General features: G+C 69.0%; 60 protein-coding genes and 2 tRNA genes (2 of these 62 only partly in view). 39 read left to right on the top strand and 23 right to left on the bottom strand.

The features are described 5' to 3' along the window. From APQ99_RS08605 to APQ99_RS12950, 8 genes are all read left to right on the top strand, one after another. On the top strand, window positions 1–298 hold the end of the coding sequence (locus APQ99_RS08605) for a Single-stranded DNA binding protein (protein WP_136361454.1). The gene continues 974 nt to the left of window position 1, outside the view; the window shows 298 of its 1272 coding nt (coding positions 975–1272); its start codon lies beyond the left edge, outside the window; it ends in the stop codon at window positions 296–298. Continuing rightward, window positions 295–1692 (top strand): hypothetical protein, encoded by a 1398-nt coding sequence (locus APQ99_RS08600; RefSeq protein ID WP_136361453.1) that lies wholly within the window; start codon window positions 295–297, stop codon window positions 1690–1692. The genes APQ99_RS08605 and APQ99_RS08600 overlap by 4 nt, the downstream gene beginning before the upstream one ends. After that, a complete protein-coding gene (locus APQ99_RS08595; protein ID WP_136361452.1) occupies window positions 1692–2435 on the top strand; it encodes a metallophosphoesterase in 744 nt (247 codons plus the stop codon). The genes APQ99_RS08600 and APQ99_RS08595 overlap by 1 nt, the downstream gene beginning before the upstream one ends. A 60-nt stretch (window positions 2436–2495) precedes the next feature. Next, entirely contained in the window at window positions 2496–5336 is a 2841-nt protein-coding gene (locus tag APQ99_RS08590) for a DEAD/DEAH box helicase (RefSeq protein WP_136361451.1), read from the top strand. Window positions 5337–5419: 83 nt separating this feature from the next. After that, complete coding sequence (locus tag APQ99_RS08585) at window positions 5420–6511, top strand: hypothetical protein (protein WP_136361450.1); 1092 nt, start codon at window positions 5420–5422, stop codon at window positions 6509–6511. Continuing rightward, window positions 6512–7582: an ABC transporter permease gene (locus APQ99_RS08580; protein ID WP_136361449.1), complete on the top strand. Its 1071-nt coding sequence runs from the start codon at window positions 6512–6514 to the stop codon at window positions 7580–7582. 2 nt (window positions 7583–7584) lie between these two features. Then, a complete protein-coding gene (locus tag APQ99_RS08575) occupies window positions 7585–8244 on the top strand; it encodes an ATP-binding cassette domain-containing protein (RefSeq protein WP_136361448.1) in 660 nt (219 codons plus the stop codon). Between the two features lie 22 nt (window positions 8245–8266). After that, window positions 8267–8401, top strand: coding sequence for a DUF7128 family protein (locus APQ99_RS12950; protein WP_012289298.1), 135 nt, complete (start codon window positions 8267–8269; stop codon window positions 8399–8401). Here APQ99_RS12950 and APQ99_RS08570 read toward each other — a convergent pair whose 3' ends face one another. Continuing rightward, window positions 8402–8830 (bottom strand): DUF5796 family protein, encoded by a 429-nt coding sequence (locus APQ99_RS08570; protein WP_010902902.1) that lies wholly within the window; start codon window positions 8828–8830, stop codon window positions 8402–8404. An 89-nt stretch (window positions 8831–8919) separates the two neighbouring features. Between APQ99_RS08570 and APQ99_RS08565 the strand changes: the two genes are divergently transcribed. Genes APQ99_RS08565 through APQ99_RS08555 form a run of 3 tightly spaced genes read left to right on the top strand, consistent with a single transcriptional unit; the run spans window position 8920 to window position 10273 of the window. Then, a complete protein-coding gene (locus APQ99_RS08565) occupies window positions 8920–9774 on the top strand; it encodes a shikimate kinase (RefSeq protein ID WP_136361447.1) in 855 nt (284 codons plus the stop codon). After that, window positions 9708–10037, top strand: a complete 330-nt coding sequence (locus APQ99_RS08560) for a chorismate mutase (RefSeq protein WP_012289297.1) — start codon at window positions 9708–9710, stop codon at window positions 10035–10037. The genes APQ99_RS08565 and APQ99_RS08560 overlap by 67 nt, the downstream gene beginning before the upstream one ends. A 35-nt stretch (window positions 10038–10072) precedes the next feature. Next, complete coding sequence (locus tag APQ99_RS08555) at window positions 10073–10273, top strand: hypothetical protein (RefSeq protein WP_049892504.1); 201 nt, start codon at window positions 10073–10075, stop codon at window positions 10271–10273. A gap of 6 nt (window positions 10274–10279) precedes the next feature. Here the strand turns inward: APQ99_RS08555 and surE are convergent, their stop codons facing one another. The 6 genes from surE to APQ99_RS08525 all read right to left on the bottom strand — a co-directional run bounded on the left by surE (window position 10280) and on the right by APQ99_RS08525 (window position 16537). After that, on the bottom strand, window positions 10280–11056 hold the full coding sequence (gene surE / locus APQ99_RS08550; protein ID WP_136361446.1) for a 5'/3'-nucleotidase SurE: 777 nt from the start codon (window positions 11054–11056) through the stop codon (window positions 10280–10282). A 75-nt stretch (window positions 11057–11131) separates the two neighbouring features. Further along, a complete protein-coding gene (locus APQ99_RS08545; protein ID WP_136361445.1) occupies window positions 11132–13318 on the bottom strand; it encodes an amino acid permease in 2187 nt (728 codons plus the stop codon). Then, window positions 13305–13769: an NAD-binding protein gene (locus tag APQ99_RS08540; protein ID WP_136361444.1), complete on the bottom strand. Its 465-nt coding sequence runs from the start codon at window positions 13767–13769 to the stop codon at window positions 13305–13307. Before APQ99_RS08540 ends, APQ99_RS08545 begins: the two co-directional genes overlap by 14 nt. A gap of 107 nt (window positions 13770–13876) precedes the next feature. Continuing rightward, on the bottom strand, window positions 13877–14359 hold the full coding sequence (locus tag APQ99_RS08535; protein ID WP_010902895.1) for an Lrp/AsnC family transcriptional regulator: 483 nt from the start codon (window positions 14357–14359) through the stop codon (window positions 13877–13879). 59 nt (window positions 14360–14418) lie between these two features. After that, complete coding sequence (locus APQ99_RS08530) at window positions 14419–15810, bottom strand: methyltransferase (RefSeq protein WP_136361443.1); 1392 nt, start codon at window positions 15808–15810, stop codon at window positions 14419–14421. Beyond that, a complete protein-coding gene (locus tag APQ99_RS08525) occupies window positions 15800–16537 on the bottom strand; it encodes a prephenate dehydrogenase/arogenate dehydrogenase family protein (RefSeq protein WP_136361442.1) in 738 nt (245 codons plus the stop codon). Before APQ99_RS08525 ends, APQ99_RS08530 begins: the two co-directional genes overlap by 11 nt. A 107-nt stretch (window positions 16538–16644) precedes the next feature. Here APQ99_RS08525 and APQ99_RS08520 point away from each other — a divergent pair, with 107 nt between their 5' ends. Next, entirely contained in the window at window positions 16645–18015 is a 1371-nt protein-coding gene (locus APQ99_RS08520; RefSeq protein ID WP_136361441.1) for a PAS domain-containing protein, read from the top strand. A gap of 15 nt (window positions 18016–18030) precedes the next feature. Here APQ99_RS08520 and APQ99_RS08515 read toward each other — a convergent pair whose 3' ends face one another. After that, on the bottom strand, window positions 18031–19206 hold the full coding sequence (locus APQ99_RS08515) for a M24 family metallopeptidase (protein WP_136361440.1): 1176 nt from the start codon (window positions 19204–19206) through the stop codon (window positions 18031–18033). Between the two features lie 121 nt (window positions 19207–19327). Here APQ99_RS08515 and aroA point away from each other — a divergent pair, with 121 nt between their 5' ends. Beyond that, window positions 19328–20620, top strand: a complete 1293-nt coding sequence (aroA, locus tag APQ99_RS08510) for a 3-phosphoshikimate 1-carboxyvinyltransferase (protein ID WP_136361439.1) — start codon at window positions 19328–19330, stop codon at window positions 20618–20620. 72 nt (window positions 20621–20692) lie between these two features. Here aroA and APQ99_RS08505 read toward each other — a convergent pair whose 3' ends face one another. Next, complete coding sequence (locus tag APQ99_RS08505) at window positions 20693–21760, bottom strand: guanosine monophosphate reductase (protein WP_136361438.1); 1068 nt, start codon at window positions 21758–21760, stop codon at window positions 20693–20695. 113 nt (window positions 21761–21873) lie between these two features. Here APQ99_RS08505 and aroC point away from each other — a divergent pair, with 113 nt between their 5' ends. After that, window positions 21874–23058: a chorismate synthase gene (gene aroC / locus APQ99_RS08500; RefSeq protein ID WP_136361437.1), complete on the top strand. Its 1185-nt coding sequence runs from the start codon at window positions 21874–21876 to the stop codon at window positions 23056–23058. Between the two features lie 34 nt (window positions 23059–23092). On the opposite strand, the gene APQ99_RS08495 is transcribed toward aroC, so the two are convergent. Beyond that, entirely contained in the window at window positions 23093–23299 is a 207-nt protein-coding gene (locus APQ99_RS08495) for a hypothetical protein (RefSeq protein WP_010902888.1), read from the bottom strand. A gap of 175 nt (window positions 23300–23474) precedes the next feature. Between APQ99_RS08495 and APQ99_RS08490 the strand changes: the two genes are divergently transcribed. Further along, the gene (locus APQ99_RS08490; protein WP_136361436.1) at window positions 23475–24107 is read left to right on the top strand and encodes a uracil-DNA glycosylase; all 633 of its coding nucleotides are present in this window, start codon (window positions 23475–23477) and stop codon (window positions 24105–24107) included. A gap of 13 nt (window positions 24108–24120) precedes the next feature. On the opposite strand, the gene APQ99_RS08485 is transcribed toward APQ99_RS08490, so the two are convergent. Further along, a complete protein-coding gene (locus tag APQ99_RS08485; RefSeq protein ID WP_136361435.1) occupies window positions 24121–24321 on the bottom strand; it encodes a hypothetical protein in 201 nt (66 codons plus the stop codon). Between the two features lie 88 nt (window positions 24322–24409). On the opposite strand from APQ99_RS08485, the gene APQ99_RS08480 reads away from it, so the two are divergent. Beyond that, window positions 24410–25171, top strand: coding sequence for a DUF2064 domain-containing protein (locus APQ99_RS08480; protein WP_136361434.1), 762 nt, complete (start codon window positions 24410–24412; stop codon window positions 25169–25171). Between the two features lie 147 nt (window positions 25172–25318). On the opposite strand, the gene orc8 is transcribed toward APQ99_RS08480, so the two are convergent. After that, window positions 25319–26512, bottom strand: coding sequence for a DNA replication protein Orc8 (gene orc8, locus APQ99_RS08475; protein WP_010902884.1), 1194 nt, complete (start codon window positions 26510–26512; stop codon window positions 25319–25321). A 310-nt stretch (window positions 26513–26822) separates the two neighbouring features. On the opposite strand from orc8, the gene APQ99_RS08470 reads away from it, so the two are divergent. The 3 genes from APQ99_RS08470 (at window position 26823) to APQ99_RS08465 (ending at window position 27527) form a co-directional block, all read left to right on the top strand. Then, a tRNA-Ser gene (locus tag APQ99_RS08470) sits at window positions 26823–26905 on the top strand. 82 nt (window positions 26906–26987) lie between these two features. Beyond that, the gene (locus APQ99_RS12945) at window positions 26988–27122 is read left to right on the top strand and encodes a hypothetical protein (protein WP_274546369.1); all 135 of its coding nucleotides are present in this window, start codon (window positions 26988–26990) and stop codon (window positions 27120–27122) included. Window positions 27123–27203: 81 nt separating this feature from the next. Then, window positions 27204–27527 carry a DUF5785 family protein gene (locus APQ99_RS08465; protein WP_010902883.1) on the top strand — a complete coding sequence of 108 codons (324 nt, stop codon included), beginning with the start codon at window positions 27204–27206 and terminating at the stop codon, window positions 27525–27527. Between the two features lie 57 nt (window positions 27528–27584). Here APQ99_RS08465 and udk read toward each other — a convergent pair whose 3' ends face one another. Beyond that, complete coding sequence (gene udk, locus APQ99_RS08460) at window positions 27585–28262, bottom strand: uridine kinase (RefSeq protein ID WP_136361433.1); 678 nt, start codon at window positions 28260–28262, stop codon at window positions 27585–27587. A gap of 139 nt (window positions 28263–28401) precedes the next feature. Here udk and APQ99_RS08455 point away from each other — a divergent pair, with 139 nt between their 5' ends. The 4 genes from APQ99_RS08455 (at window position 28402) to APQ99_RS08440 (ending at window position 30873) form a co-directional block, all read left to right on the top strand. Next, the gene (locus APQ99_RS08455; protein WP_244288989.1) at window positions 28402–29010 is read left to right on the top strand and encodes a CBS domain-containing protein; all 609 of its coding nucleotides are present in this window, start codon (window positions 28402–28404) and stop codon (window positions 29008–29010) included. 102 nt (window positions 29011–29112) lie between these two features. Further along, a complete protein-coding gene (locus tag APQ99_RS08450) occupies window positions 29113–30309 on the top strand; it encodes a phosphoglycerate kinase (protein WP_136361431.1) in 1197 nt (398 codons plus the stop codon). After that, a complete protein-coding gene (locus APQ99_RS08445; protein ID WP_136361430.1) occupies window positions 30306–30788 on the top strand; it encodes a GNAT family N-acetyltransferase in 483 nt (160 codons plus the stop codon). The genes APQ99_RS08450 and APQ99_RS08445 overlap by 4 nt, the downstream gene beginning before the upstream one ends. 11 nt (window positions 30789–30799) lie before the next feature. Next, window positions 30800–30873: transfer RNA gene (locus APQ99_RS08440), tRNA-Thr, on the top strand. Between the two features lie 36 nt (window positions 30874–30909). Here the strand turns inward: APQ99_RS08440 and APQ99_RS08435 are convergent. The 5 genes from APQ99_RS08435 to hutU all read right to left on the bottom strand — a co-directional run bounded on the left by APQ99_RS08435 (window position 30910) and on the right by hutU (window position 37488). After that, window positions 30910–31662, bottom strand: a complete 753-nt coding sequence (locus tag APQ99_RS08435; RefSeq protein WP_012289293.1) for a ribonuclease H-like domain-containing protein — start codon at window positions 31660–31662, stop codon at window positions 30910–30912. Window positions 31663–31977: 315 nt separating this feature from the next. After that, window positions 31978–33555, bottom strand: a complete 1578-nt coding sequence (gene hutH, locus APQ99_RS08430) for a histidine ammonia-lyase (protein WP_136361429.1) — start codon at window positions 33553–33555, stop codon at window positions 31978–31980. Continuing rightward, window positions 33552–34805, bottom strand: coding sequence for an imidazolonepropionase (hutI, locus tag APQ99_RS08425; RefSeq protein WP_136361428.1), 1254 nt, complete (start codon window positions 34803–34805; stop codon window positions 33552–33554). Before hutI ends, hutH begins: the two co-directional genes overlap by 4 nt. Continuing rightward, window positions 34802–35722, bottom strand: coding sequence for a formimidoylglutamase (gene hutG, locus APQ99_RS08420; RefSeq protein WP_136361427.1), 921 nt, complete (start codon window positions 35720–35722; stop codon window positions 34802–34804). The genes hutI and hutG overlap by 4 nt, the downstream gene beginning before the upstream one ends. Continuing rightward, window positions 35722–37488 carry a urocanate hydratase gene (gene hutU / locus APQ99_RS08415; RefSeq protein ID WP_136361426.1) on the bottom strand — a complete coding sequence of 589 codons (1767 nt, stop codon included), beginning with the start codon at window positions 37486–37488 and terminating at the stop codon, window positions 35722–35724. The genes hutG and hutU overlap by 1 nt, the downstream gene beginning before the upstream one ends. Window positions 37489–37571: 83 nt before the next feature. Here hutU and APQ99_RS08410 point away from each other — a divergent pair, with 83 nt between their 5' ends. The 6 genes from APQ99_RS08410 to APQ99_RS08385 all read left to right on the top strand — a co-directional run bounded on the left by APQ99_RS08410 (window position 37572) and on the right by APQ99_RS08385 (window position 42793). Next, window positions 37572–38204 (top strand): helix-turn-helix domain-containing protein, encoded by a 633-nt coding sequence (locus APQ99_RS08410; RefSeq protein ID WP_136361425.1) that lies wholly within the window; start codon window positions 37572–37574, stop codon window positions 38202–38204. A 52-nt stretch (window positions 38205–38256) separates the two neighbouring features. Next, the gene (locus APQ99_RS08405) at window positions 38257–38697 is read left to right on the top strand and encodes a hypothetical protein (RefSeq protein ID WP_012289291.1); all 441 of its coding nucleotides are present in this window, start codon (window positions 38257–38259) and stop codon (window positions 38695–38697) included. Between the two features lie 65 nt (window positions 38698–38762). After that, window positions 38763–40058, top strand: a complete 1296-nt coding sequence (locus APQ99_RS08400; protein ID WP_136361424.1) for a 5'-deoxyadenosine deaminase — start codon at window positions 38763–38765, stop codon at window positions 40056–40058. Between the two features lie 104 nt (window positions 40059–40162). Further along, complete coding sequence (gene gdhA2 / locus APQ99_RS08395; RefSeq protein WP_010902870.1) at window positions 40163–41413, top strand: glutamate dehydrogenase GdhA2; 1251 nt, start codon at window positions 40163–40165, stop codon at window positions 41411–41413. Between the two features lie 43 nt (window positions 41414–41456). Then, entirely contained in the window at window positions 41457–42155 is a 699-nt protein-coding gene (locus APQ99_RS08390; RefSeq protein ID WP_010902869.1) for an HAD family hydrolase, read from the top strand. 2 nt (window positions 42156–42157) lie between these two features. Beyond that, a complete protein-coding gene (locus tag APQ99_RS08385; protein ID WP_010902868.1) occupies window positions 42158–42793 on the top strand; it encodes a class II aldolase/adducin family protein in 636 nt (211 codons plus the stop codon). 15 nt (window positions 42794–42808) lie between these two features. On the opposite strand, the gene APQ99_RS08380 is transcribed toward APQ99_RS08385, so the two are convergent. Beyond that, window positions 42809–43015: a hypothetical protein gene (locus APQ99_RS08380; RefSeq protein WP_010902867.1), complete on the bottom strand. Its 207-nt coding sequence runs from the start codon at window positions 43013–43015 to the stop codon at window positions 42809–42811. A gap of 136 nt (window positions 43016–43151) precedes the next feature. On the opposite strand from APQ99_RS08380, the gene APQ99_RS08375 reads away from it, so the two are divergent. The 7 genes from APQ99_RS08375 to APQ99_RS08345 all read left to right on the top strand — a co-directional run bounded on the left by APQ99_RS08375 (window position 43152) and on the right by APQ99_RS08345 (window position 48829). Then, on the top strand, window positions 43152–44528 hold the full coding sequence (locus APQ99_RS08375; protein WP_136361423.1) for an NAD(P)/FAD-dependent oxidoreductase: 1377 nt from the start codon (window positions 43152–43154) through the stop codon (window positions 44526–44528). 78 nt (window positions 44529–44606) lie between these two features. Then, window positions 44607–45071 (top strand): peroxiredoxin, encoded by a 465-nt coding sequence (locus APQ99_RS08370; RefSeq protein ID WP_010902865.1) that lies wholly within the window; start codon window positions 44607–44609, stop codon window positions 45069–45071. Window positions 45072–45109: 38 nt separating this feature from the next. Continuing rightward, window positions 45110–45463 carry a nucleoside triphosphate pyrophosphohydrolase gene (locus APQ99_RS08365; RefSeq protein WP_136361422.1) on the top strand — a complete coding sequence of 118 codons (354 nt, stop codon included), beginning with the start codon at window positions 45110–45112 and terminating at the stop codon, window positions 45461–45463. Window positions 45464–45499: 36 nt separating this feature from the next. Continuing rightward, complete coding sequence (locus APQ99_RS08360; RefSeq protein ID WP_010902863.1) at window positions 45500–45709, top strand: DUF7543 family protein; 210 nt, start codon at window positions 45500–45502, stop codon at window positions 45707–45709. 123 nt (window positions 45710–45832) lie between these two features. Continuing rightward, window positions 45833–47077, top strand: a complete 1245-nt coding sequence (locus tag APQ99_RS08355; RefSeq protein WP_010902862.1) for a sensor histidine kinase — start codon at window positions 45833–45835, stop codon at window positions 47075–47077. A gap of 361 nt (window positions 47078–47438) precedes the next feature. Beyond that, entirely contained in the window at window positions 47439–48461 is a 1023-nt protein-coding gene (locus tag APQ99_RS08350) for a hypothetical protein (RefSeq protein ID WP_136361421.1), read from the top strand. Then, window positions 48458–48829 (top strand): type II toxin-antitoxin system PemK/MazF family toxin, encoded by a 372-nt coding sequence (locus APQ99_RS08345; protein ID WP_136361420.1) that lies wholly within the window; start codon window positions 48458–48460, stop codon window positions 48827–48829. The genes APQ99_RS08350 and APQ99_RS08345 overlap by 4 nt, the downstream gene beginning before the upstream one ends. A 252-nt stretch (window positions 48830–49081) precedes the next feature. Here the strand turns inward: APQ99_RS08345 and APQ99_RS08340 are convergent, their stop codons facing one another. After that, a complete protein-coding gene (locus APQ99_RS08340; RefSeq protein WP_010902861.1) occupies window positions 49082–50227 on the bottom strand; it encodes an acyl-CoA dehydrogenase family protein in 1146 nt (381 codons plus the stop codon). Between the two features lie 138 nt (window positions 50228–50365). Between APQ99_RS08340 and sod the strand changes: the two genes are divergently transcribed. Both sod and APQ99_RS08330 read left to right on the top strand, forming a co-directional pair. Then, window positions 50366–50968: a superoxide dismutase gene (gene sod / locus APQ99_RS08335; protein WP_136361419.1), complete on the top strand. Its 603-nt coding sequence runs from the start codon at window positions 50366–50368 to the stop codon at window positions 50966–50968. Between the two features lie 92 nt (window positions 50969–51060). Then, window positions 51061–51516, top strand: coding sequence for a hypothetical protein (locus APQ99_RS08330; RefSeq protein ID WP_229373424.1), 456 nt, complete (start codon window positions 51061–51063; stop codon window positions 51514–51516). A gap of 20 nt (window positions 51517–51536) precedes the next feature. On the opposite strand, the gene APQ99_RS08325 is transcribed toward APQ99_RS08330, so the two are convergent. The 3 genes from APQ99_RS08325 to APQ99_RS08315 form a co-directional block, all read right to left on the bottom strand. After that, window positions 51537–52154 carry a halocyanin domain-containing protein gene (locus APQ99_RS08325; protein WP_136361418.1) on the bottom strand — a complete coding sequence of 206 codons (618 nt, stop codon included), beginning with the start codon at window positions 52152–52154 and terminating at the stop codon, window positions 51537–51539. Window positions 52155–52160: 6 nt separating this feature from the next. Then, window positions 52161–53300: a multicopper oxidase domain-containing protein gene (locus tag APQ99_RS08320; protein ID WP_136361417.1), complete on the bottom strand. Its 1140-nt coding sequence runs from the start codon at window positions 53298–53300 to the stop codon at window positions 52161–52163. Between the two features lie 131 nt (window positions 53301–53431). After that, a complete protein-coding gene (locus APQ99_RS08315; RefSeq protein ID WP_136361416.1) occupies window positions 53432–54502 on the bottom strand; it encodes a radical SAM protein in 1071 nt (356 codons plus the stop codon). A 141-nt stretch (window positions 54503–54643) separates the two neighbouring features. On the opposite strand from APQ99_RS08315, the gene APQ99_RS08310 reads away from it, so the two are divergent. Beyond that, window positions 54644–54816 carry the 5' portion of an Htur_1727 family rSAM-partnered candidate RiPP gene (locus APQ99_RS08310; protein WP_010902855.1) on the top strand. Its footprint extends 79 nt past the window's final position, so the window shows 173 of its 252 coding nt (coding positions 1–173); its start codon is at window positions 54644–54646; its stop codon lies beyond the right edge, outside the window.

The following is a 54816-nucleotide window of genomic DNA, read 5'->3' as shown; positions in this document are numbered from 1 at the left end:
CGTCAAGGCGGTGCTGGACGACGGCACCGACAGCGTCACCGCGATCTTGGACCGCGAGCTGACCGCGGACGTCTACGGCGGTACGCTGGCGGACGCCCGCGAGCAGGCCCGGGAAGCCATGGACCACTCGGTGGTCGCCGACACCATCGCCGAGGACGTGGTGGGCCGCGAGTTCCGGGTTCGGGGCCACCTCTCGGTTGACGAGTACGGCGCGAACCTCGAAACGATCGCGTTCGCGGAGCGCGACGACGACCCAGCGGCGCGCGCAGCGGCCTTCCTTGCGGAGGTGGACGCATGAGCGACGCCGACACCGACGACGACGGCGAGCGCAACCGGCGCGAAGTCGCCTACCGACTGTTCGCGGCGGAGTTCGACGACGCCGACTTCTCGTACGCCGAAAGCGACGAGGAGCGTGCGCCGAACTACGTGGTGACGCCGACGGGTGCGCGCGTCAACCGGCTGTTCGTCGTGGGCGTCTTGACGGCCGTTGAGGCGGTCAACGACGACGTGGTGCGCGCGCGCGTCGTCGACCCCACGGGGGCGTTCGTCGTCTACGCCGGGCAGTACCAGCCGGAAGCACTGGCGGCGCTCGAAGCCGCGGAGACGCCGTCGTTCGTCGCCGTCACGGGCAAAGCCCGGACGTTCGAGCCCGATGACGCCGACGTGGTGTACACGTCGGTCCGCCCGGAGACGGTCAGCGAAGTTGACGCCGACACCCGCGACCGGTGGGTCGTCGCGACCGCCGAGCGCACGCTGTCGCGCGTGCGGACCGCGGCGGCAGCCCACGACCGCGTCGAGCGCGGCGACAGCCTGGAGTCGGCGCTGGCGGCGGCGGGCGTCGCGCCAGGGCTCGCGTCCGGCATCCCGCGGGCGTTCGACCATTACGGGACGACACCGGCGTATCTCGGGGCGGTCCGCGACCTCGCAGCGGACGCGGCCCGCGTCGTCGCCGGCGACACCGACACGGTTGGCGGCCTTGCGGTGGCTCCCAGCGAGGCGGGCGACGCCACACTGGATTTCGCCGCCGACCTCGGCGCGGATGCGTCGTTCGGCGGGGCGTCGGAGACGGACGCCGAGACACAGCCCGACTCGTCGGCCGGTGACGCTGGCACGGCGGCGGGGACACCCGACAGCACCGCGTCCTCGGTCGACACGGACGACGGTGAGCCGGCATCCGAGACGGCGTCGCCGGACGGGGACGCGGGCCCGAGCACGGGGCCGGTCACGGACGGCGAGAGCGGTGCCGCCGACGAGGACGGCGAGATGTACGAACTCTCGGCCGAGGAGCGCGAGGCAGTCAAAGACGAGTACGGCGTGGACTTCTCGACGGGCGACGAGATCCCGGAGGCGGGCGAGCACGACATCGACGCGCCCGGCCCCGACGAGGGCGTCGAGTCCGAGGCGGCGGCCGCATCGACGGACGACGGCGGTGACGCCGTCGCCGATCCCGGTGACTTCGACGCCGACGGGACCGGGGATGACTCACCGCCCGCCGATGTCGACGTCGAGGAGTACGTCGTGGAGCTGATGGACGATCTCGACGACGGCGACGGTGTGCCCCGCAGTGAGGTGGTGTCGACCGCGGCCGACAGCCTCGACGCCGACGCCGACGAGATCGAGGCGGCGGTCACGTCGGCGCTGATGAGCGGGCGGTGTTACGAGTCCGGCGACGACCGCCTGAAAGCCATCTGATGGCGCTCGTCGAGCCCGTGCTCGGGGAGCCCGCGGCTGTCGCGGAGACCGGCGGGGGCCGGGCGCTCGTGGTGGCGGATTACCACGCCGGCATCGAGGTGTCGCTGCGCCGGAAGGGGCTGGAAGTGGAGGGCCGCGGCCCACAGCGGCGGCGCCGGCTGCGGCGGCTCGTACGCGAGGAGGGCGCGGACCGCTTGGTGGTTCTGGGCGACGTGGGGCACGCGATCGGCGCGCCGGAGGGGGCCGAGCGCGAGGAGTTGGCGGCGCTGTTCGACGCGGTGGACGTGCCCGCGACGGTCGTTGTGGGCAACCACGACAGCGGCATCGAGGACGTGGTGCCCGCTGACGTGACGGTGACCCCAAGCGACGGCACGGTGCTGGGTGACGTGGGGTTCGCACACGGACACACGTGGCCGAGTCAGGCTGTTCTCGAAGCCGAGACGGTCTGTATCGGCCACGAACACCCGGCGGTGCGGTTGACCGACGATGTGGGCGGGACGCGCGTCCAGCGCGCGTGGCTGCGCGGCCCCCTGGACCCAGCGCCGTTCACCGACCACTACGGCGAGGCCGTCGACGCGCACGGCGACCTCGCCGTCTTCCCGGCGTTTAACGACCTCTCCGGCGGGACGTGGGTGAACGTCGACGGCCAGGGGTTCCTCGCGCCGTTCCTGCCGGCGGGGTGCCCCGACGCGGAGCTCTACTTGCAGGACGGCACGCGCCTGGGACGATTCGATCGGGTGTAGCCGACGCGACCGCCGGGAGCAGTGTGCTTATTCGCGCGCCAACCGTACGACTACGCCAGTATGTCGGAGACCGGTGGTGGCCGGATGGACGCGTTCACTCACCTCGGCAGCGAGGTCCGGAACGCGCTCTCCGAGCGCGGGTTCACCACGCCAACGGAGCCCCAACGTCGCGCGGTGCCCGCGCTCGCGGACGGGCGAAACGGGTTGGTCGTCGCCCCGACGGGGACCGGGAAGACGGAGACGGCGATGCTGCCCGTCTTCGACGCGCTCGTCTCAGACGGCGGGCCGCCCGACGGGTTCGGTGCGCTGTACGTGACGCCGCTGCGGGCGCTGAACCGGGACATGCGCGAGCGCCTGGACTGGTGGGGGGAGACGCTGGGCCTGGAAGTCGACGTGCGACACGGGGACACGACGGACTACCAGCGCCGACAGCAGGCCACCGATCCGCCGGACGTGCTGGTGACCACGCCGGAGACCCTGCAGGCGATGCTGACCGGGTCGACGCTCCGGGATGGACTTGCAGACGTCGAGCACGTCGTCGTCGACGAGGTCCACGAGCTGGCGGGCGCGAAGCGCGGCGCGCAGCTGGCGATCGGGCTTGAACGCCTCGTGGAGGTGGCCGGGCGCGTCCAGCGGATCGGGCTGTCGGCGACGGTCGGGGATCCCCACGAGATCGGGGCGTTTCTCACCGGCGGCCGGGGGTGTGAGATCATCGAAGTCGACGTGACGTCGAACGTGTCGTTCGAGGTGCGGGAGCCGGCCGTCACGGACGCCGACGAGCGGTTGGCGAGCGAACTGCTGACCACGCCGGCGATGGCCAGCCACGTCCGCGCGATCCGGGAGATCGTCGACCGCCACGACTCGGTGTTGATCTTCGTGAACACCCGCCAGACCGCGGAGGCGCTGGGGTCGCGGTTCAAGGAGCTGGACGCGGACATCGGCGTGCACCACGGCTCGCTGTCGAAAGACGCCCGTATCGACGTCGAGGACCGCTTCAAATCCGGCGAACTCGACGGCCTGCTGTGCACGTCCTCGATGGAGCTCGGGATCGACGTGGGCGGGATCGACCACGTGGTGCAGTACAACTCGCCCCGGGGGGTCAAGCGCCTGCTCCAACGCGTGGGGCGGGCAGGTCACAGCCGGGACGCGGTTAGCGAGGGCACCGTCATCACGGGCAGCACCGACGACACCCTGGAGGCGCTGGCGGTCGCAGACCGGGCCAACGATGGCGCCGTCGAGGACACCCAGGTTCATCACGGCAGCCTCGACACTGTTGCGAACCAGATCGTCGGCGTCGTGATGGATGTCGGGGAGACCGAAGCCTGGCACGCGTACAACATCATCACGCGCGCGTATCCGTTCAAGCAGCTCACCGAGGAGACGTTCCGGGCGGTGGCGATGGAGCTCCACCGGAACCGCGTGGTGTACGTCGATGAGGACGACGACACCATCTCGACGTCCGGGGGGACGTGGCAGTACTACTACGCGAACCTCTCGATGATCCCCGACGAGGAGACCTACGAGGTGTACGACATGGCCGGCGGCCGGCAGGTCGGCACGCTCGACGAGCGGTTCGTGGTGAACTTCGCGGAGCCGGGCGCGACGTTCGTGCAGCGCGGCGAGATGTGGCGCATCACGAACATCGACGAGGACGACCAGCAGGTGGAGGTCTCGCCCATCGAGGACCCAGCGGGCGAGGTGCCGTCCTGGACGGGCCAAGAGATCCCGGTGCCGTACGCGGTCGCGCAGGCAGTCGGTGGGATGCGGGCGACGGGCGGCCGGCAGCTCGGCACCGGGACGCCCAAGGATGCGGTGGCGAGAGACGTGGCGGCGAGGTATCCGACCACCCACCGGACCGCCGGCAGCGCGCTCGACCGGATGGCCCGCCACGTGACCGAGCAGGACGCGCCCGTGCCGAGCGCCGAGCGGATCGTCGTCGAGCAGGCCGGCTCGACGGTGGTGGTGAACGCGTGCTTCGGGCACGAAGTCAACGAGACGTTGGGGCGGCTGGTGTCGGCGCTGCTCGGTCAGCAGACGGGGTCGTCGGTGGGGCTGGACGCGGGCCCGTACCGCATCGAGTTGGAGGTCCCGAGCCGGGTGAGCGCCACGGACGTCGTGGCGGTGTTGCGCGACACCGACCCCGATCACGTGGCCGGGTTGCTCGAACTCAGCCTGAAACAGTCCGAGACGCTGAAGTTCACGCTCGCACAGGTCGCCGCGAAGTTCGGCGCGCTCAAGCGCTGGAAGGGGCGGGACGGCGTGGGGCTGTCCCGGCTGCTGGGGGCGCTTGAAGATACGCCCGTCTACGAGGAGGCGATCCGGGAGGTGTTCCACACCACGCTGGACGTGGCGCGCGCCAGCGACGTGCTCGCGCGCGTGCAGTCCGGCGAGCTCGGCGTCGAGATCGTGGGCGAGCGCACGGCCGTGGGGGCCGGCGGCCGGTCGGCGGGAACGGAGTTGCTCACGCCGGAGCACGCCGACGCCAGCGTCGTGCAGACGATCAAAGACCGCATCCAGGACGACCGCGTGAAGCTGTTCTGCGTGCATTGCGCCGACTGGAGCCACGAGACGATGGTCCGTCGGGTCACCGACCAGCCGGAGTGCCCCCGGTGTGGGTCAACGCGGATCGCGGCGCTGTCGCCGTGGGCGGATGAGGTGATAACGGCGGTGCGTGCCGACGACAAGGACGACGAGCAGGACGACCGGACACAGCGCGCGTACCGGAACGCCAGCATCGTGCAGAGCCACGGGAAGCGGGCCGTGATCGCGTTGTCGGCGCGCGGCGTCGGCCCCCGGAACGCCGCCCGCGTCATCAACCGCCACCGGGAGACGGAGGCGGAGTTCTACCGGGACATCCTCGAGCGCGAGCGCGAGTACGCGCGCACCAAGGCGTTCTGGTAGCGGGAGCCATCACACCGCGGGAACGGGAGTCACACCAAACACAGGTCACAAACTATTCAAGTGGCCTGGGAGTACGCACGACCATGGTACGCGACCTCCACGTCCCACGAACTGCACTGTTAGCCGTCGGGCTCGCAGTGCTGCTGGTTGCCGCTGGGTGTACCGGTATGCCCGGTGGATCGAGCGCCGATGCCACCACAACGAACGCGAAACTCGACAGCGTCCCGGCGTCCGCTGAGTACGTCGCGTACGTCGATGTCGCTGGCATGCGAACTGACACGGATCTCCGATCGGTGACGAACACGACGCTGGCCGAGGCCGACCTCGGCCCGAGTGCCCCGAGTGACGTGTCGTCGATGCTCGACGACTTCGAGGAGGCCACCGATATCAACCCGCGAAAGATCCAGAACATGACGATGTTCACGGCGTCGACTGCGACCACGCAGCCCGGCACCAGCAGCGGGGCGGCATTGCTGTCGACGACGTACGACGAATCCGGGATGGTCAACGCCATCGAGTCGTCGACGGACACGACGCTCAACGAGGGAACGTACGGGAACGTCACGGTGTACAGCGACGACTCGCTGGGCGGGTTCGACAACGTGTTGGCCGCGCTCGGTGACGGCGAGTTCGTGGTCGGTGACCGCGACAGCGTCGAGAGCATGCTCGACGTGCGCAGCGGCGACGCCGACCACCTGGAGGGCGACCTCAGAAGCGCCTTCGAGGGCGTCAACGGCGGCAGCTACGTACAGTACGCGCTGTCCGCACCCAACGGCTCCGACAGCTTGCTTGGATACGAGCGCGTCGCCGAGAACGCGCCGGTCAACCTCTCGGCGGTGAGCGGCATCGAGTACACCGCGGTGTCGTTCGGCACCGACGACGGTGACATCACATCCACGGAACACGTCATCGCCGACTCCGAGGACAGCGCGGAGCGGGCCTACGATCTCATCGACGGGACGCGGTCGCTGTACGCCAGCGTGAGCCCCGAAGAGCTGCGGCCGTCGTTCGAGGCGGGCTCGATCGAACAGGACGGAAACACGGTCATCGTCACGTACGCCGAATCCGCGGACACCATCGAGTCGCGGATCGAGGCGGCGTTCGGGACGAACGAAACGGCGGACAACACGACAACGCTCGACAACTCGTCCGCCGCGTCAGTGGCGCGCCCATAGATGGACGTCCCGTCCCTGCTCGGGAAGGAACTCCGATGGGGACGACACAAGCTGCTCGCGCTTGCGGCTGTTTTCGTCGTGCTGCCGGCGGTGTTCGCGTACGTCACGGTGGGCTTTCAGCACGTATTACCGACCGACGCGCCGATCGCAGTCGCACCACGGACGGCGGCCGTCACCGGGGACGATCTGCGCGTCGCGCGGGCGGCTGTCACGGTGTTCAGTGATCCCGTGATCTACCAGTCTCGGGCAGACGCACTGACCGCGCTCGGCCGCGAGCAGGTGTACGCCGTCGTCTCCGTGCCGCCCGCGCTCGCCGACTCGGCGCGCGGCGCGGCCGCGTTCACGGTCTACATCGACGGCAGCGTCGTGCCGTACCACGAGCCGTCGCGGGCCATCGTGCGCCTGCTGCAGTCCGGACTGGGCACCGCAATTCCCCGCGACGTGACCGTGTCCCGGGAGTTCGTCGGCACCCAGTACTCGTTGTCGACGTACCTCGTGCCGTCGTTCGTGGTGTCGTTGACCGCCATCGTGGCGTTGGGCTACCTCCCACAGACGTTCGAGGCGGAGGCGGCCGTGCTGGATCGGCTGCGTGTGGAGACCAGCCTGTACGCGGTCGTCGCGAGCAAGCTCCTGTTTTTCGCGGCGCTGCTGGTCGTACCCTTGGTCGTGTTCGACGCCGTCACCGCCGTGATCGGCGGTTCGGTGTCCGTGTTGGGAGTGGCGACGCTGGCCGTCGTCGTGGTGACGTTCCTGTTGTTGGGGCTGGTGGCGGTTGCCATCCAGTTGCTCGCCGGGTTCGGCGTTTGGGGGCGCATCCTCAACCTGCTGGTGTTGCTGTTCGTGCTCGGGTTCTCCGGGGTGGTGTACCCCGTGGGGTTCTTCTCGCCCGCCCGCCGGTGGGTGGTTCGACAGGTGCCGACGCATTACGCGGTGGTCACGGTCCGCGGCCTCGTGCTCCGCGGGCAACCCATCAGCACGTACGCCGACTGGCTGGGTGGCCTGGTCGCCGCGGTCGGCGTGGCGGCGTTGGTGGCCGGGGGCACAATCGAACTGTACGAACGGAGGGCCTGACCGTGATCACAGCCACGGACCTCACGAAGACGTACGGCGAAACGACTGCACTGGCGGCGGTCTCAGTCGCCTGGGACGAGGGGTTGCACTGCTTGGCCGGGCCGAACGGCTCGGGGAAGACGACCCTCCTGCGCGTGCTTGCGGGGCTCACACGACACGACAGCGGCAGCGTCACCGTGCCCGAGTCGCTGGGCGTCGCGTTCCAGACGCCGAACGTCTACGCGGACCTCACGGTCGCGGAGAACCTCGACGTGTTCGGCGCGCTCGCGGGGGCGACCGACGAGTGGCGGGCGTCGCTGGTCGATCAACTGCGCCTCGATCCGGTGGCCGGGCGGACGGCGGGCGCACTCTCCGGGGGGTTCCAGAAGAAACTGGATCTCGCGCTTGCGCTGTTGAAGCGGCCCGACGCCCTGTTGTTGGACGAGCCGCTGGCCGACCTGGACCCGGCGACGCGGCGACGGCTGGTGGACACGGTCACGCGATACAGCGCCGAGCACACGGTCGTTGCGTCCACCCATCACCTCAACGCGTTCGCGGACGACTACGCGACGCTGACGGTTGTCCGGGACGGCCGCCTCCTGGATTCGTGGGACCGGCCCGCCGCGCCGAACGACCCGGGCAGCGTCTACGACCGCCTGCTCGACCGGGAAAACGGTTTTTAGCGCTCGCGACGAGACGCGACGTATGGTCGAAGAGACAACCCGCGACGAGGCGACGTGGTACCGCTGTGAGGAGTGTGGGTTGGTGTTCGACATCGATGCCGACGCTCAGCAACACGAAGCCAACTGCACCGCCGAGGACCCACCGTACCTGCGGTAGTCACGCCGGGCCGACGATCTCGTAGGCGTACTCGGAGAGTTCGTCCTCGGCGAACACGAACACGCGGCCCCGAGCGGTCTCGGGGTCGGCGTCGATGTCGATCGCGTAGCCGTCGGCCTGCACGGTGACCCCCGGGAACAGCTCCTCGCGTTCGCCGGGGTCGAGCAGCAGGCGGCCGACGCCGGTTGACTCCAGGATCTCGTCGTGGGTTTTCAGGTCGTTGACGTACACCAGCACGCCCTCGGTTTCCGTGGGGTCGGTGACCAGCACGTGGACGTCCTTCCCCGGATTGGTGTGCAGCGTGCCCTCGATGGGTTCCGGGACGCCGTTGTAGAAGGCTTCCCGCCCGTCAGTGTATTCGACGTAGACGCCCTCTTCGGCCAGTTCAACGCCGAGCGTGCTCGGCGCAATGTCGTTGCGGGCGCTCATTCGTGGGTTCGTGTAGCCGCCGACCCACCGAAAAGCCCGCGGTTTGCGCGGAGCGCCAACACCAAGTACGGCGGCCCCCAGGCGTGGGCATGGACGGGCGCGCGGTGGCACCGGCCGCCGGCACGGTTCTGAACGCCCTGGCGACCGGCGTCGGGGCGGCGTTCGCGCTGGACATCGACACCGAAGCGTCCGTTTCGGTGACGCCGTCGGAAAGCGGCGTTAGCGGGGAGATCGCAGGCCACCCCGAGGCCGACACCGCGCTCATCGAGCGCTGCGTCTCGCGCGTGATCGACCGCTACGGTGACGGGCAGGGTGGCCACGTCCGCACCGAAAGCGAGGTGCCACTGGCCGCCGGATTGAAAAGCTCCAGTGCAGCGGCCAACGCCACCGTGCTGGCGACGCTGGACGCGCTGGGCGTTGCGGAGAGCGTCCCGCGGATCGAGGCCGCGCGGCTCGGCGTGCAGGCCGCCCGAGACGCGGGCGTGACGGTGACCGGCGCGTTCGACGACGCGGCGGCAAGCATGCTCGGCGGGGTGGCGATGACCGACAACCGCGAGGACGACCTCCTGTTCCGCGACGCGGTCGAGTGGCACGCCGCCGTCTGGACGCCCCCCGAGCGCGCGTACTCCGCGGACGCCGACGTGGCGCGGTGCGAGCGCGTTTCGGGACTTGCCGAGCACGTCGCGGCGCTCGCGGCGGCCGGCGACTACGGCACCGCGATGACGGTCAACGGTCTGGCGTTCTGTGCCGCCCTTGACTTCCCGACCGCGCCCGCGGTCACGGCGCTCCCACACGCCGCCGGTGTGTCGCTGTCCGGCACCGGCCCCAGCTACGTCGCGGTCGGCGACGAGGACGGCATCGAGGAGGTGAGCACACGATGGCACGAGAACCCCGGGACGGTCAGGGAGACGACGACGCAACTGGCCGGGGCCCGGACGACATGACATTGGACGAACTCCGCGCGGAGATCGAGAGCATCGACCGCGAGATCGTGGATCTGATCGCGCGACGCACGTACGTCGCCGAGACCATCGCCGACGTGAAAGCCGAGCAGGGGCTGTCGACGACCGACGAGTCCCAGGAGGACGCAGTGATGGAGCGCGCCGGCGAGAACGCCGCGGCGTTCGGCGTCGACGACAACCTCGTGAAGGCGGTGTTCCGGCTGCTCATCGAGTTGAACAAAATCGAGCAGCGGGAGACGCGGTAGCCCGACCACCCCGCTGGGGGTGCGCTGGCCCGACGGTGGCGGCAGGTTTTTGCCACCAACCAGTCGTACGCCAGCCATGGACAGCGCTGTCGCCGCGCTCCGCGACCGAGTTCGGCGACGACCTCGGAGCGCACAGCGGCGAAATCCAGCGGGCCGGCTGGTTCGACGGGGCACCCACGAACACCGCCGACCGCGTCGACGCGGCGGCGATGCTGCGGGACTGCCGGATCGACTGACGCGCCTCAGAACTCCGTGGCGATCCCGTCGAGTGCGTCGTGGTGTTCCGTCGAGTGCGGGGCGGTCAGCGGCGAGACGGAGACGTGGCCGTCGAGGACGGCGCGGCGGTCGGTGCCGTCGGGGTCGTGGATGTCGCCGGCGGCCATCGCCTCCCAGAGGCGGTCGTACAGCGTGACCGTGTCGCCGGTCTGGGCGGCGGTCATATCGTAGGCGTGGGAGGGACGGGTGACCACCATATCGCCGGTGGCGTCGGCGTCCGGGTGGGGGGCGTTGACGTTCAGGTAGTCAGCGGTGTCGAAGATGCCGTCGGTGACGGCGTCGTGTGCGAGGTGTGTGGTGGCGTCGACGGCGTGCTCGTAGTCGGCGACTGCGGTCGGCTCGCCGAACTGCTCCTCGCGCATGTACATCGAGACTGCGATCGCGGGCACGCCGAAGAACGCCGCTTCGACGGCCGCACTGACGGTGCCCGAGCGCCCGAGGACGTACATCCCGAGGTTCCCGCCCTCGTTCACGCCCGACACCACGAGGTCGGGGTACGGGCCGAGCGCCTCCAGCCCGGCGACCACGCAGTCCGCGGGCGTCCCCTCGACGGCGTATCCGAGGTCGTGGTCGTGGACGGCGACCTCCTGGGACATCGCGCGCCCCGTCGCGCTTTGGTTGTCCGCGGGCGCGACGACGGTGACGTTGCCAACCGCGTCGAGGCCGTCGGCGAGGGCGCGGATGCCCGGTGCGTCGATACCATCGTCGTTCGTCACGAGAATCTCGGGCTCGTCGGCGTCCATCGTGTAGCCGTCGGCGCGACGGCGAAAGAGCGTTTCGGGAAGCGGCGGGCAGTGGCTGCGGGGCGGCCCGGTGGGTCAGAACACGAGTCGTTCGGCGAGCCGCCGCAGCAGACCTGGCTGGCGGGACTCGTGGGGGTAGACCGTGAGTTCGGTGCAGTCGGCGGCGGTCTGGGTGTGGCTGCCGCGGCCGCCTCGGACGCGGCGGTGAGCGCCCGTCCGGACGACCAGGTCGGGGGCGGTCTGGTCGCCGCCGTCCGCCCGGAGGTCGGCGGTTCTGACCGGTGCCGACAGCAGGCCGGCGAGCTCGTCCTGGTAGGCGTGGACGGTCTCCTGGCGTTTGTCCGGGTGGTCCGCGGACAGCGGGAACTGGAGGGTCACGGTGCCGCCGGCTGCGCCGGCGACTGCGTCGGCGACGGCGACGGTCGCGGGATCGTAGGGGCCGCCGTCGCCCTCAAGCACGACGTTCTGTGGGGCGTCGTAGCCCCGGTTCTCGACGAGCAACACGTCACAGGGGGCGTGTCGCACCACCCAGTCGATGGGGTCGCCGAGCAGCCGCGAACGCAGCCGCAGTCGCTCGTGCTCGGCGACAACCGTGTCGACGCTGCGCTGCTCGGCGACGTTCAGGATGGCGCGTTTGGTGTCGTGGCTGACGACTTCGCCGTACGTGATGTCGACGTCGAACTCCGTGGAGAGCCCTTCGGTGCGCTCCTCGAAGCGTACGTCGGCCGGCGACTGCACGTCGGCGGCGTGGTCGAGGGGTGCTTGATCGGGCACCTCGTCGAACCGGACGACGACGACCTGCCCGTCCTCGTTTCGGGCGCGGTCAGCAGCCAGCGAGAGCAGCGCGCGCTCGCGGTCGGCGCTGGCCTCACGGGTGAGCGCGACCAGTACCTCTGGGCCACCCGCCTCGGCCCCGGTGGCGTCGACGAGGGCTTCGGTCTCGGTCAGCACATCGCGGCCCAGCCGCCGTCGCACCACGTCCGTCGCAGCGCCCTCGCGGCGGACGCGAGGCCGGGCGTAGACGCGGTACCAGACGACGCTGCCGAGCGTGATGACGGCCGCGCCGGCGATCGGGACCCACCCCATCTGCGTGAGCAACGCCAGCCCACTGAGCACGCCGAAGCCCTGCATCCAGGGGTACAGCGGCGACTCGAAGTCGGGGTCGTAGTCGGTGGTGCCGGTGCGGAACGCGACCAGCGCGAGGTTCACGAGCACGAACACGAGGATCTGGAAGGCGCTGGCGAGCTTCGCGATGTCGAGGATGGGGACGAACGCGATGAGCGCGAGGACGACCGCGCCGGTGAGCGTGATGGCCGTCGTCGGTGTGCCAAAGCGGTCGTGGATCTCGGCGAACGTCGGTGGCGCGAGCTGGTCGCGGCTCATCGCGAACGGGTACCGCGACGAGGAGAGGATGCCGGCGTTGGCGGTGGAGACGAGCGCGAGCACCGCGGCGGCGATGACGGCGTAGACGCCGGCGGTGCCGAGGGTGGCGTCGGCGGCCACGGCGACCGGGGTGGCCGAGCCGGCGACGGCACCGGAGTCCGTGACGCCGACCATCACGGCGACGATGCCGACGTACAGCAGCGTGGTGAACGCAAGCGAGCCGAGGATGCCGAGCGGGAGGTTCCGGTCGGGGTTTTCGACCTCCTCGGCGACGCTGGCGACCTTCGTGACGCCCGCGTAGGAGACGAACACGAGTCCGGTGGCGGCCAGCAGCCCCTCCCAGCCGCCGGTCAAAAAGCCCTGGAAGTTCGCCTGCTGGACCTGGCCGGCGCTGCCGGCGACGAACCACCCCAGCGCGGCGAGCATGAGCGAGACGATGACGGTTTGGAGCCGACCGGTCTGTTTCGCACCGAGCAGGTTCACGACGATGAGGAGGGCCGCGAGCCCGAGCGCCACGGGTTGGACGGGGAGGTCGAACAGCAACACGAGGTAGGGGACGCCGCCGACGAGTGCGAGCGCGCTTTTGAACGACAGCGAGAACCACGTGCCGACGCCGGCGACGGTGCCCAGAAGCGGCCCCATGCCGCGCTCGATGTAGATGTAGGTGCCGCCGGCTTCCGGCATCGCGGTCGCCATCTCGGATTTCGAGAGGGCGGCCGGGACGACGAGCAGGCCGGCCAGCAGGTACGCCACGATGACCGCCGGGCCGGCCATTTTGAGCGCGAGCGCCGGCAGGATGAAGATGCCGCTGCCGATCATTGCGCCGACGCTGATCGCGAACACCGCGCCGAGGCCGAGGTCTCGCTCAAGCGTTTTCATTGCTGTGGTGGGTGCTGGCTCGCGGGGCCGGGTGTGAGTCGACGGTGGCGGCCGCGAGCGCGTGCGGGGTGGTGATGATGTCGGCGTCGAGACGTTCGAACGCGGGGGATCGTGACGGTGTGGTGATGTGGACGATGAGGTGGGTGGGATCGAGCCGGCTGCGGGCGAGTTGCGCGACCAGCAGGGAGTTGGCGTCGTCAACGCACATGACGACGACCGTGTGTGGCCGGTCACCAGGAACGGCGCGGAGGGCGGTGCCGTCCAGGGCGGGAACGACGTGGACGGTGAGTGAGTCCGGTGTGTCGGCCGGTGGTGGGCTGGTCGTGATGTGTGTGACGGGGGAGTCGTACGCGAGCAGTCGTGTGGCGACCTCGTGGCCGGTGTGGCCGCCACCGATGACGGCCGTCGGTGCGTGTGTCGGCGTGTCGGCCGTGGTTGTGGTGTCGGGCATGGGTGGTGTGCGGCGTCGGTCCGGGTTCGCCGCCTATCCCATCGGTGGGGACAAAACTATATAAAATAACCGCATTATCTGCTATTCCGTCCCAAAGAGAGAGTATATTATTCAGTATCGTTTGCAGACGGTGTCGAGAACCCATCGAACGGTCCCGCGTGTACGCTCCGGATGAGGTCCTCATCGGCGACCTCCAGGCCCAACTCGTCGAGATCGCGGCCGATCCGGCTGAGGTCGTCACTGTCGGCCCCGACGGCGAACACGTGGATGTTCTCCGTCCCGGTCATCACCTCTTCGACGCGCACCACGCCGGGCACGTCGACGGCCGCCGCCGCCAGCTCCTCACGCTGTGGCACCGGTGCCGTACACACGATGAGCGTGTACAACTGATAGCCCGCCTGTTCGTAGTCCACGTCGGCGTGGTAGCCGGTCAGAATCCCGCGTTCTTCGAGGCGTCCGATGCGGTTGCGGACGGTGCTCGCCGATACGTCGGCTTCGTCGGCGATGTCCTGGGAGGACGTGCTTCTGGCGTCCCGCTGGAGTGCGTGTAGGATCGTTCGGTCGAGGTCGTCGAGCCCGTCGAGTGTCATGACTGGTAATCCCGACGGCCCGTAAAAAGGTCTGTCGCAGTCACCGCCGCTGCCCGGCGTCAGACGGCGTCGACAACCGTCTCCTCGTCGACGACCAGGTTGTACGCGTCCTCGTCGTCGTTCCAGAGCACGAGGGCGTCCTCGATGGACACCAGGTCGCCGTAGTCGGCGGCCTCGATGCCGCCGTTCAGGCTCGTCGGTCGAACCAGCACGGCATAGCAGTCCGTCGTCTGGCTGCCGTCGCTCACCCTGAAGACGGGGTTGGCGTCCGCGCCGGCGAGGTTCCGAGAGAGCTTGGCCACGAGCAGGTCGGCGCGATCGGTCACCCGGTCGTCGGCGTCACCCAGCGCGAGCAGGCGGTCGCCGGACAGCTCGACGGCGTGCCGGCGGCGGTCGTCGCGGCGCAACAGCGAGTACGAGAACCGCACGTCGGTGTGGCGGAACTCCCCGGGGTCCTGGCTGGCGTCCGCGAGCCGCGACTGCACGGCGGGCACCTCGACCGCGGGCCGCTCGTCGAACGACCACCCGCTGTCGGTCGGCCGGCGATCCGGCCAGAGCCGCGGCGTCGGCCCGTACACGGTAAACGGGTCGTCCTCGACGGCGCGCTCCACCGCTCGGAGGTGCGTGCTCGTGTGTTTGTCCGCGGGCGCGAGCGCGAGAGCCGTCCCGTCGGCGGCCATCGCATCGGCGTATTTCCGGAGGACCGACGCCGCGTCGGCGAGCTCCGAGAGCACCGAGCACGCCAACACGAGGTCGTACTCGCCGTCCGGCTGGAAGGACTCGGCGGTCTCCCGGTGGATCGTCGTGTGGACGTTGCGCGGGGTTTCGGCCAGCAGTGCGTCGAGCACGTCGGCGGCGGCGCTCGGCTCGACGGCGTGGTACTCCACCAGCGCCTCGTCGGGCAGGAAGTCGAACAGCCCCACCGCCGGCCCGCCGACCCCCGCGCCGAGGTCCAGCACACGGAGGTCGTGGCCGAGCAGCCCATCACGGGCAAGCCCCGCGAGCACGTACTGGACGGCCGCGTAGTAGCCCGCCAGATGGTAGACCGCGTACCCCAACGCGACCTCGCGGTCGTACTCGACGGGGTTCCGGCGGTAGTAGTCGTCTTTGAACCGGCGGATCGTCTCTCGGAGGCTGTCCCCGGTGTCCCCGCGGTGCCAGTCCGGGCCGTACGCCGCGGTGAGCTCCGCCTCGACCACGCGCTCGTAGCGCTCCGGGAGCGCACTCACGCCGTTGAACGGCGGCCCCACTGGCTCCTCGGGTGGCACCACGAACGTTCCGTTGGCGCGCTCGATGATCCCCAGGTCGGCGGCCTGCTCGCGGAGCACCTGGCGCACGACGGCTTCGTGGGGCTGCCCGGGGACGTACTCGCGCAGCGCCGCCGGGTCGAGGGGGCGAACGCCACGGAGGTATTTCGCGGCGTCCCGGACCGCCCCGCGATCAACTGGCATCCTCGTACACCTCCGCGAACGCGTCACCGTCGCCGGCCGCCGCAGCCGCGATGCGGTCGGCGGCAGCGGCGACCTCCTGGCTCCCCCCGAACGCCGATTGAATGTCGGCGTACACGCCCGGCGTGCCACCGGTGACCCGGTCGGCGAGCCGCGATAGCTCCTCGTAGACCGGGGTTGCGAGCGCGTCCGGCACGTCGTCGGCCGCCAGCGCGAACGCCAGGATCGCGGCGTGAGTCCGCCCCTGGATGGTCTCCATGGCGTCGTCGTGGACGGCGGCTGGAACCTCAACCAGCTCGTTGCCGGCGTCGGCGAGCCAGCCTCGAAGCCGGTCGACCGTCGGCCCGCCGTCGCCGTCGGTCACCGCGATGCGGCCCGGCGCGTGCGCCGGCGCGAACAGCGGGTGAAAGCTCGCGCGCTCGACGCCGGGCGGCCCCGCCGCGGCCATCGCCGCCAGCGGCTCGTCCATCACACCCGTGAAATCCACGATGGCGCGCTCGGCGGCGGCGGCGTGAGCGTCGATCGCGGCGCCCGCAGCGCGCATCGGGACCGCCACCGCGACGACCGCGAACGACGCCGCCGTGTCCACGGCGACGGCGCGCGCGTTCTCGGTGGCGTCGGCGGCGGCCACGGCGCGCTGTGGGTCGGTATCGGCGAACGCCACTGGCGCGGCGACCGTCTCAGCCACCCAGCGTCCGACCGCGCCGGCCCCGACAACGAGTACCTCCATTGACGCGAGTGTAGCGTCCCGGCTGCTAAAAGGCGTTCGCACCCGATCCGGCCGGGTGCGGGATTTTTTTCACCGTTGGGGTGTTCGGTTTCGGTGTGTTGGGCGACATGCCGCGGATCGACGCGCCGCCACGCCAACGACAGTGGGCGGTCGCCGCGCTCGGCGCGGTGCTCGCCGCAGCCAGCGTGGCGCACTTCCTGTTACACGACGACTACGAGCACCCGGTACGCGTCGCCGCAATGATCATCCCGACACTTGGGGTGTTCGGGTACGGGCTGTGGTTCTGGCTGCTCGCGTCGTCGGTGCCGCGTGGCGACGCGGTGGCCGTGTGGGCGGTCGGCGGCGCTGGCCTCGTGCTCGCGCTGGACCTGTGGGCGGTGTTGGCCGGCGCGTACGGCGCGATCACGGTCCAGCACGTGGTGATCCAGCACGCGAGCTTCGGCGCGCTCGGCGGCGCGGTCGCGGGAACGTACGCGGAGCGAGACCGGTGGCGGGGGCGCTCTCGGGCGCGACTGATGGCGGCGCTTGACTCCGCGATGGACGGCATCGCAATGATCGACGACGCCGAGCAAACCGTCCAGTACGCCAACGCGTCGTTCACCGGCGGCACGGACGCGGAGCGCGTCCGCGGACAGTCCTGGCAGTCGCTGTACCCGTCCGAGAGCCACGGACCGATCGCGGACGCACTCGTGGCCCTCGACGACGGCGACCAACAGCAGTGGCAGGGGATCGTGACGGCCTGCGGTGCGGACGGCACGACGTACCCACAGGAACTCACGATGACCGCGGTCGCTGACGGCTACGTCTGGGTGTGTCGCGACGTGACCGACCGCCGCGACCACAGCCAGCGGCTGCGCGTGCTCCGGCGCGTGCTCCGCCACGACACGCGAAACGCCCTGAACGTGGTGTTGGGGCGCGCCGACCGCATCGAGTCCAGGCTGGGCGACGAGGACGACGCCGCGGGGCAGGCGACGCACGAACCGGATCTCGCCGCGATCCAGGACGCAGCGACGGGGTTGCTGGAGACCAGCGAGAAGTCGCGCGCGCTCGCCGATGCGCTCGCACGCGGCGACGCCGGCACGGAGTCGGTGGCCGACATCGTGCGCACGGAGGCGACGGCGGTTCGGGACGCCCACGCCGAGACCGCCGTCGTCGTGACCGTCGAGGCGGACGCGGCGGTCGACGAACGGCTGCGACTCGGGATCCGTGAGCTGCTGTCGAACGCCGCCGAGCACGCACCGACCGACGCCCCGCGCGTCGAGGTGTCGGTGACCGGCAACCCCCTGGCCGTTCGCGTCCACGACAACGGCCCTGGGATCCCGGAGGCGGAGCAGCGCGTGCTGTCCGGGCAAGCCGAAACGCCCCTGAAGCACAGCTCCGGGGTCGGGCTCTGGGTGGTCTACTGGATCGTCAGGCAGACCGGCGGCACCGTCAGCGTCGACGACGGCGATATCGTCATCACGCCGGCAACGCAGTGACCACCGGGGGCCGTGTCAGTCGGTCAGCGCGATCTCGTAGTCGGTGAGGTTCTCGTAGCCGTCCTCGGTGACGACGACGATGTCCTCGATGCGGACGCCGCCCTCGCCGGGCTCGTAGAGGCCGGGCTCGATGGTGATGACGTTGCCCGCGTGGAGTTCGTCGCCGCCCTGAGAGACGGCGGGCATCTCGTGGACGTCGAGACCGACGCCGTGGCCCGTGGAGTGGATGAACCCGGACTCGGTGTCGGGGTCAGCGAAGACGTTCGGGTAGCCGTGGTCGTCGAAGACGTCGATGACCGCCTGATTGACCGCCTCGCCGGTGACGCCCGGTTCGATGGCGTCCAGCGCAGCCTCGAAGGCTTCCCGGGTGACCGCGTAGCGCTCCCGGTGGGCGTCGCTCGGGTCGCCGTTGGCGAACGTCCGCGTCATGTCGCTGTGGTACTTCGAGTCCTTGCTCCGCGGGAAGATGTCGACGACGACAGGGTCGTCGGCGGGCAGCGGGCCGCTGCCGCGCTCGTGGGCGTCGGCGGCCTGCGCGCCGCCAGCCACGATGGTGTCGTCGAGCGCACAGCCGTGGCGCAGCAGCTCGATCTCGATCTCCTGGCGGACGTACTCGCTGGTCAGGGGCTGACCGTCGTCACGCACGAGGACGCCGTCCTCGCGGTCGGCGCCCCGGATGAGTTCCTCGGCGCGCGCCATCGCCGCCTCGTTCGCGCGCTGTGCCTCGCGGACGTGCTCGATTTCCGCCTCGGTTTTCGTCGCGCGGATGTCCTCGACGACGTTGTCCTCGTCCGGTTCCACGGTGATCTCGTGGTCGCGGAGCGCGTCCGCGGTGCCCACCGGGAAGCGCTCGCCGACCGCCAGCGACTCACAACCGAGGTCCGCGACGAACTCGGCGAGTACGCGCTCTTTGGCCGCCCGCGGGCCGTACTCCTCTCGTTTCGCCTGGAGGTCGTAGTCCGAGTGGCGGGCGACGACATCCGCGCGGGCCGCCTTGCTCGCGCGACCGTACTCCAACGGGGAGACGAGCACGCCGGTCTGCGCGGGCGTGTACACGGCGAAGAAGGGGTCCGGTGCGTCGAAGCCCGCGAGGTAGTAGAGGTCGGAGTTGCTGTCGTCGTCGTGGAAGGCGTAGCCGTCGACGCCGCTGTCCTCAAGGAACTCGTCGAGTTGCGAGAAGTCGGGGTCCATGCCCGGAACTGTTCGGGGCGACGCCTAAACGCTACCGCCTCCGGAACCGCCGCCCGCCCTCTGCCGCGACGGCGGTGCCGGCGCCGGAATCCTCATGCCGTGGGCCGCCCTCCTCGCCGGTATGCACGCGACAGTCTCGCCGTCCCGGGTACGGGGGCGGGCGCGCGCGCCGCCATCAAAGAGTTACACACACCGCGCGCTGCTCGCGGCGGGGTACGCGGACGGGGAGACGGTCGTCCGCGACCCGCTGGTGAGCGCGGACACCCGCGCGACGGCGCGCGCCGTTGGGCTGCTGGGCGGGGCGGCGACACGCGAGAACGGCGACTGGGTCGTGACCGGGTTCGGGAGCCGGCCCGCAGTCCCGGACGCCGTCATCGACTGCGCGAACTCGGGGACGACGATGCGACTCGTGACGGCGGCGGCCGCGCTCGCCGACGGCACAACCGTCCTGACCGGGGACGCCTCGCTGCGCGCTCGCCCACACGGGCCGCTGCTGGACACGCTCTCGGGGCTCGGCGGGACGGCGCGCTCGACGCGCGGGAACGGCCAGGCACCGCTCGTCGTTGACGGCCCGGTTTCCGGCGGCAGCGTGGCGCTGCCCGGTGACGTCTCCTCGCAGTTCGTCACCGCGCTGCTGATGGCGGGGGCCGTGACCGAGACCGGCATCGAAACCGACCTGACGACCGAACTGAAGTCCGCGCCGTACGTCGACATCACGCTGGACGTGCTGGACGCGTTCGGCGTCAGCGCGAGCGAGACGGCCGCCGGCTACCGCGTGCCAGGCGGGCAGGCCTACGCCCCGTCGGGCGCCGAGTACGCCGTCCCCGGGGACTTCTCGTCGGCGTCGTACCTCCTGGCCGCGGGCGCGCTCGCCGCCGCGGACGGAGCGGCGGTCGTGGTGGAAGGGATGCACCCGAGCGCGCAAGGCGACGCCGCCATCGTCGACGTGCTCGACCGCATGGGTGCCGACATCGACTGGGACACTGAGTCGGGCGTGATCACGGTACAGCGGTCCGAGCTGTCCGGCGTCGAGGTCGGCGTCGCGGACACGCCGGACCTCCTGCCGACGATTGCGGTGTTGGGTGCCGCCGCGGACGGCACGACGCGCATCACGGACGCCGAGCACGTCCGGTACAAGGAGACCGACCGCGTGGCGGCGATGGCCGAATCCCTGTCGAAGCTGGGCGCGAGCGTTGAGGAGCGACCGGACGAACTGGTCGTCCACGGCGGCGACACCGAACTCTCGGGGGCGAGCGTCGACGGCCGCGGCGACCACCGGCTCGTGATGGCGCTCGCCGTCGCCGGGCTCGTCGCCGACGGCGAGACCACCATCGCGGGCAGCGAGCACGTCGACGTCTCCTTCCCCGACTTCTTCGAGGTGTTGGCGGGGCTCGGCGCGGACGCGGACGGCTGACACACCGGTCCCGCGAACGTCGGTGTGCTGTTCGTCGACGCGCTCGGCGGCCCCCGGACCCACACCGCTGCGTCAGTTGCCGTCGGCAGTCTCGCTCCGAACGAGCTCTTCGACGCCGGCGATGCCGTGGGCACCCTCGCGTTCAGCGGCGCTCGCCGCGACCTGAATGAACTCCGCCTGCTCGCGGGCCGCCGGAATCGTGTGGCCGCCGCAGTAGCTCACACCCGAGCGCACGCCGGCGAGGAACTCGGCGACGGCGTCGGCGAGCGCGCCGCGGTACTGACTCAGGCCGGCGACGCCCTCGTCGGCCGAAATCTCGATGTCCTTGTCCGTCCGGGCGTCGTTGGCGTCCGTCGACGCCATCCCGCGGGACTCCTTGTAGCGCGCGCCGTCGACCCGCACGACGCGGCCCGGAGCCTCGTCGGTCCCCGCGAAGAACGACCCCATCATGACGGTGTCAGCGCCCGCCATCAGCGCCTTCGCGGCGTCGCCCGACGACCGGATGCCGCCGTCCGCGATGATCGGAATGCCGAGGTCGGCGGCGGCGTCGGCGCAGTCGTCGACCGCCGTGAGCTGCGGGACGCCAGCGCCAGCCACCTTCCGCGTGGTGCAGTGGCTGCCCGGCCCGATGCCGACCTTCACGCCGTCCGCGCCCGCGGCGTAGAGATCGCGGACGCCCTCCGGCGTGGCGACGTTGCCGGCGACCAGCGGAACGTCCGGGAACGCCGACGCGATGTCGGCCACCGCGTTCAGACAGACCTCCATGTGTCCGTGTGCGACATCCACCATCACGACGTCCGCGCCGGCAGCCACGACAGCGTCGGTGCGTTCGAGAAACGACTCGTTGATGCCGACCGCAGCACCGGCGCGCTCGCCGGCCTCAACCACCGTTTCGACCTGGCTGGCCTGTTCGTCGATGCTGAGAAAGCGGTGAATCGTCCCGAGTCCGCCGGCGGCCGACAGCGCGATCGCCGTCTGTGCCTCGGTCACCGAGTCCATCGGCGCGGCCAACAGCGGCGCGCCGAGTTCCACGTCCGCGGTCACCCGGGTGGAGAGGTCGACGTCGCTGCGGCTGTCGACCGACGACCGCTGTGGCACCAAGAGCGCGTCCCCGTAGGAGAGCCCAGTTCGGAGGTCCATCGTGATCCGTCACAGTGCAGGCCAGCGCGTTACTTAGTCGTGGCGGGTGCGGTGGGCGGGCTAGAGGGGCGGTGACTGCAAGTCATAAGCCCCTCGGCGCGTATGTTCAGCCAATGAACGGCAACCGGTTCGGGCGGCTGTTCGAAGTGACGACCTACGGCGAGAGCCACGGTCCGGGGATGGGCGTCGTGGTGTCGGGGTGTCCGGCTGGCGTGGCACTCGACGAACGGATGATCCAGGACGAACTCGACCGCCGGAAGCCCGGGCAGTCGATGATCACGACCTCCCGCGGGGAGCCCGACGAGGTTTCGATCCAGTCCGGGCTCCAGGACGGCGCCACCACCGGCACGCCCATCGGGATGACCATCGAGAACAAGGACGCCGAGTCCGGCAAGTACGAACCGTTCGTGACCGCACCCCGCCCCTCCCACGGCGACTACACGTACTCCGCGAAGTTCGGGACGCGCAACTGGGGCGGCGGCGGCCGGTCGTCCGCCCGCGAGACCGTCAACTGGGTGGCGGCGGGCGCAGTGGCGAAGGCTGTGCTGGCGCAGTCTGACCACGACGTGCGGGTGAAAGCCCACGTCAACCAGATCGGGGAGATCGAAGCGCCGGACGTGTCCTTCGAGGACATCCGCGAACACAGCGAGGACAACGAGGTGCGGTGTGCGGACCCCGAGACCGCTGAACGGATGCGGGCGCTGATCGACGACTACCAGGAGCGCGGCGACTCCATCGGCGGGTCGATCTACTTCGAGGCGAGGGGTGTCCCGCGAGGGCTGGGTGCGCCGCGCTTCGACAGCGTGCCCGCGCGCCTCGGGCAGGCGCTGTTCGCGATCCCCGCGACGACCAGCGTGGAGTTCGGCCTCGGGCGGGACGCCCGCTCGGTGGCGGGCAAGCAGCGCAACGAGGACTGGACGGTCGCCGACGGCGACGAGGACCACGTCGTCGCCGACGAGGGCGACCCGATCCCCGCGGGCAACGACCACGGCGGCCTCCAGGGCGGCATCACGACCGGCGAACCGATCTACGGCGAGGCGTCCTGGCACGCGCCGACGTCGATCCCGAAAACCCAGGCGACCGTCGACTGGGAGACCGGCGAGGAGAAGGCGGTCACCGTGACTGGCCGCCACGACCCCTCGCTGCCGCCGCGTGCGGTGCCGGTCGTCGAAGCGATGCTGTACTGCACGATCCTGGATTTCATGCTGCTGGGCGGCCGCATCAACCCCGACCGGCTGGACGGCCACCCCGGCCAGTACGACACCGACTACCACCCGAGCAGTCCGCGCAACGAGTGAGCGCGCCTACCAGTCGCTGCTGGCGCGTGTTCGCTCAATCGATCGCGAACTCGCCCCACTGTTGAAGCACAGCGACCCCGATCAGCGTCAACGCCAGCCCGCCGATCAGACCGGCGATGTTGCCAACCCCGCCGGGGCTTGTCCACGCGGCCGACGCCCCGAGAAGCTCGCTGGCGGATGACCCCACGGTCAGCACGCCGAGGACCAATGCGGGAAGACCGATCGCACGCGGATTCTCCATAGACGGGTGTTCACCCCAGTCGTGCAAAGGAATACCGGCGTGACACACGAGTCGTGTGCTGGCCGACTGTGGCAGAGTTCACACCGGCCGTGTGCTCACCGGCCGAGCGCCACTGTACTCGCGGGGCGTTCGCCAGCGAAGTTGCTTTCCGGGCGGCGCACCGACTGCCGGACGAATGGACGCCGCACAGGAGACCCGCCGGAATCCCTACGGGATGGACGAGGACTGCCGGAACTGCCCCGGCCTCTGTGACCAGCGCGAGCGCGTCGTGCACGGCTACGGCGACGTGGGCGCTGACTTCGTGTTCGTCGCGGAGTCACCGAGCGCCGCAAGCGAGGCCGCGGGCGTGCCGCTTGTCGGCGACGACGCCGGCGAGCGCTTCCAACACATCCTCGGCAGCGTCGGCCTGAACCACTCGCTCCCGTCGAGCACTGAGCCGGAGCTCGCGAACGCGTACGTGACCCTGCTGTCGCGGTGTCGCCACCCCGACCGGGAAGCCACCGCCGACGAACGCACGCGATGCGAGCCGTACCTCAACGCCGACATCCGGATGATCAACCCCGAGGTGCTGGTGCCCGTCGGCCAGCGCGCGCTCACCGAGCTCGGCAAGGAGTACACCACCACCCCGGCGGACAGCCTGGCTGTCACCGAGTTGCACGGCGACACGGTCCGCGGGCGCGGGTTCGAACTGGTCCCGATGATCCATCCCCGCGAGCAGTCGGACGCACAGACCGACGCGTGGATCGACTTCTTCCTGTCGTTCAAGGACACCGACTACCGCCAGACGAAAGGCCGGCGGTCGCGGTAGGCCACCCGTCCGGCTACCAGTACGGGGTTGTCGTGGTGGTCCCCATCACACCCACGCCGACCACGCCGGCGACGGTGGCGGCGGCGACCACCAGCGCCACCAGCGCCGCGACCGATGTCGAGACGGTCGTCGCCGCGGCCACCAGTGCGCCGCCGACCACGGCGCTGATCACAAGCACTGTTCCCCGCGCGAACACACCCGCAGCGGTCACCATTACTGCGTGCTGTGTCGCCCCGCGTCTTAGCCGCCCCGGTCGACCCCGGACCGCGTCGTTCAAGCCACGCCAGCACCCACGCCATACTATGCCTGTCGCCGCCGTACTGGTTGACCCGCCACGTGATGGCCTGGTGTTGCCCACGCTGCCCGACGAAACGCCACTCTCGCCCAGTGAGGCCACCCGCCTCTACGAGGCGATGGTGGCCGACATCCTGCACGCGGTCGCGGAGAGCAACAGCGAGTTGCTCGTGAACTACCGCCCCGACGACCAGCTGCCCGACGCGGTGCCCGACGGCGACGCCGAATCGGAGGTGCGCGCGCTCGTCGAAGACGCCCTGGACGGCGACCAGCATGAAGCCGCGCGCGTGGAAGTGCAAGTCGGATCGTCGCGGTCGGCGCGGGTCGGCAACACGGTGACACACCTCCTGGAGAACGGCGGCGCGCAGTCGGTTGCCGTGATCGAGCCGGACGCGCCGACGCTGCTCCGGAAGGACATCGACAGCGCGACGATGAAGCTCCGCCGCAGCGAGGTCGTGCTCGGGCCGGCGGACGGCGGTGACGTGTACTTCGCGGGATTCACCGAGCCCGTGGACTTCAAGCGCGCCCTGGAAGCGCCGGCCGTCGAGAACGTGAACGCGCGCGCCGTCGACGCCGGCTACGACGTGGACTTCCTCCCGGGGCGGCGACGCATCGGGTCCGCAAGAGCGCTGCAGACACTGGTGGCCGCGATCCGGGCGCGCCACGCGTCGGGGCGGCTGGTGCCCGCCCACACCACCGCGATCATCGAATCACTCGGGCTTCGGGTGGCGGCTGACGAGTCCGGGCTGCCGGCGCTGCGCCGAACGTAGCCCCCCCACCCCGGATTTCGAATGTTGGGCGTGCTGATTGGGTGGGGTGGGGTGTGGGGACTGCTGCAGGATGACAGCAAGTGACACGGTGCGGGCGAACACCCCCACCCCGGATTTCGAGTGTTTCTCCAGAGCACAGCCCGGGGTCTACACGGTCGCGTCGTCGGCGTCCGCGATGGCCTCCTGGACCATCGTGGCGTCGACGTCCAACTCGTACTCGAAGAACTGGCCGCCGCCGCGCCCGTAGTTGCGGTCGTGCTGGCGCAGGAACCCCAACATCGACAGGTCGTTGAGGTGATCGTGAACGCTGCGCTGACTGAGCGGGTCGGAGGCGTACTCCGCGGCGATGTCGGCGTACACCTCGTACAGCTCCTTGGCACGCACTGGGGTGTCGTCCGCGATCGCGGTCTGTGTCACCGCCAACAGAACGTACTGCCCGTGGGTCGTCAGGTCCTTGATCGAGTCCTTGATGCGACCCCGCTCCACGCGCCGAACTGCCGTCTCGACGTCGTCCTCGGTGACCGTCTCGCGTTCGTCCTCGATGGCCACGTTCACCGACTCGCGGAGCAGGTCGATGGCCTGGCGTGCACTCCCCCGGTCCCGGGCCGCAAGCGCCGCGCACTGCGGGATCACGCCGCCCGTGAGCACGCCGCTGCTGAGCGCACGCTCGGCGCGGTCGTCGAGGATCGTGACCAACTCGTTGGCGTCGTAGGGCGGGAACTTGATCTCCCGCTCACAGAGCGTGTCCTGGACTTTCGGCGAGAGGTCGTTGCGGAACGTGTAATCGTTGGAGATGCCGACGACGGCGACCTGTGAGTCCTCGATGTTGCCGTTGGTCTTCGCGCGCGGGAGCTGGTACAACAGCATGTCGTCGTCGTCGAGGTTGTCGATCTCGTCGAGCACGATCAACACGGTGCCCTCGCGGGCTTCGATCTCGTCGAACAGCGCGTTCAGCACGTCGGAGGTGGACAGCCCGGTTGTGAGTGGGTCACTGTCGGTATCCCCACGCAGCTCGTTCACGAGTGCGATCGCTGCCTGATACGACGACGGATGGTGGTGGCAGTTCACTTCGACGCTGGTGACGCTGTCGACGCCGTCCCGGTCGTCGGCCTCGTACTCCAGGGCGTCCATCATGTACCGCGTGACCGCGGTTTTCCCGACGCCGGTTTTCCCGTAGACGAAGACGTTATCAGGCTCCCAGCCGTCGACGACATCCTGGAGGGCGTTGGCGTACTGGTCGATCTCCTCGTCGCGTTCGCGGATCTCCTCGGGCTCGTAGTGGTCCTTGAGGACATCCTTGTTGGCGAACAGCTCGACGCGGTCCCGGAACGGCGTCTTCATCGCTTGCCGAGAGTTTCTACCCACCGTTTCATAACACTTTGGTTCTCGTGTTTCGGCTGTTTCGGGTGTTTTGTCACGACTCGGACCGCGGCAGTGCAAACCGATGGCACGGTGTCACCGATCCCTGCCACCGTTGGGGGGTGGCCCCCGGAGCACACAGTCGAACATTTGCAGATCGGGGTGGGGGAGGGGGTGGGTGGGGTGTCCGCACCGCAAAACACTCGAAATACGGGGTGGGTGGGAGAGCCGACCCCGGGCTCGCCGGACAACGACAGTTTCAACCCTCCCCCCGTTCAATCGCGTCGTGTGCGGTGAGGTGGCAGAGCGGCCTATTGCGCCGGTCTTGAAAACCGGTGGCGTCACGCCTCCTGGGTTCGAATCCCAGCCTCACCGCTTCTCGACGTCTTTCGTGGGCAGTTACGGCACCACCGACAACACGACGTGCTCCTCGCCCGTCCCAGCCCGAGCCACTCGCTTGACCCCGGCCGAGTCGGATCGCGTGCCGCCCACGGCCGGCGAGCCGGCCGCACAGTCGCGCCCCGACCGCTACTGGGAACGGACTGTCGACCGAGCGGTCCTGTTCAATCCGGCCTGGGATTTCGCCGACTAACACTTGAGACTTGGGGTGGGGGACCGCGACCAGCGGCCGGATTGAGAAACCGTTTTGAGGCCAGCGGCGGACCAAGGGAGTATGGCAGAGATGGAAGACCCCTCGGGGCGGGACTGGGTCCACGACCCGGACGGCGAGCACGGCAGCGAGGGCGGCCGCAAGTACGGGCTGGCGGTGCTCTCGAAGATGACCGTGGAGGGCGAAGACTTCCCACTGGACGCCGCCGAGTTCGTCGCGGAGTACGGTGAATACCCGGTTCGGCTCAACCACCAGACGGTCGTGTCGGTGGCGGACATCTTCGAGCACATCGACGCCGACGAGTTCGAGACGAAAGTCGGATTCCACAAGACCGTCGGTGCTGCGCTCCAGGACGCCGACTTCCTCGATTACCACCCCGACGCCTAACGGTCGCCACGCGCTGGGCCACACGGGCCGGCCGGCCCCACCACAGCCGCTGGGGTGCTACTGTGGATTGTAGGTGGCGTCTTCGAAGGCGGTGTCGTCGCGGGCGGCCCACGCCGCCATCTCGGAGGTTTCGGCCTGCACTTTCTCTTCGAGCAGGTTCACCGCGACCGAGTTTGCGCCCTCCGGAATGATGATGTCGGCGTGTCGTTTCGTCGGTTCGATGAACTGCTCGTGCATCGGCTTCACCGTCGAGAGATACTGGTCCATCACGCCTTCCAGTTCGCGGCCGCGCTCGACGACGTCGCGCTCGATGCGGCGCAGGATGCGAACGTCGGCGTCCGTCTCCACGTAGATGTGGAGATCAAGCATGTCGTTGACCGTCTCGTCGGAGAGCGCCAGAATCCCCTCCAGCACGATCACGTCCGTGGGTTCGACAACAACCCGGTCGGCCTTCCGGACGTGTCTCTCGAAGTCGTACTGGGGCATCTCGATCGACTGCCCGGACAGCAAGGCGTCGATGTGTGTGCGAAGCAGCTCCCACTCGAACGCCGACGGGTGGTCGTAGTTGGCGTTCGCGCGCTCCTCGAAGGGGCGGTCCGAGAGGTCCTCGTAGTAGTTGTCCAGCGGAATCAGCGTCGCCGACTCGCCCACGTTGTCGGTGATCTCGCGGGCGACCGTGGTTTTGCCGGCACCCGTGCCTCCGGCGATGCCGATCGCGAACGACGGGATGGTCATTGACACAGCGAACGGCGGCGAGGCGTGTTGAATGCAGCGTTTTGCGGGCTGTACGCCCACCGCTGTCATGGCGGTGGCCCTGGGTCCACCACCGCGGTCCGTGCATGGCTTTTACTACCGTGGTCTGCTATACCGACGTATGAACGATGTGCGCCTCGAAGAGGCACTGTCAGCATCGCGCGTGACTGTCAGCGCGTCCGCGGCGGTGCCCGACGCCGCCACCACGCTTCGCGAGCACGACGCCACGGCTGCGGTGGTGCAACGCGCGGGCGACCTGGCGGGCGTGTTCACCGCCGACGCAGTCGTTGACGCCGTCGCCGACGGCCACGGGCTGGATTCGGTGACCGTCGCCGACGTGATGGCGGACACGCCGGTGTCGCTGTCGGTGGACGCGACGGTTGCGGACGCCATCGACGCCATGGCGCGCACCGGGGACGGGTGCGTGCTCGTCGTGGACGCCGACGCGGAGGCGATCGGTGTCGCGTCGGCCCAAGCGATCGCGGCGCTGGCGGCGACCAACGACCAGCGCCGCGGTTCCAGGCCGCCACTCGGCGGCCCCGATCGGACACCGGTCGGTGCGTCCGGCGGCGCACCGGGCGATCCTCCCGGATCACGTGACGGCGACCCCACGACGGCGGGGGCGAACACGTACTCCGAGCAGGGCGTCTGTGAGCGCTGTGGCGGGCTCGCGGCGGCGCTCGGACGCGTCAACGGCCGGCTGCTGTGTACGGAATGTCGGTCGTTGTGAACGAGCCGCCTGCACGCACCTTTACTCGGTCCCGAGTACTGCCGTTCGGGGCGGCTGTCCGTACGGAAACGCATTTACAGGCACACGCAGTGGCTCCGATACATGGCGATACGGACCCTCGACGACCTGGCGGCGGCCAACCGCGCGATCGGGGTGCGCGTCGACATCAACAGCCCGCTGACGGCCGCCGGCGGGCTGGCCGACGACGCCCGCCTGCGCGCGCACGTCGACACGCTCGCCGAACTGCTGGCTGCGGACGCGCGCGTCGCCGTGCTCGCCCACCAGGGCCGACCGGGCGGCGACGAGTTCGCGCGCCTCGAACGCCATGCCGACCGCCTCGACGCGCTCCTCGATGCGCCCGTCTCCTACTGCGACGCGACGTTCTCCACGGGGGCACGCGACGCCGTCGCCGACCTCGCACCCGGCGAGGCGGTCGTGCTTGAGAACACCCGCTTCTACAGCGAGGAGTACATGACGTTCGCCCCCGAGCGCGCGGCCGACACCGCGCTCGTCGATGGCCTCGCGCCGGCGCTGGACGCGTACGTGAACGACGCGTTCGCCGCCGCCCACCGCTCACAACCCTCCCTGGTCGGGTTCCCGGAAGTCCTCCCGTCCTACGCGGGGCGCGTGATGGAGGCCGAACTGGACGCACTCAGCGGCGTCGCCGACACGCCAACGCCACGCACGTACGTCGTCGGTGGCGCGAAAGTGCCGGACTCCGTGGAAGTCGCGGCCCACGCCCTCTCCCACGGGCTCGCCGACAACGTACTCGTGACCGGCGTGGTGGCGAACGTCTTCCTGGCGGCCACCGGTGTCGATCTCGGCCGGGCGTCGACCGACTTCATCCACGAGCGCGACTACGGGACGGAGATCGCGCGCGCGGCCGACCTGCTCGCGGCGCACAACGACGCCCTCCACCTGCCCGTTGACGTGGCCGTCGAGCGCGACGGCGCGCGGTGTGAACTCTCCACCGACGCCCTGCCCCCGGCCGGCGACGAAGCCGTCTGTGACATCGGCAGTGACACCGTCGACGCGTACGCCGACGTGCTGGCGGACTCCGAAACCGTCGTGGTAAACGGGCCGGCCGGCGTCTTCGAGGACGACCTGTTCGCCGACGGGACGCGTGGCGTCTTCGACGCGGCGTCGGAAGTCGAGCACAGCATCGTGGGTGGCGGCGACACCGCGGCCGCGATCCGGCGCTTCGACATCACCGGCTTCGACCACGTGAGCACGGGCGGCGGTGCCGCGATCAACCTCCTGACCGACGCCGACCTGCCCGCGGTGGCGGCGCTGCGATGACGGTGCGGCCCGCCAGCGGCACGGACATCGACACCGTCGCGGAGCTATGGGTCCAACTGGCCGCCGAGCAACGCGCCCACGGCTCGCACCTGCTGGCCGCCGAAAACCACGCCCAAGCCCGCGACCTGATCGGGCAGTACGTCCACGCCGACGGTGTCGCTGTCACGACCCAGGCCGGACGCACGGTCGGGTTCGTGATGTTTCACACCGAAACCGGGTTCTACGAGACCGACCGCACCCGTGGCGTCATCGACAACCTCTACGTTGCGCCCGGGTTCCGGGGCGACGGCCGCGGGTCGGCGCTGCTCACGCACGCCGAGCGCGAACTCCGATCACGGGGCGCGGACGCGCTGGCAATCGAAGCGCTCGCGGACAACGCGGCCGCCCGCCGGCTGTACGAACGCCGCGGCTACGCCCCCCACCGGGTGACCTTCGAGCAGTCAGTCGAAAACGATACCCACTCAAAGGATGACCCGTAACATCCGGGTGCGCCAAGGGAGCTTGGGTGGTCCAAGCACTCGATTTGTAATCGAGAGTTCGTGGGTTCAAATCCCACCCTTGGCTTGATACGCTGTTGCTTGCGTGCGCCGTCGTGTCGGGTCAGACGTGCGGTTCGAACACGTCCCGGTGGAGGCGTTCGGCCACCGCATCGAGGATCGCCTGGAGGTTCTGCGTGTCGTACTGGTTGTACGTCACCAGGCGGTCGAGCGCGGCTTCATCGTTGTCTTCGGCGTAGCGACGCCACAGCCGGACCGCCTCCCGACCGTCAACGTCGTCGACCTCCGCACGGTCGACCCCGAGGTCGCGTTCGACCTGCTTCAGCCCGCCGGTGAGATCCAGGCGTCGGCACGGATACATCAGGTCCAGGTGGGGGCTGTCCAGTGAGAGATCGAAGTGGTGCTCGAGGAACGGGGCGTCGAAGCGTTTGCCGTTGAACGACGCCACCATGGGCGCGTCGAGCAAGGCCTGTAGGCGCTCGGCCGTGAGGTCGCTGCCGCGGACGAGCGTGGTGGTGTCGCCGCCGCGGTGGACGCTGACCGTGGTGACGACGCTGCTGTGCTGGTCGAGCCCGGTGGTTTCGATGTCGAAGAAGGCGACGTCGTCGGCGACGTTCTCGTAGAGCCGCCAGAGCTCGCCCGACGGCAGCGCGTCGGCGAAAAACGACGTGTTGCCGGCGTCGAGGGCGCGCTCGGCGGCGTCGATGAACGAGTAGATGTTCTCGGCGGTGGCGTCCCCGATGCCGGGGCCGTCGCCGTCGAAGTCAGTCCAGTGTGTGACGCCGTGTTGCCAGAGGCGGCGTTCGGTCCGCTCGCCGACGCCGGCGGCCGGCAGAAACGAGTTCTCCACGCGCATATCCACGGCCTGGGGTGGCTGGCACATAGGCAGCGCGGTCTCCGGGCGGGTACGTGGTGCCGAGCGCTCGGTATCGGGGGCGCACTCGCTGGTGGGTCGTCGAGTCGCCGTCGCGTGGCAGTGAAGTCGGTCAAAAGTGGCCGTGGGCAGCGGCCACCCGATGTCAGAGGCACGTCCACCGGACCTGCAAGCTGACCGGTGAACGTATGTCTGTTGTGCGGCGGACATAGTCAATCTTCCCCCTTCACAGTAAGGTGTGGTTTGTGGTGCCGTGTTAGCGATGTGTACTGCGTGCCCATCGCCGACGGCGCGGGCTTACGCGAGGGGCGCGTCGAGCGCACGCGCAACTGCGTCCTCGACCAGCCCTGCACGGACGAGATCGCCGACAGCAGCCATGTCATCAGCCAGCGCCCGGTCGCCGGCGACCGGCTCGGACACCTCGCGCACGAGGTCGTACGCCGCGGCTGTGCCCGCACCGAGCGCGAGATCCGGATCGAGGAACTCCCGGCCTTGCGCGCCACACAGCAGCTCCACGCCAACCACGGTGGCGGCCTTCTCGACGGCCTCCCGGAAGTTGTACGCCGCCCCCGCGCTCATGCTCACGTGGTCCTCCTGTGCGCCCGACACCGACGCGTTGTCGAGTGTTGGCTGGCCGAGCGACCGCAGGTCGTTGACCAGCGACGCGGCCGTGTACTGCGGGATCATCAGCCCCGAGTGCAGCCCGCTGTCCGGGGCGAGGAACGGCTCCAGGTGTGGCTCCTGGGTTTCGGGGTTGAGCAGGCGGTCGGTGCGGCGCTCGCTGATCGCGGCGAGCTCGGCGAGCGCGCTGGCGGCGTACCCGAGGCGCAGCGCCAACACCTCGCCGTGGAAGTTCCCCCCGGAGACGACCGCCGCCCGGTCGGTGCCACTGGCCCGCGGCCCCACGCGGTCGCCGGCGAACACCAGTGGGTTGTCGGTCGCGCTGTTGAGCTCCGTCGCCACGGCCGCTCGGAGGTGGTCCAGCGCGTCCCGAACGGCCCCGTGGACCTGTGGCAGGCACCGAATCGAGTAGGCGTCCTGCACGCGGTCGCAGTCCCGGTGGTGGTCGAGAACCTCGCTGCCGGCGGTCAGGTTCCTGATGTGTCGCGCGCTCACCGCCTGCCCGTCGTGAGGGCGGACCTCGTGGATCGCGGGGGCACAGCTCGCCGTCGTGGACATCGTCACCTCCGTCGTGAGCGCGCCCGCGGTGTCCGCACTGCGGAGCACGCGCTCGGCGTCCACGAGCGCCAGCGCAGCCACCCCGGTGGTCAGTTGCGTGCCGTTGATCAGCGCGAGCCCCTCTTTGGCCTGCAGCGTCACCGGCTCCAGGTCGGCCGCCGCGAGCGCCTCGGCGGCGGGCATGCGCTCGCCCGCCACGTCGGCCTGCCCCTCGCCGATGAGCACGCGGCTCATGTGTGCCAGCGGCGCGAGGTCGCCGCTCGCACCGAGACTGCCCCGTGACGGCACCACGGGATGGACGCCCTCGTTCAGCAGCCCCACGAGCACGTCCAGGACGCGCTCGCGGATGCCCGAATACCCCTTCGCGAGCGCGTTCAGCCGCGTCACCAGGAGCGCACGCACCGCCGCCGTGTCGAGCTCGCTGCCGGCACCGGCGGCGTGACTACGCACGAGGTTCGCCTGTAGGGCTTCCCGGTCGGCGGCGTCGATGCGAGTGTCGCTCATGGACCCGAAGCCGGTGTTCACGCCGTAGACCGCTTCGTCGCCGCCGAGCACGTCCGCGATGCGGGCTCGCGACTCGCGCACCGCCTCGCGCGCGCCGGCGGCGATGCTGACGGGCGCGTCGTGTCGTGCAACCGCGTCGACGCCTGCCGGGGTCAGCGATTCGCCGTCGATGACGACGCCCTCGGTGGTCACGCCCCACCACCCCCGACGGCGACCGTGCCGTCCGTCAGCACGGCTTCGACGTTGTTCACACCGGGGTTGTACGGCAGGTGTACGTGGCTCGGGGCGTCCACGACGAGCACGTCCCCGTCGGTGCCTTCCCGGAGCGTGCCGGTGCCGTCCTGGCTGCGGTCGAGTGCGCTCGCGGCCCACGCGGTCGCGGCCAGCACCGCGTCCGCGGGCGCCATCCGCATCCCGTTGCACGCCAGGGATACGACGAACCCCATGCTGTGGGTGTAACAGTTCGGGTTCAGGTCTGTGCCGAGCGCGACCGGCGCGCCCGTGCGGTTGTCGGCTGCCGCCAGGAACTGCTGTGGGTCGGCGTACGCTTCGTCCAGCACGAACGCCGTCGCGGGGAGCAACACGGGCGTCACGCCGGCGTCGGCGAGGGCGGCGGCGTCCTCGGGCGTGGCGTGCAGGAGGTGGTCGGCGCTGGTCGCCCCGAGGTCGGCGGCGAGCTGCGCGCCCCCCAGTCGGGTGAACTCCTCGGCGTGAAGCTTCGGCGCGAGTCCGTGCTCGCGGCCGGCATCGAGGATCCGGCGGGACTGCTCGACGGTGAACACGTCCGCCTCACAGAACACGTCGCAGAACCTCGCAGGGCCGTTGGCGGCCGCCGGGAGCTGGTCGGCGATCACCGCGTCGACGTAGGCGTCGGCGTCGGTGTCGTCGGGCACGGCGTGCGCGCCGAGGAACGTGGTCACCACGTCGACGGGGTGCTCGGCGGCGGCGGCCGCGATGGCGTCGAGCATGCGACACTCCGTCTCCGTGTCCAGCCCGTAGCCGGTCTTCACCTCGGCGGTCGTGGTGCCGTGGGCGAGCATCACGTCGAGTTGCGCGGTGAGGTTCGCCACCAGGGCGGCGTCGCTGGCCGCGCGCACGGCGTCAACCGTCCGGAGGATGCCACCGCCCTCGGCGAGGATCTCCTGGTAGGGCTTGCCGCGGAGCTTCGCGGCGAACTCGTCGCTGCGGTCGCCCGCGAACAGGGCGTGCGTGTGCGGGTCAACGAACCCAGGGAGCACGGTCTTCCCGGTGGCGTCGATCGCCGTGGTGGCGTTCTCGGCGGGGTACGCCGCGAGCACGTCCGCGGTGTCCCCGACCGCGGCGACCGCGCCGTCGACGACCGCAACCGCGCCGTCGGCGTGCGTTTCGAGCGTGCTCCCACCCGCAGCGGGGCCGACGACCAACTCGCGCGCGCCGTGCACGACCGCGTCGAGGCTGCTCATTGCGCCCCCGCGAGGAAATGCGCGATCGTCCGTGCGGCGGCGTCGACGGTCCGCCCGCCGGTGTCGAGGGTGGGTGCCGTTTCGACGAGTTCGAACCCGCGGATGCGGTCGTCGCTGGCGGCCAACGCCTCCACCAGCGCGAACAGCTCCCGGGGCTGGATGCCGCCCGGTGTCGGCGCGCTCGCACCCGGGTAGGCGGCGTCGAGCACGTCGATGTCCACGCTCACGTAGACGTGATCCACGCCGTCGAGGGCCTCGCGCGCGACGTCCAGGCTGCCGTCGCGGTCAGCGGCGACGGCGTCGCTCGTGACGATGCGGCCGCCCTGCTCGCGAAGGAACTCGGCGTACACGGTGGTGGTTTCGAAGTGGCGCCCGCCGACGACAGCGAGCGCGTCCAGCCCGGCGTCGAACAGCTGTCGGTACGGCGTCCCGCTGGTCGGGCCACGGTCACCGACCGCCCGGCAGTCGAGGTGCGCGTCGACGCTCACGACACCAACCGCGCCGTTGTCCGCCGCGACGAGGGGCGCGACGTTCGCGTACGACAGGGAGTTGTCGCCGCCGACGAACACCGGCAGCGCCGCCGTTTCGTGGACCTCGGCGGCGGCTTCGCGGACCGCCGCCTGTGTGTCGGCCACGTCGCCGTCGGGGAGCACGACGTCACCGAGGTCCGCCACCCCGGAGACGGCCCCCGCGTCGAAATGGTGGGTTTTCACGCCCGCCAGCGACTCCCGGATCGCGGACGGCCCGTCGCGCGCCCCCCGACGGCCGATCACCGCGCCGTCGTACGGCTCGCCGACGAGGACGGCGTCGTAGTCGTCGGCGTCACTGGGTGTCGGGACCGGCTCGACGACGCCCCCGAACTGCTCGTCCCGGGGATCGGTGCTCGTGGGCGCCCAGTCGGTCGCGTCCTGGAACATCACTGCTCACGCTCCGCGTCCCGCATCGGAACGGTGACGCCGGACGCGTCCGCCTCCACGAGCGCGTCCGCGTAGCCGGCGTCGGCGTGCCGGATCACGCCCATCCCGGGGTCGGTGGTGAACACCCGCCGCGCCGTCTCGGCGGCGGCGTCCGAGCCGTCGAGCACCACGTGGTTGTTGGTGTGCAGTGAGTTTCCGATCCCCACACCGCCGCCGTTGTGGACGCTGACGATGTCGGCGCCCGCCGCCGTGTTGAGGAGTGCGTTCAGGATCGGCCAGTCGGCGACGGCGTCCGTGCCGTCCCGCATGGCCTCGGTTTCGCGGTTGGGGCTGGCGACGCTGCCGGCGTCGAGGTGGTCGCGGGTGACGACGATCGGGGCCTCGATCTCGCCGCTATCGACGAGCTCGTTGATCCGAACCGCGAACCGGGCGCGCTCGGTGAGGCCGTCGTCCGCGGCGCAGTAGCCAAGCCAGCACACCCGACTGGGCAACCCCTGGAACTGGACGTGTTCCTGCGCGAGGTCGATCCACCGGTGCAGGTCGTCTTTCTCCGGGAACAGCTCCGTGACGGCCCGGTCAGTGCGGTGGATGTCAGCGGGGTTCCCGGACAGCGCCACCCACCGGAACGGCCCCTTCCCGCGGCAGAACAGCGGCCGGATGTACGCCGGCACGAACCCCGGGAAGTCGAACGGGTCGTGGGACTCCCCCGCGGTTGTCGTCACGTCACCGCGGTGGGCGGCGACCTGCCCACGGATGTTGTTCCCGTACTCGAAGGCGACCGCGCCCGCGTCCTGCATCGCGAGGACGGCGGCGACGTGGCGCGCCATCGTGTCCATCGACGCCTCGCGGTACGCGTCGGGGTCCTCCTCCCGCAGCTCGTCGGCGTCCGCGACGGTGTACCCGCTCGGGTAGTAGCCCGCCAGTTCGTCGTGCGCGCTCGTCTGGTCGGTGACCACGTCCGGCACGAAGTCGCGGTCGAGCATCCCCTCCAGCACGTCCGCGGCGTTGCCGTGAACGCCGACGCTGTAGGGGTCGCCCGCCTCCGCGGCTGCTGTCGCGCGCTCGATGGCCTCGCCGAGGTCGTCGGTTCTCTCCATGCAGTAGCCGGTCTCGATGCGGCGGTCGATGCGGGCCTCGTCGACCTCGGCGGCGATGCAGACGCCGTGGTTCATCGTGACCGCCAGCGGCTGCGCGCCACCCATCCCTCCGAGGCCGGCGGTCGCGACGATCTTCCCGCGGAGGCCGTCGTTGTCGGGGTAGTGGTCGCGGGCCAGCTCCGCCAGCGTCTCGAAGGTGCCCTGGATGATCCCCTGCGTGCCGATGTACGCCCACGAGCCCGCGGTCATCTGGCCGTACATGATCTTGCCCTCGGCCTCCAGTTCGTGGAACTGCTCCCAGTCGGCCCAGTTGCCGACCAGGTTCGAGTTCGCGATGAGCACGCTGGGCGCGCGCTCGTGGGTTTCGAAGACCCCCACCGGTTTCCCGGACTGCACGAGCAGCGTCTCGGCGTCCGCAAGCGTTCGGAGTTCGTCGAGGATGGCGTCGTAGGCGTCCCACGACCGGGCGGCCCGTCCGGTGCCGCCGTAGACAACGAGGTTCTCGGGGTCCTCTGCCACCTCGGGGTCGAGGTTGTTGTTCAGCATGCGCAACGCGGCTTCCTGTCGCCAGCCCTCGCACTCGATGTCGGTGCCGGTCGGCGCGCCCCGATAGGCCTGCCACTCGGCGGACGGCTCGCTCGTCTCCGCCGCCGCGCTTGGTGTGTCCATACAGCACACTCGGCGCGCGTGATCATGACGCTACACCCGCCACTAGACGGGTCGTTTATGGGTGGTCGCTGTGGGCTGGGCGTATGCAGCAAGCGACGCTCCGGCTCGCCGGGTCCGGGAGCGCGTACGCCGCCGCCACCGCAAACACCGACGCGCGCATGCAGTTGTGGTGCAACGACCACTGCGACCTCCTGGAGATCAGCGGCGGCGGTGTGGCGCGCGTGCTCGCCGCCGTCGACGCCCGCGTCGGCATCCGCGATCGCGTCACCGAAGGCGACACCACGGTTGCTGTGACCGAGGCGTGCCTGCGCGCGGCGACCGCCGATGGCGTTGAGGACACGCTCGCCGCCCACGGCTGCCTGCTCGTGCCACCGCTGACCTACGATGACGGCCAGAAACACCTCCAGGTGCTCGCGCTTTCGCCGGCGGCGCTCACCGACGTGTACCACGCCCTGCGCGCGGACTACGAGATCACGGTTGCGGACAAACGCGAGGTGAGCGCGCCCGCTAGCGCGGCCCCAGGCACCCAGGCGGCCGATCTGACAGCCCGCCAGGCCGCCGTGCTCCGTGCTGCCGTCGACGCCGGCTACTACGAGCGACCCCGCGAAACCACCACCGCCGCCCTCGCCGACCGGTTCGACATCGCGCGGTCCACGCTCGAAGAACACCTGCGGCGCGCCGAGGGGAAGCTCGCGCGGGCCGCCGTCCGCGACTAACGGCGGGCCCGATACCACAACACTTCTGCGGCCCGCACACCCAGCCCGGTGTGTGCGTCGATTCGCTGGCGTGGTTCTCGGCGGCGTGCTCGCGCAGGCCGCCATTCTCGGAACGTTCGGCCAGCTCAGCCCCCACCACCCGGGCGCGGTGGTGGTGGCGTTCCGCGTGAGCACCACCGGCCTCATCGGCGGCTACGTCGCGGCCGCGCTCGGTACACACCACCCCCTGCGGACCGCGACTGCGGCGGGCGCCAGCGCCGGTGTCGGTGTCGGCGTGGCGTTCTGGTGGACGGTGCTGTACGGCGACACCGTGGGCGTGTTCCACCAACTCCACTACGTGCTCGCGACCGCGCCGATCCCTGGCCGGCTGGTGCGCACCGCACCCCGGGCGGTCGCCGCGGGCGCGGCGCTGCTCGTCGCCGCGGCGTTCACCGCCGGGGGGTACCTGGGTGGCTGGATGGTGGCGACGACGCGGGCGGCACGCCGGGACTGACGCGGCCGCGACCACCACCCGAATCACAACGCCTTAGCGTGCGCGGCGGCGTACGCTGTGAGGGAATGACGCTACTGACCGCCGACACCGTAGTGCAGGACGCGGACCGCGTGCTCCAGGACGGAGCCGTGGTGGTTGTTGACGACCGGATCACGGCGGTCGGCGACCGCGCCGCGCTGGCGGACGCCTACCCCGACCACGAGCGGATCGACGTGGACGTGCTCGCGCCCGGGCTGGTGGGTGCCCACGTGCATTCGGTGCAGAGCCTCGGCCGCGGGATCGCTGACGACCAGGAGCTGCTGGACTGGCTGTTCGACCACGTGCTCCCGATGGAGGCGGGGCTGGACGCCGCCGAAATGCGGGCGGCGGCCGACCTGGCGTACCTGGAGTTCGTCGAATCCGGCACCACCGGCGTCGTCGATCACCTCTCGGTCGATCACGCCGGCGAGGCGTTCGGGGCGGCCGCCGACAGCGGCGTGCGCGCGCGCCTCGGGAAGGTGCTCATGGACAAGGACTCCCCGGACGGCCTCCAGGAGGACACCGACGCGGCGCTCGCCGAGACGGAGGCGCTCATCCGCGAGTGGGACGGCGCTTGTGACGGGCGCATCCAGTACGCGATCACCCCGCGGTTTGCGGTCTCGTGTACGGAAGCGTGTCTGCGTGGCTGCCGCGCGCTCGCGGACGAGTACGGCGTTCGCATCCACACGCACGCAAGCGAAAACCAGGGCGAGATCGAGACCGTCGAAGCCGAGACCGGCAAGCGCAACATCCACTGGCTGGACGACGTCGGGTTGACCGGCGAGGACGTGGTGCTTGCACACTGCGTGTGGACCGACGACAGCGAGCGCGCGCTGCTCGCGGAGACGGGCACGCACGTCACGCACTGTCCGTCCTCGAACATGAAACTGGCCTCGGGCGTCGCGCCCGTCGCGGACTACCGCGAGCGCGGGATCAACGTCGCGCTCGGTACCGACGGCCCGCCGTGCAACAACACCCTCGACGGGTTCGCGGAGATGCGCCAGGCCAGCCTCCTGGGGAAAGTCGACGCCCTCGATCCGACCGCGCTGCCCGCCCGCAGCGTCTTCGAGATGGCGACGCGCAACGGCGCGAAGGCCGCGGGCTTCGAGAACGTGGGGCGGATCGCGGAGGGATGGACGGCGGACCTCGTGGGCCTCAGCACCGACGCCGCGCGCTCGACGCCGATCCACGACCCGTACTCCCATCTGGTGTACGCCGCCCACGGCGACGACGTGACGCTCACGATGGTTGCTGGCGACGTGCTCTACCGGGACGGCGCCCACGTCCGGATGGACGCCCCCGCGATCCGGGAGCGCGCCCGCGAGTTCGCCGCCGAACTCTGACCCGCCGGCCGCCCGGGCCGACACGCAGCGTTGCGGTATGGCTGCCCGTGCCACACCCGTTCCAAGCCGAGACGTACTTCAACCACGACAGATTTTGCGGGGACATGACCGAGAGTGGTCCGCTGGAGAATATGCTCGCGCAGATGGAGCAGGCGCGCGAGTACGTTGACATCGACGACGGCATCTACGAGCGACTGAAGTCCCCCGAGCGAACGCTGTCCGTCAGTCTCCCGGTGCGCATGGACGACGGCAGCGTGGAAGTGTTCGACGCCTACCGCTGCCAGTTCGACAGCGCACGCGGCCCCTACAAGGGCGGCATCCGCTACCACCCGACCGTCTCCGAGGAAGAGGTGTCCGCGCTGGCCGGCTGGATGACCTGGAAGACCGCGCTCGTCGACCTGCCGTTCGGCGGCGCGAAGGGGGGCATCGTCTGCAACCCCAAGGAGCTCTCGGACAACGAGATCGAGCAGCTCACCCGCCGCTACACCGAGGGCATCCGCCGGATGATCGGCCCGGAGACGGACATCCCCGCGCCCGACATGAACACCGACCCCCGCACGATGGCGTGGGTCATGGACACCTACTCCGTCTACCAGGGGTACGCGGTTCCGGAAGTCGTCACCGGCAAACCCCCGGAGATCGGCGGCACCGACGGCCGCGTGGAGGCCACCGGCCGCGGCGTCTCCATCATCACCGAGGAGACCTTCGAATACTTCGACACCGACATCCAGGACGCCGACGTGGCGATCCAGGGCTTCGGAAACGTCGGCAGCGTCACGGCCGATCTGCTCTCCGAGCGCGGCGCGAACATCGTCGCCGTCTCGGACGTGACCGGCGCGATCCACGACCCAACCGGGCTCGACATCGCCGACGTGCAGGCGTACGCTGACGCCAACGGCGGCCGCCTGGAGGGGTACGACGCCGAACCCATCTCCAACGACGACCTCCTCACGCTGGACGTCGACGCCCTGATCCCCGCCGCGATCGAGGACGTCATCACCGTCGACGTGGCCGAACGCCTCGCGGCCGACGTGATCGTGGAAGCCGCCAACGGCCCGACGACCTTCGACGCCGCCCAAGTCCTCAGCGACCGCGGCGTCCCCGTCGTCCCGGACATCCTCGCGAACGCCGGCGGCGTCATCGTCTCGTACCTCGAATGGGTGCAGAACAGCCAGCAGTACTCCTGGGACGTCGAGGAGGTCAACCGCGACCTCCGACAGCGGCTCACGGGTGCCTTCGACGAGATGCTGGTGGCCTACGAGGACCGCAACATCCCGACGCTGCGCACCGCCGCCTACACCATCGCCTTGGAGCGCAGCGCGGACGCCCACGAGTTCCGCGGGCTGTTCCCGTAACCCAACCCGAGGAGTTAACCCCGCTGCCCTCACAGCCCGGGGCATGAGCCACGAGGCGGTGTTCGTCGACCTCGACAACACCCTCTACCCCTACCAGCCGTGCAACGAGGCGGGCCAACAGGCGGCCTGGGAGACAGCCACCGACCGCGGCTACGACGTCTCGCGGGCGGCGTTCGAATCGCTGTACTCCCGGGCGCGCGCCGCGGTCAAACGCGAGGTTTCCGAAACCGCAAGCGCCCACGACCGCGGCCTCTACTTCAAGCGCGCGATCGAACTGCAGGCGGGCACCCCCAACGCGGCCGACGCGCTGGCGCTGGCCGACGCCTACTGGGACGCCTACATCGACGCGCTGTCGCTTTTCGACGGCGTTCGGGAGACACTAGACCGCCTCCGTGACGCCGGCCTGGACGTGGCTGTGGTGACGAACCTGACGACGCGCGTGCAGCTGCGGAAGCTCGCGGCCACGGGGCTGGCCGACCGCGTCGACTGCGTGCTCACCAGCCAGGAAGTCGGTCGCGAGAAACCCGCGAGCGTGATGTTCACCGTGCCGCTGGCACGCCTCGGTGTCGCACCCGCGGACGCAGTGATGGTCGGCGACTCGGTGGCGTCGGACGTCGTGGGCGCGAACGGCGTCGGGCTGACGAGCGTGCTGTGCAACAACGACCGCACGGGGCTGACCGGCCGCGAATCGCCCGACCACAGGATTGAATCGTTCCGGGACGTAACGGACGTGGTACTGTAACCATGCTCGCCCGTGAACGCGTCGACGTGGTGGACTACGCACCGGCACTGAGTGACCTCACGCCCGGCCGCACCGGGAACCTGAGCGTTCGCGACGGCGACCGGTTCGCCGCGACGCCGACCGGCGTCCCCTACGACGGCTTCGACGCCAGCGACGTGCCCGTGGTCACCCTCGACGGTGACGTGGTCGCCGGCGAGATGACGCCCACCAGCGAGGTCCCGATGCACACGGGCATCTACCAGCGCCTTGACGCGGGCGCGATCGTGCACACGCACTCGCCGTGGGCGTCCACACTGGCGGTGCTGGGCGACGAACTCCCCCCGATCCACTACATGATCACGGCGGTCGGGCGGCGCGTCCCGGTCGCGGAGTACGCGCCCTACGGCTCCGACGATCTGGCCGAACTCGTCGTCACGGAGATGGCCGACGCGGACAGCGACGCCTGCATCCTCGCCCACCACGGCCTCGTCGTCGTCGGCGACGATCTGGCCGACGCCGTCGAGAACACCATCCACGTCGAGGAGCTGTGCAAGGTGTATCTGCGGGCGCGCCGCCACGGCGACCCGGACACGCTCACCGACGACCAACTGGCCGCCGTCGAGCGCCGGTTCCAGTCCTACGGGCAGGGCGGCGACTGAGCCACCGTCCGCGGCTCACAGCGCCCGGTTCGCGAAATGCGTGAGCGTCAGCATCGCGACCACGAGCATCCCGAAGCCGGCAACCGCGAACCACGCCGACGCGATCCGCGGGGACGCAGTCACGTCGGGCGCGCCCACCCACACGGCCCCGCCCGTGGTCGCCGTCACCAGCCCGTAGACGTACGCCCGGATGCATTCGTAGCCCACTCCCACCACGTCCATGTCTCGCTGTCGTGTTCGACTGGCTATATTTGTTCGGGTGTTTCTCACGCCCGCTCACACAGTGTGTTGTGGTGAACGCCCGCACACGAGCCCGAAACTCGAAGTACTATAACAGCGGCGCGGTGACCATAGAGACATGACTGACGTGGATGTCGCCGTGGTTGGTGGTGGGCCAGCGGGGTCGACCGCTGCGTACGCGGCCGCCGACGAAGGCGCTGACGCCGTCGTCTACGAGAAGGGCGTGCCCCGAAGTGACCGCGACCGCCTCGGCCCCGACTCGACGGACGCAGCCGGCTTCCTGGATTACTGGCTGGACGTCGCCGGCCTCGATGTCGCGGACATCCCCGACGACGTGATCGAACACGACCTGGCCGACGCCGAGTTCATCGGACCCACCGAGCGCGTGACCGTCGACCGGACCGGCATCGACAACGACTACGACGCCTTCGGGTTCACCTTCCATCGCGCCCGCTTCGACGACTGGCTCCGGGATCGCGCCGAGGCCGCCGGCGCGCGCTACGAGGCCGGCACCACGGTGAAGACGGTGGACTCACACATCGACGGTGACGGCCACGAGCACACCCTCCACCTCGGTGGTGGGGAGACGGTCACCACCGAGTATCTCGTGCTCGCCGACGGCCCCCAGCGTCAGATCACCATGCGCGTCCTCGACCCCCTGTTGCCCGCGGACACGCAGGCCAGCACGGTGCTCAGCCCGCCGGACGCCAACCACATCGCGTACCAGGAGTACCGCCAGTTCCCGGACGACGTCTTCGACGACGCCTCCCTGAAGTTCTGGTGGGGATGGATGCCCGGCGAGACCGCCTACCCCTGGGTGTTCCCGAACCAGGGCAACGTCGCCCGGGTCGGACTGACGATGCCCATCGGCCTGGACATCGCCGACTTCGACCCCGACGACTGGCGGCTGCTGCGCGCGGACGACGACAAGATCCCGTCCGGCAGCGAGTACATCCACCGCTTCCTCACCGAGGTGTACGGCGACGAGTACGACATCGACACGGCGTTCCCGATCGTCGACGACCACGGCAAAGCCGGCGGCACGGAAACCTACCCGATCTCGTCGACGCAACCCATCGAATCACCGGTCGAGGCGGGCATCGCCGTCACCGGCGGCGCGATGGGCGCGACCTCGGCGTTCCACGAGGGCGGCGACCACGTCGCCCACCGGACGGGCCTGCTTGCCGGGCGGCTGGCGGCCACGGAGAGCCTCGAGGAGTACAACGACGCCTGGCACGACGCCATCGGCGACGAGGTGAAACGCAACGTCGCAATGGCGAACATCGTCGGGTCGTTCGGCCCCGACGACTGGGACGACACGATCCGCATCACGCGATCGATGCTGGACGCCACCGACACCGGCAGCGTCATCTCCAAGTCCAGTGCGCGCTCGGCCGCCGGCGGGCTCAAGCTCTACGGCAAATACCGGAAAGCGAAGTTCGGGCTGCGCAACGGCCGCTACGTGAGTCTGCACGCGTCGGATTACTCGCTGTAACGGCGTGATGTCGCAGCGCTGACCACCCGCTCGCTGGTTCCGTAACTGGTTCCCTGTCGGGACCCAAACCCCCAGCGTATGCTATCCGAAGGTACCACCGCACCCGACTTCTCGCTTGCCAACCAGGACGACGAGACGGTGTCGCTCTCGTCGTTCGCGGGCCAACACGTCGTTGTCTACTTCTACCCACGCGCCGACACGCCGGGCTGCACGAGCGAAGCCTGCGAGTTCCGCGACAACTGGGGGCGCTACGACGACGCCGGCGTGCCCGTCGTCGGCATCAGCGACGACCCCGTCTCGGAGCTCGCGGCGTTCAAGGACAAGTACAACCTGCCTTTCGATCTGTTGAGTGACGCCGGCGGCGAGGTGGCGACCGCCTACGAGTCCTACGACGAACAGGAGATCACGGGCGAACTGATGGACGTGACGCTTCGCAACACGTACGTCATCGGTCCCGACGGCACGATCACCGCCGCCTTCGAGGGCGTCGACCCCGAGGGGCACGCCGACGAGGTGCTGGCCGCCATCGAGGACGCCGCGTAGTCGACACCGTTTTCTTCCATGTGCCCGACACCCAGGCTGTGAGCCGAGACCACGACAAACTGGTGCGCGACGAGGTGCCTGACGCCATCCGCGAGGACGGAGAGACGCCAGTCACGCACCGCGCGTCGGGCGAGGAATACCGCGACCGCCTCGCGGACAAACTCCTCGAAGAGGCCACGGAGTTCGCCGAGAGCCGCGCCATCGCCGAGATCGGCGACGTGCTGGACGTCGTCGACGCGATCTGTGCCGCCCGCGACATCGACCGCGACTATCTCGAGGACATGCGCGCCGCGAAAAGCGACGAGCACGGCGGCTTCGTCGAGGGGATCGTCCTGGACGGCGTCGAACCGACCCCCGAGCACAAACACGCCGACTGGGAGGAGCCCGAGTAACGCCGCGCTTACCATCCTCGGGGTGTATCCGTGTCCATGGACTGGACCGAAGTCACCCGCCAGACCGGCCGCGAGTGGGAGCGCGCCGACGGCAACGCCATCGTTCGCGCACGCCGGACCGCCGGCGGCGACTGGGCGGTGACGTACGAGCGCCTGACCCAAGCCCCCGAGGGCTCGACGTACGAACGCACCACAGCCCCAACCGAGGACGACGCCCTCGCGGTGGCCGCCGAGTTCCGCGACTGACCGGAACCCAGCGCCCGCTACGGGCACCCACGTTCCCACGCACCGATAATTAGCTTCCACGTACATGTTCTGGGCGAGGATTGCCAGGGGTACCGGGCGGCACCCGCCCACCCCACAGTAGACATGTCTCACACACAGCCCACCACCACCTCGGACGTACTGCACCGGTTCTGGCGGCGCTACGAGTCGTTCATCTGGTGGACGATGGACGCAGTCGGCGTCGCCAGCTCCGTCCGTGCGAAGATCCTGTTGGCGGTCACGATCCAGTTCGCGGTGTCGCTTGCCCAGGTCGTCGTGCCGGTGTACTTCTCGGGGCCGGCACGCATCACGGCGGTCGGCGTGCTCGTCGTGGGCGCGACCCTGGCGCTCGTCAACACCGTGCTGGTCGTCGAACGGGACATCGTCGACCCCGTGACCGGGCTGCAGGCCGCGGCCACGCACATCGCGGAGGGCGATCTCGCGGCCGGTGACCTGCCCCGCGCCGACGGCCAACAGGACGAGATCGGCGCGCTCGTCGACGACTTCGCGGCGATGCACAGCCACCTCCGGGTGGTCGCCGCGCAGGCCGAAGCGCTCGCCGACCACGACTTCGACGCGGCCGTCCTCGAAACCTCGCTTCCCGGGCGGTTCGGCGCGTCGCTGCGCCGGATGACCGCGAGCCTGGATCGGTACATCGACCGCATCACGGCCGACCGGGAGCGCTCCACGCTCCTGAACTACCTCGTCAGCCACGACGTTCCCAACGTGGTGAACGTGCTCAGCGGCCGCCTGCAGTTGGCGCGCCGCCAGACTGACGCCCAGGCCGTCCGCGATCACCTCGACGTCGCGGACCGGCAGGTCTCGAAGATCGAGGAGGTCTGTGACGTCGTCGGGAAGCTCACGCGCGACGACGGCGCGGCGGCGATCGACGTCGTCACGCTGCTCGACAGTGAGGTGGCGCGGGTCACGGAGTCGTACCCGGACGCGCAGGTCAGCGCCGATCTCCCGTCACCGCCGTGCCGGGTTCGGGGCAACGAGCTGTTGAACTCCGTGTTCCGGAACCTCATCACCAACGCCGTCGAGCACAACGACGCCCCGACGCCTCGGGTCGCAGTCTCGGTCGCGGTCGAGGCCGAATCGGTGACGGTGCGGGTCGCGGACAACGGCCCCGGCCTGGACGTCTCGGACAGCGAGTCGTTCTTCCAGCACCGGCCGGTCGGAACGGGGTTGAACATCGTGCACACGGCCGTGCGGACGTTCGGCGGGACGGTGACCGTCGCCGACAGCGACCTCGGTGGCACCGCCTTCGAGGTGGCGCTGCCGCGGGACGCCGAGTCGCCGTCACGCACCGTCCGGCGGCCGGTCGATCCGCCCACCGTGAGCGACTAGCCTACACTTAGCGTGTCACGGGAACACTCACAGCCATTTTGCTTCGGTGCAACTCGGCGTAAGAAGTACTTGGATAGAGACAGCTAACAGAATGAAATGCAAGATACAGAGCTTCTGTGCAGCGACAAATCGTGTCGGGAAAGAAAGCCTGTGGAATGCTAGAAGTCAGTAATGACTAGTAGACTTCCTCCTGTAATTAATATATACTACAAACGACAAGAGGATATTTGATGTTGATAGCTGTTAGCCGTTGAGGACTTGTAAAAGGGGAGAAAATAAGGATAGAGGCTCTGAAGATTCCATATCCGACCGAGAAATACGATGAAAGAGATGAAGTAATTCGGTGCTAAAAGGTACGTGTATGCTCACCCCCGGCGACGAGGAATCCCTCCTTTTGGATATAAAAGAGGGAATCCAGTATGCGCTCTATCTCGGCAAACAGGAGGGGCGATTTACCGAAGACGAAATCCATCTCGATAAGATTCGCCTGAACAAACTCCAGTATATTGTTAACGAGGACCACGACTTGGGACTAACTTTCGGCTGGTTCAAGTACGGTCCCGCGCCCGAGGATGTTACCACAGATACTGGAGTAGCGCTAGGTCCTCAACCGGGGGATGATATCGCACACTTAGAGGAAAGTAGACTGCCGAGCAAAGACCACCATTCGACTGAAGAATTTGCGTACTATTTCCTTAGGGAACTTGACGACGAATTTGATAGAATCGCGACTGCAGAGGAGACGAAGGTCTACTTGGTAAGCTTCTACGATGAGTATGCGCCAAAGGATGAATATGCTGCTCGATTCACTGACTTGTATAAGGCCAGCGCACGCCTCCAACAAACGCTTGACGCAATCGGTGACGGGAAAGATTGGCACCAGAACTCGACAGAGTTCTATTATGAACTGGACAAAGAGTTCCTCCCAGTGAGTGAGGAAGTATCGAAGCTTGAGTCCCTGGAACACACTCTAGAGCCGCTTGAAGAATACCGGAAGTTGCTGACCAGTATTATTTCGGAAGCTGGCACAGAAGACAATTTATCATCGAGTCAGCAAGCTTTTATTAATAATGTCATTCGGAAGTTCTATAACACGGTCTGGGACTTTGTGGGTCAAGAGATATCTCTTGAGACGATACGGGGAGAAAACGTCGATGAGCTTCGTCCAAAGGTCAAGACGAATGTCGAGAAGTACCGGGGCGGCTTATGGAAAGACGAACTCAACTCACTGGCAGAGAGGAGAGAGTCAGTTGGATTGGACCCAGAAATAGAGGATATAGAGAAACTAGAGTCGGGGGGAAACGGAGAGGATGACGAGCAGTCGCTAGATGAGGAAATGGTTAAACGTGTCTCGGAAATGGGCGCAGAGGTGATTAGCGATTGAGCTTCCCAGAACATGGGGACCTCATTCACGTTGATTTTACGCCTTCCAATGACTCCGAACCGGGCGAATTTGAGGATCCTCATCCGGCAGTTGTAGTCCAATATACTAAGTCCGATGACAGAGCAGTGGTCGTTGCTCCAGTTTCATCGCGTGACAAGCAAAGCCGCTCTCGTGAAGTCAGACTTCCCGGAACAGTTGACGGGCTAGACAGTGACTCAGTAGCTATTCTGAATTTAATAACAACTGTATCATTTGAGGGGCGAGTGAGACCGAAGGGCGATGATTCAGGTTCGTGGCGTCTCGGAAAGGTTCCGCCCCGGAAGATGGAAGAGATACAAGAAAAACTCGAACTTCTGTTCCGAATTTAGCTATATCGTCAATCGGTAGACGTTCTCGGATAAAGGTCTTTGACGTCCTCGTAGTAGCCGTGGGGGCCGGAGTTAAATATGCACGGATTAAATCTTTTTGAAGTGGTAGATACAAATACACTTCACGAATTAGCGGCTTGTGTTTACTTCCACCTTATGCTGGCTATGCGTCTTGTATCCTGCACGTGAGTCTTGATATGACGTGGACAGACGGAGCGCGTGATGCATTCTATGACACTCTCATACACGGGATCAGTCCATCATCTCGCGGGCGATCACGTTCTTCTGGATCTCCGTGGTGCCCTCGTAGAGCTGCGTGATCTTGGCGTCCCGGTAGAACCGCTCCACGTCGAAGTCGTTGACGTAGCCCGCGCCGCCGTGGATCTGGACCGCCTCGTCGGCGACCTCAACGGCGATCCGGGACGCGAACGATTTCGCCATCGACGCCAGCGCTGTGAGTTGGTCGTCGCGGTGGTCGACGCTCCACGCGGACTTCCGCGTGAGCGTGCGCGCGGCCTCCGTTTTCGTCTGCATCTCCGCGAGCTTGTGCTGGATGGCTTGGAAGTCGGCGACGGGCTGGCCGAACTGCTCGCGCTCTTGGGCGTACGCGAGCGCGCGTTCGGTGGCACCGCGCGCGATGCCCACACCCTGTGCGGCGACGGTGGTGCGGGTTTCGTCGAAGAACTGCATCAGTTGGAGGAACCCGCCCCCGCGCGTGCCGATGAGGTTCTCCTCGGGAACGCGCACGGCGTCGAGCACGAGTTCGGCGGTGTCGGACGCCCGGATGCCGAGTTTGCCCGTGATCTTCTCGGCGGTGAACCCGTCGCGGTCGCTTTCGACGACGATCTGACTGAACCCCTCGTAGCGCCCGCTGGCGTCGGGATCGGTCCGGCACAGGACGACGAAATAGTCGCCCACGGAGCCGTTCGTGATCCACATCTTGTTGCCGTCGATGATCCACTCGTCGCCGTCTTTCTCGGCGGTTGCGGAGACGCTTGCCACGTCCGAGCCGGTGTCGGGCTCGGAGATCGCCGACCCCATGATGGCGTCGCCGGCAGTGACGGGTTCGAGGAACCGCCGCTTCTGGTCGTCGGTCCCGAACGCCGTGATCGCTTCGGCACCGAACCCGGCGCTGGCGACGCACAGCCCGATGCCGGGGTCGGCGGCGAACAGCTCCTCGACGATGATGGCGACCTCCACCGGTGAGTAGCCGGCACCGCCATACGCCATGGGGATGCCCGGCCCCAGGAGGCCGGCGTCGGCGGCCTTGTCCATGACCTCGTGGGGGAACGATTCGGCCGTGTCGTGTTCGGTGGCGACGGGCCTGATCTCGTTGTCTGCGAACCGCTGCACTTCGGCTTTGATCGCGCGTTGTTCGTCGCTGAGTTCGAAGTCCATGTGGTATCATCCAGCATACATCATGAAAAATACTTGTAAACGCTCGGCATCACTTCCGCGGTTGCCGTCCCGTCACGAACCCAACTGAAACTGCATTCCGGAAACCACCATAAGCAGCGCCGACGTACGACACACTGTATGTCCGAATACGAACTCCCACCGCTGCCGTACGACTACGACGCGCTCGAACCACACATCAGCGAGCAGGTGCTCACGTGGCATCACGACACCCACCATCAGGGCTACGTGAACGGCTGGAACGACGCCGAGGAGACGCTGGCGGAGAACCGTGAGACCGGCGACCACGCCTCGACAGCCGGCGCGCTCGGGGACGTCACGCACAACGGCTCGGGGCACATCCTCCACACGCTGTTCTGGCAGTCCATGAGCCCGGCGGGCGGCGACGAGCCGTCCGGGGCGCTCGCCGACCGCATCGTGGCGGACTTCGGCTCCTACGAGAACTGGCGGGCCGAGTTCGAGGCCGCCGCCAGCGCGGCCAGCGGCTGGGCGCTGCTCGTCTACGACTCCCACAGCAACACGCTCCGGAACGTGGCCGTGGACAACCACGACGAGGGCGCGCTCTGGGGCAGCCACCCCATCCTCGCCCTCGACGTCTGGGAGCACTCCTACTACTACGACTACGGTCCCGACCGCGGCAGCTTCGTCGACGCCTTCTTCGAGGTCGTCGACTGGGACGAGCCCACCGAGCGCTTCGAGCAGGCGGCCGAGCGCTTCGAGTAACGCCCCGCCCGCGGGGACACCCTGAAACGCCACGCTTTTTCGCCGTGTAGCGTTCCGATAGCTTCTATACACAGCCCAGCCAACACCGGTGTGTGGTCACGTCTCCCGTGGTCGACGACCTCCGATACCAGCTCGTCGCGGAGGGCTGGATGACCGCCCACGCCCGCGTGAACCCCACGACGGTGATGGTGCGGGCGCTGCGCGGCGACGGCCAACACCCGCTGCGGCTGCTCGTGTTGGTCGGCGACGACAGCACCGCCACCGTCACGGAGCGACACGTGGCGTATCTGGTTGCCGGCGCTGGAGACACGGACGCCGACGCCACGCTGCTGACGGCGCTCGGTCGGATCACCGACGGCGCACACCGCGCCGCCGAGGCCAACGGCGTGGCTGTCGTTGCTCCGGCGACGATCCGAAACGACGACGTCGACACCACGATCCACGACATCCTGGTGGCGACCGCCGACGACGCCGGCAAGCGGTCCGTGCCCGCAGCCGCGGCCACTGACGACTCTGCGGTGGCCGTCCGTGACGCCACAGACACGTAACGTCGTGCCGCGGCGGGCGGTTACTCGTGGGTGTTCGGGTCGTGCGGACTGGGGTCAAGTGCGCGCCGCACGAACGGCATCAGCAACCCGATCCCGAGCGCGAACCCGGCGCCGAGCACGCCGAGGTTGCCCCAGTCGATGCCGCCGCTTGCTGCCCCGCCGACGTCGGCGTCCCCGACGACGACCGCGCCTTTCATCCCCATCGCACGATGGGGGCTGCAGAAGTACGTGTACACGCCCGCCGTCTCGAACGTGTGGCTGTCGGTGTACCCCTCGTTGTTGATCTCCTCGACGCCGCCCCAGTCGGCGCTGTCGGGCTGGCTCTCGACGGCGACGTTGTGCGTGTTCGACACCCACTCGAAGGTCACCGTCGTGCCCGGGTCGACCCGCACGGCCGCCGGCCCGAACCCGTACGCGCCGCCGTTCGCGTCGACGCCGACGTCCACAGTGACCTCGCTGCTGCCGGTTTCGTCGCGGACGCCGTCGTAGTTGCTCACGTCGCCCAGCCAGTCGTCGATGCTGGCGCTCTGTGCTGCGCCACCGGCGGCGAACCCGCCGATCCCGGCCGCGGCCGCGCCGGCCCCAGCCGACCCCTGCAACACGCGCCGTCTCGTAACCGCTGAATCGCTGTCAGTCATCCTCACCTAGGCATCGTACCCTGCGAAGTCCATCAACTTCCCGAAGATGTCCGAGTCCATGGCGTCCTTGTAGACGATCCCCGAGAGCATGCCACCGGGGTAGAACGTGCCGTTCATCACGTGGTTGACCTTGTGGCAGTGCATCAGGTAGATGCCGGGGTCGGCGTCGGCCTGGAACTCGATGGTGTGGCGCTCGGCGGGAGCCATGTCGGTGATGTCCATGGTGTGTTGGGCGGCCGCCGGGATCTGCCCGCCGTCCTTCTCGACCATGCGGAAGCGGTGGTTGTGGATGTGCAGCGGGTGGTTCATGTACCCGCCGTTGACCAGGTGGAGCCGGACCGTATCACCCTGCTCGACGATGACCGGTGAGCCGTCCTCGGGGTGGAGGGTTCGCGGCGCGGACTTGCCGTTGACGGTGAACACGTCGGGGTTGCGGGTGCGCGGGCTGTAGTCGACGTCCTCGCCGGCCATGCTGCGGTTCAGCCGCGAGTCCCAGTCTTTGACCGTCATGAAGTACTCCTTGTCGGCGGGCTCGTACCCCTTGGGGTCGATGCGGAAGATGCCGTACATCCCCATGTCGATGTGGCGCTGGGTCTGGTAGTGGCAGTGGTAGAGGTGCGTTCCCGGGACGTTGGCGGGAATGGTGTAGGTGTGTTTCTCCCCGGGGCCGACCCGGATGCCGGTGGTCGTCGGAACGCCGTCGTCCTCCCAGGCGGTCTGTGACCCGTGGAAATGCAGCGTGTGTGGGCGCTTGCCGTCCGTGTTGTCGAGCGTCACCTCGATGTCCTGGCCTTCCTCGGTGCGCACGATGGGGCCGGGCACGCTCGGGTCGCCGTCTTCGGTGGCGAACGCCCACACCCGGGGGAGCTTCACCGGGCCGCCCATCGAGTCCAAGGGGTGGACGTCGTGGACCGCCGGCACGCTTTTCAGCGTCACCTGGTTGCCCTGCTCGGTGGCGTCGACGACCTCCGGCGGGCTCGTGGTCGGGAGTCCGGATTGTTTGGCCGCAGTGGTCGTGTCCGTCACCGACTCCCCTCCGTCGGGAGCGGTGCAGCCGGCGATGGCAGCGGTCCCGACGCCAGCGGTCGCCGCCACGAAGTCACGCCGCGAGATGCCGAGGCCGGGAGCGCCGATCTGATCGGTCATACACGCCGTGCTATGGCCCCGCCACTTAATCGCAGCCCGCTGGTTCCACAGGTCAGGGAATCGTTCCTACGGTCTGGGAAGGATTCAGGCGCTGACACGACTGGTTTGGTGTCACCGAAACGATCGGACGGTCAGTCGTCGGCGGTCGCCTGGCGGTCGGGCAGTGGCCCGTCGTACCCGTCGGGCACGTGTGGACACAGCGGATCGCTGGCCATCGGCTCCCCGGTTGTCGCGTATGCCCGCGACCGACTCCCTCCACAGACGTTACGGAACGAACACGCCCCACACTTCCCCATGAGCGCCTCGGTGTCGCGCAGCCGCTGGAACAGCTCGCTGTTCCGGTAGCTGTCCACCACCGAGCGCTCACGGACGTTTCCGGCCGACGACGGCAGGAACCCGGACGGATACACGGCCCCAGTGTGGGAGACGAACGCGAACCCGTCACCCGCCGTGACGCCGGCCCGGCGCTGTGGCGCACCGTCACCCCCACGCTGTGCGCGCACCCGCCGGTACATCGGTGCTTCCGTGGTCTTCACGCCGAACGCCTCGCTGCGCGCGACCCCGTCAAGCCACGCCATCACCTCCTCGGCGCGCGCCGGCGACACCGGATCGAGCGCACGCCCCCGACCGACGGGCACCAGGAAGAACACGCTCCACAACGCCACCCCCAACTCCGCGACGAGGTCGCGGATCGCCGGCAACGCTTCGACTGTGTCCGCACACACCGTCGTGTTCACTTGCAGGGGCACCCCAAGCTCCCGGATCGCGCGGGCCGCCCGCAGCGTCCGCTCGAAGCTCCCGGCCTCCCCGCGGAACTCGTCGTGGGCCGTCGGCGTCGCGCCGTCGATGCTCACGGCGAACTGCGCCACGCCCGCGTCGGCCAGTGCCTCGATCGCCGTGGGCGTCAGCGACGCCGTTCCGCTGGGCGTCACGGTCATGCGAAGCCCGCAGTCCGTGCCGTGCTCGACGAGTTCGACCGTGTCAGGCCTGGCAAGCGGGTCCCCGCCGGACAACACGACCAACTGCCCGTCGCCGAACGCCGCGGCGTCGGTCAGCAGTTGTTTGCCCTCGGCGGTCGACAGCTCCGAGGGGTGTCGCTGTGGGCGTGCGCTCGCGCGACAGTGATCGCAGGCGAGCGCGCAGGCTTGTGTGACTTCCCAAACGAGCACTACTGGCCGTTCGCTGGTGTCAACTGGCGTCATGGATCAACCGGGGCCACACGCAGCACGCGGGAGCGACCCCACTTCGATCTCGGCCGTTCCAGGGTTTGTATCGGGGCGGGTGTTCCCAGCCGCCGGGAACCGACGCGACGCCCATTTGGGGCGCGCAGCTAGGTGGGCGTAATGACAGCCGACCGAACGCGGGTGACCGACGAACCGCGGAGCGCCACCGGCCGCGAATGGGAGGTGTTCGTTCGGGCGGACGCCGACGCCCCGCTCAAACACGTGGGAAGCGTGACGGCGGGCACTGCGGACACCGCACACGAGCACGCATCGTCGCTGTTCGACTGGGTCGC

Source organism: Halobacterium salinarum DSM 3754, assembly GCF_008124605.1.
In the GTDB taxonomy this organism is placed as follows: domain Archaea; phylum Halobacteriota; class Halobacteria; order Halobacteriales; family Halobacteriaceae; genus Halobacterium; species Halobacterium salinarum.
The sequence above is the reverse complement of the archived record's forward strand: the minus strand, read 5'-3'. Positions and strand labels throughout refer to the sequence as shown.

Excerpts from the sequence above, each read along its gene's own strand:
- APQ99_RS08600 (WP_136361453.1), top strand. The coding sequence starts at position 295 with ATGAGCGACGCCGACACCGACGACGACGGCGAGCGCAACCGGCGCGAA.
- APQ99_RS08595 (WP_136361452.1), top strand. The coding sequence starts at position 1,692 with ATGGCGCTCGTCGAGCCCGTGCTCGGGGAGCCCGCGGCTGTCGCGGAG.
- APQ99_RS08590 (WP_136361451.1), top strand. The coding sequence starts at position 2,496 with ATGTCGGAGACCGGTGGTGGCCGGATGGACGCGTTCACTCACCTCGGC.
- APQ99_RS08585 (WP_136361450.1), top strand. The coding sequence starts at position 5,420 with ATGGTACGCGACCTCCACGTCCCACGAACTGCACTGTTAGCCGTCGGG.
- APQ99_RS08580 (WP_136361449.1), top strand. The coding sequence starts at position 6,512 with ATGGACGTCCCGTCCCTGCTCGGGAAGGAACTCCGATGGGGACGACAC.
- APQ99_RS12950 (WP_012289298.1), top strand. The coding sequence starts at position 8,267 with ATGGTCGAAGAGACAACCCGCGACGAGGCGACGTGGTACCGCTGTGAG.
- APQ99_RS08570 (WP_010902902.1), bottom strand. The coding sequence starts at position 8,830 with ATGAGCGCCCGCAACGACATTGCGCCGAGCACGCTCGGCGTTGAACTG.
- APQ99_RS08565 (WP_136361447.1), top strand. The coding sequence starts at position 8,920 with ATGGACGGGCGCGCGGTGGCACCGGCCGCCGGCACGGTTCTGAACGCC.
- APQ99_RS08560 (WP_012289297.1), top strand. The coding sequence starts at position 9,708 with ATGGCACGAGAACCCCGGGACGGTCAGGGAGACGACGACGCAACTGGC.
- surE (WP_136361446.1), bottom strand. The coding sequence starts at position 11,056 with ATGGACGCCGACGAGCCCGAGATTCTCGTGACGAACGACGATGGTATC.
- APQ99_RS08545 (WP_136361445.1), bottom strand. The coding sequence starts at position 13,318 with ATGAAAACGCTTGAGCGAGACCTCGGCCTCGGCGCGGTGTTCGCGATC.
- APQ99_RS08540 (WP_136361444.1), bottom strand. The coding sequence starts at position 13,769 with ATGCCCGACACCACAACCACGGCCGACACGCCGACACACGCACCGACG.
- APQ99_RS08535 (WP_010902895.1), bottom strand. The coding sequence starts at position 14,359 with ATGACACTCGACGGGCTCGACGACCTCGACCGAACGATCCTACACGCA.
- APQ99_RS08530 (WP_136361443.1), bottom strand. The coding sequence starts at position 15,810 with ATGCCAGTTGATCGCGGGGCGGTCCGGGACGCCGCGAAATACCTCCGT.
- APQ99_RS08525 (WP_136361442.1), bottom strand. The coding sequence starts at position 16,537 with ATGGAGGTACTCGTTGTCGGGGCCGGCGCGGTCGGACGCTGGGTGGCT.
- APQ99_RS08520 (WP_136361441.1), top strand. The coding sequence starts at position 16,645 with ATGCCGCGGATCGACGCGCCGCCACGCCAACGACAGTGGGCGGTCGCC.
- APQ99_RS08515 (WP_136361440.1), bottom strand. The coding sequence starts at position 19,206 with ATGGACCCCGACTTCTCGCAACTCGACGAGTTCCTTGAGGACAGCGGC.
- aroA (WP_136361439.1), top strand. The coding sequence starts at position 19,328 with ATGCACGCGACAGTCTCGCCGTCCCGGGTACGGGGGCGGGCGCGCGCG.
- APQ99_RS08505 (WP_136361438.1), bottom strand. The coding sequence starts at position 21,760 with ATGGACCTCCGAACTGGGCTCTCCTACGGGGACGCGCTCTTGGTGCCA.
- aroC (WP_136361437.1), top strand. The coding sequence starts at position 21,874 with ATGAACGGCAACCGGTTCGGGCGGCTGTTCGAAGTGACGACCTACGGC.
- APQ99_RS08495 (WP_010902888.1), bottom strand. The coding sequence starts at position 23,299 with ATGGAGAATCCGCGTGCGATCGGTCTTCCCGCATTGGTCCTCGGCGTG.
- APQ99_RS08490 (WP_136361436.1), top strand. The coding sequence starts at position 23,475 with ATGGACGCCGCACAGGAGACCCGCCGGAATCCCTACGGGATGGACGAG.
- APQ99_RS08485 (WP_136361435.1), bottom strand. The coding sequence starts at position 24,321 with ATGGTGACCGCTGCGGGTGTGTTCGCGCGGGGAACAGTGCTTGTGATC.
- APQ99_RS08480 (WP_136361434.1), top strand. The coding sequence starts at position 24,410 with ATGCCTGTCGCCGCCGTACTGGTTGACCCGCCACGTGATGGCCTGGTG.
- orc8 (WP_010902884.1), bottom strand. The coding sequence starts at position 26,512 with ATGAAGACGCCGTTCCGGGACCGCGTCGAGCTGTTCGCCAACAAGGAT.
- APQ99_RS08465 (WP_010902883.1), top strand. The coding sequence starts at position 27,204 with ATGGCAGAGATGGAAGACCCCTCGGGGCGGGACTGGGTCCACGACCCG.
- udk (WP_136361433.1), bottom strand. The coding sequence starts at position 28,262 with ATGACCATCCCGTCGTTCGCGATCGGCATCGCCGGAGGCACGGGTGCC.
- APQ99_RS08455 (WP_244288989.1), top strand. The coding sequence starts at position 28,402 with ATGAACGATGTGCGCCTCGAAGAGGCACTGTCAGCATCGCGCGTGACT.
- APQ99_RS08450 (WP_136361431.1), top strand. The coding sequence starts at position 29,113 with ATGGCGATACGGACCCTCGACGACCTGGCGGCGGCCAACCGCGCGATC.
- APQ99_RS08445 (WP_136361430.1), top strand. The coding sequence starts at position 30,306 with ATGACGGTGCGGCCCGCCAGCGGCACGGACATCGACACCGTCGCGGAG.
- APQ99_RS08435 (WP_012289293.1), bottom strand. The coding sequence starts at position 31,662 with ATGCGCGTGGAGAACTCGTTTCTGCCGGCCGCCGGCGTCGGCGAGCGG.
- hutI (WP_136361428.1), bottom strand. The coding sequence starts at position 34,805 with ATGAGCAGCCTCGACGCGGTCGTGCACGGCGCGCGCGAGTTGGTCGTC.
- hutG (WP_136361427.1), bottom strand. The coding sequence starts at position 35,722 with ATGTTCCAGGACGCGACCGACTGGGCGCCCACGAGCACCGATCCCCGG.
- hutU (WP_136361426.1), bottom strand. The coding sequence starts at position 37,488 with ATGGACACACCAAGCGCGGCGGCGGAGACGAGCGAGCCGTCCGCCGAG.
- APQ99_RS08410 (WP_136361425.1), top strand. The coding sequence starts at position 37,572 with ATGCAGCAAGCGACGCTCCGGCTCGCCGGGTCCGGGAGCGCGTACGCC.
- APQ99_RS08400 (WP_136361424.1), top strand. The coding sequence starts at position 38,763 with ATGACGCTACTGACCGCCGACACCGTAGTGCAGGACGCGGACCGCGTG.
- gdhA2 (WP_010902870.1), top strand. The coding sequence starts at position 40,163 with ATGACCGAGAGTGGTCCGCTGGAGAATATGCTCGCGCAGATGGAGCAG.
- APQ99_RS08390 (WP_010902869.1), top strand. The coding sequence starts at position 41,457 with ATGAGCCACGAGGCGGTGTTCGTCGACCTCGACAACACCCTCTACCCC.
- APQ99_RS08385 (WP_010902868.1), top strand. The coding sequence starts at position 42,158 with ATGCTCGCCCGTGAACGCGTCGACGTGGTGGACTACGCACCGGCACTG.
- APQ99_RS08380 (WP_010902867.1), bottom strand. The coding sequence starts at position 43,015 with ATGGACGTGGTGGGAGTGGGCTACGAATGCATCCGGGCGTACGTCTAC.
- APQ99_RS08375 (WP_136361423.1), top strand. The coding sequence starts at position 43,152 with ATGACTGACGTGGATGTCGCCGTGGTTGGTGGTGGGCCAGCGGGGTCG.
- APQ99_RS08370 (WP_010902865.1), top strand. The coding sequence starts at position 44,607 with ATGCTATCCGAAGGTACCACCGCACCCGACTTCTCGCTTGCCAACCAG.
- APQ99_RS08360 (WP_010902863.1), top strand. The coding sequence starts at position 45,500 with ATGGACTGGACCGAAGTCACCCGCCAGACCGGCCGCGAGTGGGAGCGC.
- APQ99_RS08355 (WP_010902862.1), top strand. The coding sequence starts at position 45,833 with ATGTCTCACACACAGCCCACCACCACCTCGGACGTACTGCACCGGTTC.
- APQ99_RS08350 (WP_136361421.1), top strand. The coding sequence starts at position 47,439 with ATGCTCACCCCCGGCGACGAGGAATCCCTCCTTTTGGATATAAAAGAG.
- APQ99_RS08340 (WP_010902861.1), bottom strand. The coding sequence starts at position 50,227 with ATGGACTTCGAACTCAGCGACGAACAACGCGCGATCAAAGCCGAAGTG.
- sod (WP_136361419.1), top strand. The coding sequence starts at position 50,366 with ATGTCCGAATACGAACTCCCACCGCTGCCGTACGACTACGACGCGCTC.
- APQ99_RS08325 (WP_136361418.1), bottom strand. The coding sequence starts at position 52,154 with ATGACTGACAGCGATTCAGCGGTTACGAGACGGCGCGTGTTGCAGGGG.
- APQ99_RS08320 (WP_136361417.1), bottom strand. The coding sequence starts at position 53,300 with ATGACCGATCAGATCGGCGCTCCCGGCCTCGGCATCTCGCGGCGTGAC.
- APQ99_RS08315 (WP_136361416.1), bottom strand. The coding sequence starts at position 54,502 with ATGACGCCAGTTGACACCAGCGAACGGCCAGTAGTGCTCGTTTGGGAA.